This is a genomic window from Aquimarina amphilecti (assembly GCF_900109375.1).
In the GTDB taxonomy this organism is placed as follows: Bacteria; Bacteroidota; Bacteroidia; order Flavobacteriales; family Flavobacteriaceae; genus Aquimarina; species Aquimarina amphilecti.
The window spans coordinates 519,042-576,712 of sequence record NZ_FOAB01000004.1 but is presented as its reverse complement, the minus strand read 5'-3'; the positions used below and the strand labels follow the sequence as shown (position 1 = coordinate 576,712).

The window sequence follows — 57,671 nt, the reverse complement described above, 5'->3', positions numbered from 1 at the left end:
CTGTCTCATGATTTATTTAGTTTTTGGTTGATGAAAGTTTAGGTTTTGCTAATAAAATTAGCATCCTATATCTATATGACGAAAACAATAGCAAAACGTTACAATATTCCTTACATAAAAGAAAAGATTCGGATTGATCACAACCCGAATCTCAAAATAAATACAATAACTACAATTAAATACCTAATTCAGTTTCTATCATTTTTATAAGTGTTTCTTTTTCTAATCCCATACGTATGTATAAAATCTCCTTTTGTTCATTTAGCAAAACAAAAGTTGGAGCTGCAGAAGTCCCATAAGACGAAGCGGTACCTTTTCCAAGGTATAAAGTAGGTATCTCTATATGTTGTTTTTCTACATAATCCCTTAACCCTTTATCATTAGATCTAGTAAATTCTATTCCATAAATACTTAACCCGTTTTTCTTATATCTTTTTTGTATTTCATTTATATGAGGTACCGCTTCTACACATCCGCCACAATTGGGAAACCAAAATTCTAATAAAGTAAGCTTATTCTCCAGTTTTGATAATGATATTGTATCTCCTGCAAGGCTTGGTAATGTAAAATCAGGTGCTTTCTTTCCGATATTACTTTCCATATTGATTCTTTCTCTCTTATAGTATTCTCTCTCAGTCATCGTTAAATACCCTTCCGGAAATCTTTCATAACTCCATACGGATGAATCTCTTTTAGCATCCATATCAAAATCACTCAACTCTGCTGTGATCACTTGATCAGCAAAAGAATTACTAGTCCTAATGTACACAGGTAACTTATTATTTTTAGAAATTGAAATTTCATAATTATATATATAATCCTTCATCTCCTTTCCTACTCTAACCAATTTACCATCTGAAATATATCTGTCTGGGATTGAAAAATTAAATTGACGACACTCTACATTATTAATGATTGTATCTACTCTCTTTTCAAGAATAACTGTAGAGTCACTTGCCAATGTTGGTAACACCTTTTTTAATTCTAATAAAGAACGTAATCCAAGAATTGAACTATTCACTTGATAATCCTTGGGATCATTTTCATATAAAACTCTTTCTTCTTTAACAGAAGTATAAAACATTTTTTCTCCATCAAAAACTTGTTCATCACCATCCTCCATAACGAAATGATATTTTGCACCCAACAAGGAATCTTTACTAGTAAAATCGTAAAAACAATTTCCTTCGAAAATATTATTTCTATCGTCCTTTTTAGGAAGAAATGTTACTTGCGCTCTATACTCTATAGTCTCTAATGTATTTAATTTTGCTATAGTTTCGTCCAGAATAGTTTTATCCGATTTACTACAACTTAATAATAGTGTGACTAATGTAAATAAAAGAAGTTTTTTCATAATTTGATTGAATTAAATTGTGTGAATTGTTTTGTTCGAATCTGTTTTATTTTATTCGATATTTAACGAGTTCATAAAAATTCTCGCCTGAAAGTTTTCTTAAATAAATAAAATACTTGTCTGCATATTTTTTATTAAGAACGGAATCGTTTAAATATAATAAGTCTCCATTTTTAACTTGAAAAACAACTTGTGATTTATCATAATTCGTTTCTAATAAATTATCCTTCTGAAGTTCTGAAATCATTTCTTTTACAAATGCTATATCACTTGGTTTCAATAAAGGTTTTCCAAAAGCTCCTGGAAACTTAGATCGTAATTCTATTTGCTTTTCATTTGATAAACGTTCATCACCTATGTAAATATCTCCTAACATGGCAAAATTAATATACCTTACGACCTCATCTGGGGTGAACATACAATAATTGCTTACTTCATTAAGAAAATGCAACCAATCTGAATTGTCCTTTTTTTGCCGCATCTTACCAATTACCTGCTTTTTTTTCTTATCAAAATGTATCACCTCTATGTACGAACCTTTATCAATTCTTTCTATACTAAAGTTATTCTCTAACTCATTATTTTTAAGAATACCATCTTCATAATACGCATACTCTTTTTCGCAATATAAATGCAAGTGACGAGATGGATCGGACTGAAGAATAATCGTATCTATATTGACATATACCCTAGGATAAACTTCAGTATCATACCCTAGAATTTTTTTAGATAAATTATTTTTAGTAGAAATACTAAATCCAAATCCTATAAAAAGAAAACCAATAAAGAGAAGTCCTAGAATACCATTTTTATAAGAATTATTCTTTTTATTATCAGTCTTGAACCAAGTAAGGTTTTTAACTCTATTATATACATTTTGATTACCAAAACTTAGAGACAAATCGTAATGTAATTTATAAGAACGTTGTAATGCTTTAGCATAAGACAATGTGGAATACCCTTCTTTAATCACGTTAAAATCACAAGATACCTCTCTTTCATTTTTTATTATTTTAGAAATATGAATTATGAAAGGGTTGAAAAAGAAAATAGTCTCGACACAAATTTGTACTAAGTTTATCAAAAAATCATTTCTTTTTATATGTATTAATTCGTGAAAAAGGATCAACTCTAACTCTTCTTCAGAAAAAGTAGTTACAGCTTGTATTGGAAAATAAATTATAGGACGCCAATAACCAATAGTAAAGGGATGACTACCGTTATTAATAAATTTAATAAGAACCTCTTTTTTAATTTCTAATTTTTCAATGAGGTTTTTCTTAAGCTCTAACAAGCCATAATCGACAATTCCTGATTCTTTAACACTGTATATGGCTTTAGTTTGAAAGAAAAGCTTAAGAATACTAATGCACAAGCCAAAAAACCAAAACAAACAAATTAAATACTTATTCGTAACAATAAATAATTGCAGTTTATCTACTACATTGAAACTTATTGATTTTTCTCCTATTATAGATGTAAGTTGAAGTATTTTTGGTTTCAACCATAGGTCATACATAGAATCGTAACCAAATGATATAACGACTAAAACTAAAATAAAACTAAAGAATAATAGTAAGGACACATAATATCTATAGTTCGCATATTTAGGTTGGATCAACTGTAGAGAAACTTGGAGAAGTACCCAAAACACTCCGCCAATCCAGATTGAGTCAAAGAAAAGATTTAATAAATTACTATAAAGAATCTCCAGCATCCTTTTCTATTTTTTCTATCATTTCTTTGATCGCTTCCAATTCTTCCTTAGAAGGTTTTGTGTTTCCTAGAAAACTTTGAGCAAAACTAAGTTTAGATCCTCCAAAAAGACCACTGATCATTTTCTTAATACCTGATTCTTGTGCTTTTTCTTGATCTACTAATGGAACATAAATGTGTTTTTTACCTTCTTTTCGTCTTTCTACAAAACCTTTATCAAACATGATCTGCATCAGTTTTAAAGTAGTTGTATATCCACTACTACTATTTAACTTCTCATGTACTTCTTGTACAGAAGCTTCCTTGCAATTCCATAGAATAGTAAGAATATCAAACTCTTTATCTGTATATTGTTTCATGCTACGAATTATTTCGTAACAAATCTACGAAATAATTCGTAGAAAGCAAATAAAATTTGTTTTACTGCTTTTAAGTGAAGTAAAATTATTAGAAAACATATATAAAAAAAAGCACCCTAAAAACTTAGGGTGCTTCTCTATTGTAATAACTAAATTTAATTCTATATCATTTATTAATTGATTATTAGTTTTTGTGTTATAGATTCTCCATCGCTCTCTATTCGAATTAAATAAATACCTAATCCCAATGATAAATTCTTAGCAGAAATCGTGTTCGCTCCTGGTTGAAGTTTTATCTCAGCTTGTTTTTGACCTAGAATAGAAAATACTGTCGCATTTGCTTTTTTCACAAATGGATTAAGGTGTATCGAAAAATTATTCGTCGCTGGGTTCGGTGCGATTCTTACGTCATTGAATATACCTTCTGGTTCATTTCCTAAAATTGCTTCAGTAGATTCTAAGTCAGCAATTAAGCTTTCTGCAGTTGCAGATTGCCCACAAGAACCTTCATAAATTTTAACATTAGAGAACGTAGAGTTATTACCACTACCAGCATCATTATCATTTATGAATACTAATCTATCCATATTTCCAGTATAAAAATTACCTACCGGAATAATATACGTAGTAGTTCCGCCAGCATAATTATCAAAATTAGTAACTCCGTAATTCTGAGAACCATGCACTTTAAAATATCTAGTCGAAGTCAACGAGTTATCATCTTCAAAACCAACTCCATGAATTTCTCCTTGACTACTACTACTAAATTCAAACTCGATAACTGTATTAGCAGTTACGTTATAATTTAGCGCAATATATTTCCAAGTATTATCAGTCATTGATATTGATGCTCCTCCATTACCTATAGAAAAGTTTCCTGCAGAATCTTGGTTAGAAAAACCAGTAATTGCAAAATCATTAAAATCTAATGAATCACATGCTGGAGGTGGTGGCGTTGTTCCGTTAGTTATACTTAAATCATCAATAGTAATATCTCCTTGCCAGCTAGTGCTCGTAACTACATTTAATCTTAATTGAACACTAGAATTACCCGCATATGCAGAAAGATCAACGCTTGCAGCATTCCAATCAGCACCTTGATCTCCAGATCTATTAAATATACTAACCCAGTTTCCTGTATTATTAGTTCTAGCTTCAACATTTAATGCACCTACAGCATTTCCTGTCATATGATACTGAAAACTTAATGTTGGAGATGATGCTCCACTAAAATCTAAACAAGGTGCATTTAAAATTGCTTGTTTATTTGGGTATCCAGTTCCATTTCCTGATGCTTCTACATAAATATAAGAAGTACCATCAACCGCTCCACTAGGTCCAGTTCCATTAGAAGGAGTACCTCCAGAATTTACAGTCCAATTAATATCATCACTTGAAGATTGTGACCAAGCCCCTATAGATCCTTCAAAACTTTCGTTGTAAGGAAAAGACGAAACATCTCCTGAACACTCATCGGTTGGCGGCGGTGGTGGCGTTCCTAACCCCATTGCATCCCAGAAAGCAGGTATAGTAGCTCTTTCTCCCGAATTAGATCCACCAGATCCAGAACATCCACCATATGCATGAACTCCAACAGCATTTCCTGTCGCAGTATCGATTATAGGGCTTCCAGAATTTCCTCCTGTAGTATCAGTTCTATATCTAACAAAAGTATTTGTTGTAGAACTTAATGGCCCTGTATGAATTTGTTGTGTTTGATTATCAATTCCAGTATCTGTTCCGAAACCAGTTATTGTGATATTAGCTCCAGGTGCATCTTGCACTACATTGTATGATGCTCCTTGTCCTTGAATTGGTGTTTGACCTGTTTGAGAATTAGCAAAACCATCAAAAACTGCCCAGTCATTTGCTTGACTAGGACTATTTGGATATGGTGATACAAAATTTCCTATTGGATATTGATCCTCTGGTCCAGGATGAACTATAGTTCTATCAGGATTTGATTTTGGTACATTAAATTCGATTATCTCAGCTCTACTACCTACACAGTGACCTGCAGTAACCAATTTACCATTCGTGATAATCCAACCTGTACAACCTATAGGAACTATTCTACCAATAGCATCATCAGCAGAATCTACCCTATCATCATTAGAACCACATTGTGATTTTATAGTAGGATCAAGTTCCCCAACACTTAATTCTGAAATATTAATTTTAGCCGAAGGGTCATTTGCAGCAACTGATAAGGTTACTGTAACCGCATCTCCATTAAAATATGCACTAGAGTTATTCCAATCTTTTAGAGTCTTAGAAGTTAAAACCTGAGTAGCTCCATCTAGTTTTGAAGTAATAGTAATCGTACTCTGATCACCTAGGTTTACATCCTTAAAAAACAGACGCAACCAAGTAGCTCCTGTTTCGGAAATTTCTTCTGTAATAACATTCGAGCCGTTTTTACCAACAACTCCATCCGATTTTAATGTTAAATTATAAGGAGTTTCGTGTCTTGCTAAACTTTGTGTCTGAGCATAATTGACAAAAGGAATTAGCATGAAAACTGCACAGACGGCAGCAATAATTTCGTGTTTTAATAGTAGTTTCCTATTATTAAATGAGTTTGTGCTGTGAAAATTCATAAAAATAAAAGTTTTAGTATATAGAAATTAAATTTAGTTACTAAATCAATTTTGCTTAAGATTAGTTACTCCTTAAACATATACTCCATATAAATGCATTTAAAAACTATTAAATTACATCTACTTTATTTCCCTTTATTTTTTGTCTTAGAAATCTATTAAAATTTCAACCCCAGCAATAAAAGTAAGGAAGAAAATTTTGTCTACAAAAAAGTTTGAAGTCTAAAATGAAATGTAAGATTATATTATGTCTATTTTTGTACTTTCTATTAGTAAAATATGATTTCACAAGATACCATAGTTGCTTTAGCTACTCCAGCAGGAGCTGGCGCTATAGCAGTGATTAGAGTTTCGGGAAAAGATGCAATTAGTATTTGCGCTCCCCTATTTCGTTCTATTAAAGGAAAAGATCTTAATAAACAAAAAAGTCATACTATACACTTAGGGCATATTATCGATGATGAACGTGTCTTAGATGAAGTACTGATATCTTTATTTAAGGGAACTACTTCTTATACAGGAGAACCTACCGTAGAAATATCCTGTCATGGGTCAAGTTATATTCAACAAGAAATCATTCAATTATTGCTTCGTCGGGGCTGTAGAACGGCAAATGCTGGTGAATTTACCCTACGCGCTTTTATAAATGGGAAATTAGACTTATCACAAGCTGAAGCGGTTGCCGATCTGATTGCTTCTGATTCAGAAGCTTCTCATCAAATTGCTATGCAACAAATGCGAGGTGGGTTTAGTAATGAAATTAAAAAATTACGAGATGAACTTCTTAATTTTGCATCTTTAATAGAGCTCGAACTTGATTTTGCCGAGGAAGATGTAGAATTTGCTAATAGAACCCAGTTCCAAGATTTAATATCTAGAATCACTAAAGTCTTAAAACGGTTAATAGATTCTTTTGCTGTTGGAAATGTAATTAAAAACGGGATTCCTGTGGCTATTGTAGGAGAACCAAATGTAGGTAAATCTACTTTACTTAATGCTTTATTAAATGAAGAACGGGCTATTGTTTCGGACATTGCCGGAACTACTCGTGATACCATTGAAGATGAAATTACTATAGGTGGTATTGGGTTTAGGTTTATTGATACTGCTGGTATCAGAGAGACCAAAGATGTAGTTGAAAGTATAGGTATCCAAAAAACCTTTGAGAAAATTGAGCAAGCACAGGTAGTTATATATTTAATTGATAGTTCTGAATTAACTGTTGACAGTTTACAACAATTAAAAACTGAAATAGGTAAAATTAAAAATAAATATCCTCAAAAACCTTTAATTGTTGTGGCTAATAAAGTAGATAAACTTGATGAACCTCAGGTTTCCTCTTTAACTTCAGAAGTTGACAATATTCATTTATTATCTGCTAAACAAAATAAAGGTGTAGAAGAATTACAAAATAAGCTATTAGATTTTGTTAATACCGGAGCACTTAGAAATGACGAAACTATTGTGACCAACTCTAGACATTATGATGCCTTATTAAAAGCTTTAGAAGAAATTCAAAAAGTACAATATGGAATAGACAATGGGCTTTCTGGAGACCTAATGGCAATAGATATTCGCCAGGCTTTATATCACTTTGGTGAAATCACGGGTGAGATAACTTCTGATGATTTACTAGGTAATATTTTTGCCAATTTCTGTATCGGCAAATAGATTCAAAACTTTAAATATCAGGAAATTATAATTGTTTTAATATTGTCATTATGCAGAGAATGATACAAAAAACTAATAAAAATTTATATAATTATCTATATTTATAGATTATTTCAATTATAATTGAATCTTCACATTTATTCTACCACTTACCTAAACTTTAGATAGAAATTAAAAAGAAAATTTCATTGTCCCATAAAACGTTCGTTTTACGGGACTAGTTAACACCGTTAATACCTAGATAATATTAATTATTCTAAGAATAAATAGCTTTTTGTTAACAAGATAACGGAATAATATTAAATATGGGAAGAGATAAAAGAGGGTTGAAAAACGATTTCAGCAAAGACCCAATTGATTATAGAAAAATTAGAAAAGAAGATGTGCATTATCCAAAAGTTGATTTTTTAAAAACTAACATACTTCGAAAATTTAAAGTTTCAGCTACCTTAATTTTGTTTGCTTTATTTTTCGTTTTTTGAATTTATCAAAACTCAGCAATCGCCTTGGAAATTTGATCTGGAATACTGACTTTGATGTTTTTCGAAACATTTGTCGAAAAAGTCACTTCATTAGTTGTCAAAAACGTGTCCTGAAAATGGGAATAATTCATGATAGGCATAAATGGATGACCCAATAAAAGAGCCTTACTTTGTGGCAAACCATACGTGATATTTTCCGTATCGAAGCCGAACCAGGTGTTGATTGTTAAGAAATTATCATTGCATTTACCCAACAACATAGCTAACATCGGACTTACAATTTCCTTTTTAAATTGTCTGACACCTTCAAACACATAAAAGTTGTCGTAGACTTTTTGATCTTTCAATGTTGCACGGATAGCGGAATGAATTGATTCAATTGTTTTGAATAGATCATGAGGATAGATTTGAACCTCATGAATTTCAACGCCAGAAGCTCCATTTCCAATATAGTAATCTTCTAATACTACATTCCCTTCATCTGATTTCATTCTTGAACGTATATCAACAATCAAATTAAACCCAATCACTTTATCTTCTTGATACATTGACATATAAACCATAGCCAACATCACTTCAAAACTAGAACACCATCTAAAATCGTTGTTATAGGACTTTTTGATTTTATCGATTTCTCGCCGATTTAATCGAAACTTAACTTCCCTAAACCAAATTCCAGCACCCCAGAGTAGACCGTTAACAACCATTTTTGCCAAATAAAATCCAAGGTTCGGATTGTAGACGTTCACCTTTTCAGACAATTCCTTGTCTGAGTTAATTTTATCAAATATTTGCTTATTATTTAGAGTGTGTGAAAAGGAAAGTCTATTATTAACGTCAGCATACTTTTTTTTCAATTTTTCTGTGTTTTGTATACATTCACACGTTTCTGACAATAATTTAAAAAAAATATTAGCTGAGTATGTATCAAAAACAGTGTGATCCATGTAGAAAACGATAGAGAATTCTCCATACTTGACATAGTGATGAATAGTTACCAAAACAATTGGGATATTCAACTTTTTTATTTTAGAAAAAGGATTATGCGCAATAAAACCAGGAAATTGCTTCCGGAGAATTTTTGAAAATCTTCTCTTGTCATTAAATAACTCACTTGGCGGCTTTTCGTATGTTTTTTTATCTTCAAAAAACTGATACATAATGCCATCGTTATTGGTTTGGGAAATTGAGTATCCAGGAATTGATGTGGATTCAGTATCGTCCTCCCACCTTGATGAAACGAACTGGAATTTAGAGTTATCCACTAAAAACTGTAGAGAATCCTTAAGAGAGCTCAGGAAGTCTCTCATTTCTTTACTATTTTCAATCTTGAATACCCATTGAAAAGGAGAATGAGCCCTGGAATTGTTAGTATCTAAAGCACACGTCTTTTTCTCAACCATAAACACATTATTTTGTCTACTGATATAAGCCTCTTCCACTTTCTTCATCATTTTTATAACTTTTTATTTAATTGCAAAGGAAAGCGATTGGATAAATAAAATTGTTCACTTAAGTTAATAAGCATATTTGTTTTATTCATTAATCATTCGCGGATTCGACTTAATAACCGTGGACTAAATTCTAATACATTTAGTCGCTAATTTTTTTTAGAATAATCAATATGGAAATTATCACTGGAAAGAAACTGAGTTTGTCTAAGATTTTGAGTAATTATCAAAAATTCTTTTACGAATTCTGCTTAGTGATTGTGGTTCCATACCAAGATAACTTGCAATTTGATAATGTGGTACTCGATTAAATAGAGTGGATCTAGTTTCTAATAAATTTAGGTATCAATCTTCAGGTGAAAAAGATATGAAAAAACTCCATTCTGCTTTTGCTTTATTCAATTTTTCTACTGCAATTTTCTGAAGAACAGCATCTAACCCAGGAAGTACTGTTCTTAATTCTTTTTCAAAAGCTTGATTACTAATTGTGAGTACACAATCTTCTCCACATCCCCTGTAATGCTTAGATGGCGAACCTTTTCCGTCATGAGTAAAATGAGTAAATGTATCTCCCTCGGTAAAGAAAGCTGTTGATTTTTCTACTCCGTCTTTAATCAAATACTCTCTTACACAACCTTCTATGACCATAAAACACTTGGTCTTAATTTGACTTTCTCTCAATAAAATCTCACCTTTTTTAAATTGTTTGATAATCATTTTCTCAACGATAAGTTCAATCTCCTTTTCGTTTAACATATTAGCACAGCTTACTATTGCTCTAATTTTTTCCTTTAACTCTATATTGCACATTTTTTTGGCTATTGACAAAAGTATATTTTACGATATATTCTGACTTAGTTAAATATATCATTATCGCTTTATAATTCACGAGATAGCTTTCTTCTATGTAAATAGATTTCATTTTTATTTATAATCAAACGAATAGATATATCAATTGATGCAGTAGCTCAATTATCTTTGCGGAATTCTATTCAGTGGATGTGATGCTTTCGTGGAAGTCGTTTTTATTGTTTCATTTGCTCATAAAACTTTCTCCATTCAGCAGTGTCATATATCAAATTTGATTCCTTTATAAGTCCATCTTCAATTCTAAACCACTCAGTTCCTGTGTTTGACTCCAAACCTTTTACGGATGATTTAAAATTATAGGAAACGGCTATCCAATTCCCATTTTTTGCAATATTAATGATCTCTATTCCTGTAATTACAGCACCAATTTGTTTGGCTAATGCGATAAATTCTACTTTAGAATTGAGTTCTATCATTGGGTTTTTAAACCTATAGTCATCTGCTAATAAAGCCAAAGATTCTTGAATCTCTTCAGAGTTATTAAACCCATTTAAAAACTTGGTTACAATTTCTTGATTTGTCATAGTGGTACTTTTAATTTGTTGCGCATTGCTATGGATTGAGAATAGAGTCAATCCAATAATAAATGCTTTTTTAAATAATTTCATCATTTTGTTTTTTATTATGATGAGACAAAGTTGCAACAGATTAAAGGTTCTATTCTTGGTAAAAACCAAGATTTTCTAAATTTTAACCGTATTGATTAATTTACTGAAGTTTGTGGGGTCGATTCGTAAATAGGAAGCAATATCTTTTTGAGAAACCATATTTAGCATGTGTGGGCTTCTTTTTGCGAATTTTTTAAAACGAGTTTCTGCGTTGAAAGCCATTAATTGGTGATGTCTTTCTATAATACCAATTAAAAACTGTTCTGCGATTATTCTAAATAGGGTTTCAAGTTCCCTATTTTCTTTTATTAACTGAGCATGTTTAGTATAAGGTATTCGTAAAAATGTACTGTCCGTAATCGCTTCAAGACAATATTTGGAAGGCGTTTGCGTAAGAAAAGATTCTACTATTCCGCTAAATGAAGGTGCATATGCAAAAAACATAACATGTTGCTTCCCTTCATTTAAGTAGTATGACTTTTGAATTCCATCTTTCACAAAATAGAGGAAGTGTTCGGTTCTATAACATTCGGTAATTATTGATTTTTTTGGAATTGAATATTCTGACCAATAAGAAATGTATTCTTCTAGAATTTCTTCACGGATATTATAAAATGATGATAAGTAATTTTTCAAGTTTATATCTAATTATTGCTAATGGCTAGGCTATGAAAAGTAGGCGATTTAGAAGCACCAAACTTTCTGTTAAGTACCAAAGTTTGATGCGTGCCAAAAACTTTGAATTTACTACTGTATCTCCTATTCTTTTATATATGTATTGCGCGCGCGCGCCAGTATAGACATCTTTTATTTGCTGAAAGGTAAACAATTCATATAGAGGATGCAAGTCCCTTATGTACAAGGGTAACGCTTTGAACCATTAGTAAGCTGCAAGGTTGTTAGTTGTTGCCCTAGCTGTAAAAAAGGGGCATTAATTACACTTTTAAGCTTTGACGGCCGCGGTTACCAACAGACCATAAAACATAAACTATTGAAATTGAAACGATAAGAACACACAAGCAAAATCTTTGAAATTTACTGATTATTTTTAAAAATTTGGCAACTTTTCAAAAATGCACAAGCCTTCTGGCAGCAATGACTGGTGTTATTATTAATTTAAACCTTTGATAGCATGAGATTTTATTTGTAAATACTTTCAGTATTTAACTCCTTAGTTACCATTTGTTGCAGCGTTTTCAATTCCTTATTGTAATTTATATTATCTACTTCTTTCTTTTTTAGTTCTGATAAAACTTCAAACACAAAATTTTCCTCTCCATACTCATTCCAATCTTTTTGGAAACTACCATTCCAGTGGTTACCGAATTTCAGTTCCATTTTATGTCTATTCCATTTTGACTCCATATCAATGCTATTGTCAATTAGAACTTTATTGTTAACTATGTTTTTTATTTGAAAAACTCCCATTGGAATTTTCATTTGTTTATATTCTTCTTTAAGTTCTTTTTTTGTTTTCATATTACATAAATCCTAATTGTTTCATTACCGTTATTCTATCAAAAATTTGAGTATGTCCATTAATCAAATTGTCTTTGAAATGATAAATAGTCATTCCTTTAGTTTTAATAGCTTTTTTAGTTGGAGGGTAGTCTCCAATCATTCCAAGATTTGTTCCTGTTAGAATCCAAGTTATTGCAACATGGTTTTCTTCAGGGATTGCTGACGTTATTTCAAAATTCATATCAGGAAATGAATTGAATGAAAACTTCAATCGCTCTTTAAATTCGGAATGAGATAAGGTTTTTCCTTCCCAAGGGTCAGTAGTGTCAAGATGAATTGTATATTCTTTATGAACATATTGTTCAACTTTTTCAAAACCCTGTTTATTCCAAATTTTGTCCATAAATTCTCGTAGGAATGATTCTTTGTTCATTGTGTATCGTGTTTTTTTTAAGTTTGTGCTAACGGTTTGTGTATGAAACGTAGCGAATTTATGAGTACTTATTTTTCGGTTTTAGACATATCTATATACGAAAAAAAGCGATTTCAATGAAGCACCAAAACCGCTATTATTTTTATACTTTGTTGTGCATAGTGTTTTCTATTCAACCAATTTCATAATCATTTTTCTACCACCAAAATCAATTTCTTGTTTTAGTATTTCTCTTGTTGACATATCAATGTAATAAGTGCTTGTAGCGGAATTGTCTGAAATCTCATCTGTAGTTTCAACTTTCCATACCTTTTTTAACTCTCCATTGTATTCCGTGGTTGACTTTTCGGTATTCTTTATCGTTGCTGTGATGACTCCAATTTTTGATTTTGGACTATAGTCAAAAATAGAAATAGTGTTTGAATAACCATCTTTTAGGGGAAGTAACCTTATAAGTTGAGGGTAAAAATTACTGTCAAAAAAGGGCTTGTCGGCTTCTTCAGATATCTGTGTTTTAGTGCTAGTTTGTTTATCTAAATAATAACCTGTTATTTTTTTGTCAAATTTTAAAACCATATCTCTTTGCTGATTGAATGAAGAATGGTAAATAGGCTCAAAGTTGTGCGTTCTAATTACAGTACTGTCAACCCATTTACTAGGTGATTGTTTCATAACTATAGTAGTTATAATAGATATGCTGTCTTTTTCTTTCCTAATTTCGGTATGGACATCTCCTATTTTAATTTCGATAGAATCCTTAACCATAAACCAGGACATTTTCGAAGTGCCGGACTCGAGCAAATTCATATCTGCAGGGTTGTTTTGTGGATTTAATGGTATTTCTTGGCTAGTTACTTGAGTAGAAGCTCCAAGAATAAACAGTAAAAGGCAAATTATTTTTTTCATTTTTAAAAGTTTTGTATAAGTCGTCGAAATATAGTTTTTGTTACAAGTTTCGAGTCTACATTATGTACAACGTTTCTTGTATGGTGCGTTTGCATCCCGTAGGGTGCATATGCAATACACAAACTGTTAGCAAATGTTTTATTCTTTTTTTGCATTGAAGAGTACATCAGCGTTTACCCAATAAACTTCTCCTTTTTCAACACCTGCCCATCCTTTTTTTTCAGGATTATTATATTTTCTTGAATAAATAAAATATTTTCCATCAGAAGACATATACGGACAATAATAGCGCCAGTTGCTTTCATATTTTAATGGTGTTTCTTTGGGTTTTGTCCATTCACCATTATCATTAAACGTTATTTGAAATTTACCTTGTCCATTAGTTATTGCATACCGTTCATCAGGTGAAACATAAGTTATTAGTTCCTTTTTCTCTGTCTTAGTGTTTATGATAACAGGCGGTTTAAATTTTTCGTTTCCTAAATATTGTGCACGATATGTATTCATTCCTCCTTTATCACTTGGTCTATTTGAACGAAAATATAAACTTCCATCTGCTGTAACAACAGGATAGGTTTCTAAGTATTCTGTCGAAACTAAAAAATCCACTTTAGAGGCTAATTCCCATTTGCCATTCACTTTTTTACTCTTATAAATGTCTGGAGGTATAGTATAAAGTTCTTCCCGAGTAACATCATTTTTGTAAAGCTTAGGGTCTACACCAAGAAAATACATTGTTTTTCCATCTTTGGTAATTGTGGGGTCACAAGCAACTGAAACTAGCACATTATCGTCATACATTTTAATGGGCTTAATGTCAGACCATTTGCCATTAGTCAATTCGGAATGATGAATAACAAAACTATTGTCCACAATTCTTGAAAAGAACATTTCTGTATTGTTAGTATTGAAAACTATATTAAGTTCGATATTATCAGTATTAACAATTGATGGTGCAAATAATTTAGGAATTGTAGAAGGTGGTTCCTGGTCAAAATATAAAATGGTATTGTTTTTACAACTAATAAAAGTTATCAGTAAAAATAATATATAAATATATCTCATAGTTAATTTTTAATATTTGCTAACGGTTTGTATATGATACGTAGCGTGAAAAGACGCTAGCTTTTCGGATTAGTACAGAGCCGAATTTTTATATTTTGTTTTACTTTTTCTATTTTAAAGCCAAATTTTTAAATTTGGCGGACTTAGTAAATATGCTTACGCTTTTCGATTAATCATTTACTAGCTAAGTTTTATAAACTTGTTGCAGCCAGTTTTTATTTTGAGTCTCATGAGATATTTAATTCTAATTCAACTGCAAAGCAACATTCCATAAATCAAAATCACCACTATAATACTGCAGTGAATTACCACAGTGAACAATCACAGTTTCTTTATGAGGGATAATATAAATATTCTGACCAAGATTTCCATTTGCATAAAAATGGAAAGTACCATCTTTATTTGCATGACCCCACCACTGGTAATTATAGTAAATTCTTTTTTCGCTTCTTCCAAACCATTTTGGGTAAATATCACGGGAAATGGATTTGTTTTCTTGGGTAGATTCCTGAATCCAATCTTTTGATATAATCTGATTGCCATACCAATTTCCTTCATTAAGCATAAGCTGACCAAAACGTGCATAATCAATCGCTCGGCCAATCAAACGACTTGGCATATATTCAAAATTTGATTCTTTGCTATCTATGGAAAAAAGCGCATCATATTCCATTATTCTTGACCACAGTTTCTGCTCCAAATAATTGGATACAGTTACGTTAGTAGCTCTTTCAAGAATCAAACCCAAATAGCTTGTATTGTAATTAGAATATTGAAAATCTTTTCCTGGTTCAGATGAAATTTCTACATTTTCAAGTAGCAACTTTCGAACATTAGGGTGATAATAGCCAACTGCTTCATCATGCCAAGGAGAATGAATATTAGTGAAGGGTATATGACTGGTATTGTATTTGAGCCCAGAACGCATTTCAAGTAAATGTTTGATGGTTATTTTTTTGAAACTTGAATCTCGCTCTATTAACTCAGGGATATAATTTGTTATTGGGTCATCTACACTTTTGATTATGCCATCATCAATGGCAGCTCCAATTAAAAATGATATAAACGACTTTGCCATAGATTGAGAATGAAAATAGGAATCTCTACTAAAACCATTAAAATATTTCTCATAAATGATTGTATCTTTTTTTATAACAATAAGGGCCGTAGTTTGAGACTCAATAGCCCATTCTTCAAAACTATTAAATCCAGTTTTAGTTACTAGTTCTTCAAATAGTGACTCAACATATTTCTCTTTAGGCTGAGAAATGAATGTATTGGTGCTTTTTGCTCCCTGAATCTCGTGATTTTCAAAGTTCTTATAATCATAAACATCGGCTACATTCATTGTTATAAGTCGATAAACATAGGTAGGTGAATATTGAATAGAAAGAAGCACCAAGAGGAATAGAACAAATGAAATTATTGTAACAATTGTAATTTTTAGTTTTTTTCTCATTTTTTAATGTTTTTGACTATTTGTAAAGTGTTTCGGATTACTAATTGGCCATTATCAAATTTCTCTATTTCTGCACTCAGTTGTTTTTTATACTTGGAGACGGCAATGATAAGAGTGTCTTTCGTTTGATCAATATCTGATCCTGAAAATTTGTACCGACCGCGTATATTTTTAGTTGTACTGGACAGCTCACTCATATCAAGTAAAATATATCCATTGTTTAAACTTCCTTTATAAGTTCTATATAATGCATAACAAATTCCCCATGCATCAGGTAGATTATATTCATATGAAAACCCTGTCCCTTCATTTTTTGTATTTAGAGTTTTTAGATGAATTATTCCATACTGGTATGATCTGAGTCTCGAAAATTGAATTATCAATCGTGATTTTAATTGAGCTCGCGTCAATTTTAGACATATTACCCTGTGCTAAGACCATATTAACACAGAGTAAAATGTCATTGGGGAAATTAACCAACTTATATTATTTTGTTTCATTTTAATTACATTTAATTTTATCTGTTTGACTAATCATCGTTCAAATAGAATTCATTTTAGGTAAACATATTTTTTGTAACTTCAACTTGAAATATTCTATTTTCAATGAAATCATCAAAAAATTGTAGACTGCATGAAACGATATATCCGTTATTAAGCGTATCATAAATTGTTTTATTAACTTCCTTTCTTTGCTACAAACGAATTAAGAAACATCTTCATTTACTGTGATTACAACATTTCCTTTTTTATGTCCTTTATCAACATATTTATGGGCTTCGACAATATTATTAATTGATAACTTTCTATCAATTACAATTTGAAGTTGACCTCCTTCAACAAGTCTTTTCAAGATTATTAATGCTTCAGCTGTTTCTGGTGAATTTTTTCCTACAACCACTTTTCTACTACTATTTATTGAAGTCCATATCATTGACAAACTTTTCATAGGCCTACCAATGTTTAAGTAGTATCCATTTTTATTAAGTGCCTCTATACAAACTTTAAAGGGGCATTTATCTACAGTTATAAATATAATATCATAACTTTCGAAACTTTTCGTGAAATCAGTTTTTTCGTAATCAATTACTTTATCAGCTCCCAAAGATTTCACCAAATCTAAATTAGCCTGGCTACATACTCCTGTTACCTCTGCTCCAAAATATTTGGCAATTTGTACAGCATAGGTTCCTACACTTCCAGAAGCTCCATATATCAACACTTTTTGCTCGGATTTTATATTTCCTATTGTTTTGAGATAATGAAATGCCGTTCGCGCACCTATAGGTATGGCCGCAGCTTCTTCATAAGTAGCATTCGTTGGTTTCAAGGCAATTGGACCATCTTCACGCAAACAAATGAATTCTGCGTAACCTCCAAATGTTTGCAGGCTAGCGGCGAATACTTGATCTCCTTCTTTAAACAACTTAACATCTTTACCGATAGATTCAATTTTACCAGAAAGCTCCATCCCTAAAATAGACTTTCTAGGCTTTCTAAGCCCCACCATTAATCGAGCAGGAAGCCAGAAAGAGATTGGAATATCAAAACTCCGTACTCTATAATCAGCAGCACTTACCGAAGTTGCATGAACTTTCACAAGTACTTCATTATTCTTTGGAACAGGTTTTTCTACGTCTTGAATTTGTAGAACTTCTGGTGGCCCGTATTTAGTGCATACTACTGCTTTCATCTTTATTAAATTAGGCATGAGATTCAATATTATTAACATTATCATAAGTTGGCAATTTCCATGCAATTCGGAATATCCATAAAATAGCAGTAGTCTCAATAGCCATATGAAACGCATCATCGATATCTAACGAAGGTATACCTGTCGCAAATACTACTAATGTGATTATACCAGCGATTATGTTAGCCCATTTATTTACATTTTCACTTAATATTCTAGAAAGAAGCACCATCAAGATGGGTATTTCTGCTAAAAACCCACCCAATAACATTAATTCGTCTGTTATTTCGATACCGTTGACAGTTCCAGTCATTATCTCTTCGATAAACTCTGATTTGACAAATTGATGTAGGTCTCTAAAAATTATATTGAGCAATACAAAAATCCATAAAGTTGACAGTAGCGTTTGAGGTTTAATTTTATTATTTATCATCTAATTTATATTTCTTTTGAAGTTGTTCTAATATCTTCCAATCCATCTTTTAAAAACTTATACACCATAGGGTTAATTAACCAAAGTGGCATTCCTTTTGGGTCAAATTGTACACTATTGATTGCTTTACTTGAGTTATTCGTAATTTGTGAGAAACTCCAAGAACCCCTAAAAGTATCAACACGTTTTAGTTTTTTCGAAGGCTGTATCTGAGATTCTTCCCATGCTTCATTCCATCTTGCCCCAAAACCGCCATCTTCATCGCTGAAAAACAGATACCTGACACTCATTTCTGTGTTTTTAAAAAAGAACGGTTCATTGTGAATTACATAAGTTAGAATACTATTTTCAGACTCCTCTGAAATCTCATAGATTGGGTATTTTTTATTTTCTGTGCCATTAGCTAGTTTATGAATATCTTTTCTAAAGGCTTTAAGACAAGCTTCTGAAGATGATTTTACATCTCCTTCAATTTTATACTCTAAGAAATTTGTTCCTTTTAGTTTTCGTTTATAGATTTTCCAAGTAGGGTTTTGAGATTTATCTACTTTTACTATCTGCCATTCATACTTTTCCCATTCTTTAAAACTTCTATCCCTTACTGATACACAGCTTTGTAGAACAAGAATCACAAATCCAAATAAGAAAATTTGTCTAGTAAGAATTGTAGCTTGTTTATTCATTGTAAATGATGCTTTAATTGGGGCAAAATTAAACTACAACAAGAGCTTTATCATTAACTTAAGTTACAATCGTCTTGGAGGATGGAAAGTTTCTCTTTGTGTTGATTCTAATATCATTTTAGAGCATGGAAAATAAATTGCTGGTAGTAACATTTGTCTTATAGAATCGTTTAGTTAATAAATAATACATCAATTTGAAAAATCTATATTTGCAACTATAGAATCTTATTTGTAAATTAAGCTAAATCAGAATCATTCTTAAAACATACTTCTGTGTGGATAGTTGAAAAAGTACACTATGGAATTAAAGGAAAAAGTTAGAGCGATAGTAAGCTGTGCAAACATACTGAACGAAAAGGAAATTGATCTTATCGTCGAAAAAACGATTGTTAAACAATTCAAAAAAGATGAAGTTTTATTAAGAGAGGGTCAAATTCCAAGCAAGTGTTATATGGTCGTGGAAGGATGTGTAAGAGAGTATTTGATTAAGGAAGGAGTAGAAAAATCAACAGCTTTCTTTACGGAAGGAGATACTTTTGCACCATTTGCTCATGACGGAAAGGGCTCACCATCTAAACATTTCTGGACCTGTAGTGAAGATTGTGTTTTAACTGTAAGTAATCAAGCTTTTGAAAAAGAATTAAGAGCAGCACTTCCCAGACTGGATGCTGTTTTTCAACAAATAGCAGTAGAAAAATTGAATAAAGCGAAAGAAGAATGGAGTATTTTCATATCATCCTCACCAGAAGAAAGATACCTGAATTTACTAGAAACCAGACCAACTCTTTTTAATAGAGTTCCACATCACCAAGTTGCAAGCTACCTTGGTATGGAGCCACAATCACTAAGCAGAATCCGTAAAAGAATTTTTGATAATTACTCAAATTCACATAACTAAACTATTTTCATTTCATTAATGTTCTGATTAAAGTATTTACGAACGAACTAGCAATATTGATGAATTGAACATTCTTAAATCAATCCTTGAAAATGAATAATTTATAGGTGTTAGTAAAAAAGGTCTGCTAGACCTTTTCTATAAGTTGCGCTCTATTTTGGTCTTAGTGTTTCAATAAATCCTGCATCTACCCACATTATATTTTTCTTGCCATTGCTAAGAGTCCGTGTGAAGAAAAAGTATTTCCCATCTGATGTAACGCTGCCATAAACATCTGAGAGTTCTGTATTTATCCTGTTACCTAACTTAATTGCAGCGCCCCATGAACCATCTTTCTGACGAAAACTAATATATATATCAGCATTGCCCTTTTCTAGTTTACTATCAAATATGAGGTAGGACTCATCCGGAGCGATGAATGGGTGGAATTTCAAATTTGTTCCCGCATGAATGCCCAATGTTCTCGGTTTTTCACGTATGCCGTCTATTAATCGTGAATAACGAATATATACTATAGGCGGCTTATCACCAATGGATGACACATCATCAAAATAGTAAGTCCCTTTAGATGAAGCCGTAAGACGCATAATGGGAATAGAATCAAACGGTGCACTAAGACTTTTTACCTCTGACCAACCAGAAGGGGTTTGCTCCCTATATTCGTTTCCTATGTACAGAATCTGACCGTCAGGAGAAATCTCTCCTCTGGGTACCACAAAAGTCTCGGTCCACAGATTATCTTTATATTGAAGGGCAACCAAGGCATCGTTTTCTAATCCCTCATCGTATTTGCGAAAATAGACCTCATTTAAATCGGGTGAAAAAATAGCTGCTTGCTCGCTGTTTTCTGCAGAAATAATGCGGGGAGCAAAAATTTCAGGAATCAAGCCTGGTGGTTTTTGTCCAAAAAAGGGATCCTCTAGGCGTGGAAAATCTGGATCGTTTACTTTTTGTTTTTTAGTATTGCAGGCATTTAAAAATAGTGCAAATACAAGTGTCAAAATAAAATATGTATTTTTCATTCTTTAGATTTTTATTCTGTTTGCTATTTCTTAATAAAAGCTGATAAAATCCTCTCTACGATTACAATGATATACTGACAAAATTTGGTTTTTTTATCGCCAAACCAAGAGATTCAACGCTTACTGCACTATTTAATATAAATTTTATCTGTGACTTAATGTTCACCATTAATAAATTATTGATTAATTTTTTTTTTGAATACATTTTGTGCAACATCAAAAGACCTATATTCTTTGTAAGTGCCATCAGGGTTAACAATAAAATACATTGGGATACCTTCAAAATTCAATGCTCTACTGGTTTTTTTTTGGCTTTTTGAGATTAACTGTAGCCCAAATGGTTTTTTAATTTCTAAATATCTAGACCATTTATTTTTTTCGATGTCATCAAATGAAATGTCAATAAATTTTATGTCAAGGTTGTTTTGGTAGGCTACTTTCAGTTTTTCCAGATCTGGTTTTTTTTCAATACACCCAGAACACCAGGTAGCCCAGAAAGTTACAAAATGTGTTTTCCCTTTCATATCTATCATATCAAAACTCGAATTGTCTTGATCCAAGAGCACATGACTTGGGAGCACTAAAACTTCCTCTTCAGAAAAATCCCATAAAATATTGGCATTTATTAATTCACCGGTATCGTCATAACCAAAACCTTCTTCTTCTATAATTAAAGGTTGAGTAAATAAGTGAAATAACATAATACATATAATTCCAGCCCAACTAGATAATTTATATATACTAGTTTGATTCTTTCTCGTAACTACTAAGGTTAATATTCCTGTAACAACTAAAATTAAAATAAATGGAAAATATGTAAAATTGAATAATTGAAAAATAAAATATGGCAAGAACAAAAACACTAGAAATTTTGATGGTGTCTCTTTGTTTATATATCCGCTAACATATAAACTAATGACACAAATTAGTATAGGAATCCATTTTAGGGAATTAGATTCATATATGTTTAATGGATTTGGGAATAGGAAAAAATAAAATAATAATGCCATTATAAATACCGTGGTAATTATACCTAATATTAATCTTAAAATTGTTTTCTTTTTCATAATGTAATTGATTGTAAATTATATGATGTTGGGTGCTTGTTTTAAAAACCGAATATAAAATCTGCGGAAATTTTCACACCTAGGCTAGAATCATTTAATTAATTATACACGTCTTCGTTGTACGCTTTTTTATTCACTTTTCTTTATTCGAAATTTTTTAATGGTATTATCCGAACCATCTGCGACGTAAATATTTCCTTCATCATCAGTTATAATATCGTGATACATAGAAGTTGAATTATCGTAGAATCCTGTCCTACCGAATTGCATTTGCAGATTAGTGTTTAAATCAAAACGAAAAATATCTGAACCTTTGGGAATTGTGTCATTTTGAATCATTAAATCTATTGCAAACAAATAATCGTTCTTATTGTCTATCACTACAGATAATAACATTCCTGTGTCATTATTATTCCAATCCGTAATAAAATTTCCCTCGGCATCAAATTTTTGAATTCTATTATTCTCACGGTCAGCTACATATACGTTACCCAAATTATCTAAATCAATTCCATGTGGGACAATAAACTCTCCTCTTTTATTTCCATGTTTGCCCCATTCAAATAAATATGTTCCGTCTTTAGAGAATTTAACTATTCTTCTGTTATAGTATCCATCACTCACATAAAATGAACCATCGTCTGATACAGCTATATCTGTAGGAAGATTAAAATGTGAAGAGTCATCACCATGAACTCTAGCCTCTCCTAATGTTAAAAGTAGCTCTCCTTCTGAATTAAATTTAAAAACTTGGTGTAAGCCAACATCTGTAACCCAGATATTGTTTTCTTTATCAATTTCTAAACCATGTGGCATAATAAATAAATTCGCTCCCCAACTTTTTAATACTTCACCAGTTTGTTTATCTAGAGTTAAAATAGTGTTTTCTTGAATTTTATCTTCTGGGAACGTCTCTTCCCATACCCTATTTGCTCTATGAAAAACTAGAATATTATTATTTGAATCAATTCCTAGTCCAGATGGAAGACCTAAAACATGATTTTTGGATAACTTGGGCCATTCTTCAACTAAAAAGTAAGAACCTGTATTTTCAGATTCTTTATCGACTACTTTTTTTACAGATTTTCGACATCCTAATAATAAAAATATTACAAGAAAGTAAAAAACAGTTATTTGTATATACTTCATTTTTTTTATGGTTTTATTCAAATGTCTCGCCCTGAAATATGATAAAGATTCATTCCTGTCACCTAGTCTTGCTTGAGTCCTTCTTTTAATTCTTTCTAACTTCTTGTCCGCTTACTGGCTCTCCTCGTTCTACAATTATATCATCTTCATAATAATTCAAAAATTGAGCAGGAAGTCCTAATCCTCTTAATTGACCTGATGTTCCTTCTAATTGATAATGTAAGTGCGGCCTATCTGAAGAACCGCTATTCCCAGCCTGCCCCAATTCTTGACCTTTAACTACAGTTTCACCTTGGGTAACTATAATGGATCCTTTTTTTAAGTGTGCCAATATTGATGTTTCGCCGTTTAAATGGTCTATAATAATATAATTACCACCAGGTTGATTATTATTAGTAGTACCAACTTGATTATCATCAATCGTATTTACAACTTCTATTATTTTTCCATCAGCTGGCGCATTTAAACGTTTGCCAAAACAAAAATGGTTTTCATTTTGCCTCCAATCTCCTGAATAATTCTTCTTTCTTACGGTCCCATCAGGTAATATTGTATCCTGTACGATTAGAAAATCAATTGCATATCGTTCACCTCCACCGCGACTAGTAAAATGATGAGCACCTTCAAAATGCGTTTTTCCACCATTAACCACAAACCATTCGTCTTCAAAAGGCAATTCTAAGTCTGTTACAGTTTGGTAATTTAGATAAATGTCTTCGTCTAGTTTTCCTTCATCACCCATTAAAGTATCTGTACAAGATGTTATCACTAAAGTGAATAAAATATAGGCTACTATTTTTAGATGTTTCATTATTAAAATTTATAGTTAATTCCTAAGTTAATTTGATGTTGTAATTCTCTGAAAGCATTAGATATTTGAAGCCTATCGTAATTAAAATTATAGCTTGCTTTTACATCAAAATGATTAGAAAGTTTATATGAATAGTCAGTACTCCATAAAATACTTTGATATTTTCCTAACGAATAAAATTTCTCTTCAAATGTGGAGGTTCTCCACATAACCGATGGAATTGTTAATTTAGATGATAATGATTGTTTGTCATCTATCTGAAAAGTAAACCGACCAACTATTCCCAGTTTTTGTTGAAAATCATATTGTTCCCAATCGTAAAAAGAAGATACGTTTGATTGGGTCTGCAAGCCTAAGTGTATTTTAAGCCTTTCCTTGTTATAAACCTGTTTCAATGAAGAAACATTCAGTACAATTTTTGAATATTGAGGATTAGGCTCTGGGATTATATTGGTTTCTAATTCAGAATTTAAATAATCTAATTGTACTTCAAATAGCTTATCTCTTTTAGTAATACGTGTATATTTCAATTGATAGTTTAGTGCATTGTAATCATAGCGTGCAACAGGAGCAAATGATAAATTTTTTAAATAGCCGTTAATGTAACCAGTTGAAAATTCTAAACTGTTTTTTTTAGGTATTGAATCTGCTTGTGCAAAGACATTTGAAATTGATAATAGAAAAATTAAAGAAAGAATTATTTTAGTCATGAGCTTTTATGGTAATAAATTTTAGAAATAGATTATTTTTTTCAAGTTGTTTTGTTTTTTAAGATGAATTAGAATTTTATCGTTCGTTGGAACATAGTTAAATGCAAAATTATAATACAACAAGAACTTTGTTATTAACTTAAGTTACAATCGTAAATGAAGTTAGGAGAATTCACTTTTACTACTAGGAGGTTACAAAACGGAAAAGGTTATATGTAATGCTAAGTAAAGTTCGTTTAGGGTCAGATAAATAGCTTTTCACCACGGTCAGTGCCCCTTCTTGTTTGATAACAATTGAGTTTAAATGAAACTAAATAAAATGAAAAACGCTGTAAACATTTTGTTTACAAAATTTTAGTAAGTTTTGACACTCACTCGGCGGAGAAAGAGGTATTTGAACTCTAGGAGATTATAGAATAACAATCTTTTCAATGTTTAAAATAACTTATCTACTACTAGTTAAACAAAACGGTCGTTTTATGCAACAACATATATGAAAGTAGATGATTTAACTATAGAAGTCTCATTTTCCGTCTTTTTTAATAGTTTCGTTAATTAACGTTTTATGGAACTAAAATCGAAGTGAAAATTTTATACATTTAATAGAAAATTAGTTTTTAACAATTAATATTCAACTTAAAACCACCAAAAATGTACTACATAACGCCCACTACCATAGTGTTTATAATATTTGTTAGATATTGTATCGGGAAGTAAGAAGACTTCCATTCTTTTCGTCCTCCTCTATACTTTCCAAAGTTTATTATTAAGACCCATCTTTTTAATTTAGTAATATTTCCTTTAGTTTTCAACAGACTTGAAGGATGTAAACTATCTTAAATTTTAGTTGAATCAGAATTTTATTTTTTTTAATTAGGAATCCTTACTATATTTGTATCGCAATATTGCATTAATAAATAAATTTAAAAAATGAATAAGTCAATTTTTTATCACGCAGGATGTACTGTTTGTGTAAGTGCCGAACACGATATCGTAAAACTAGTAGGTTCAGAAAATGTAACTATTATTAATATTGGAGAACAAAAATCAAAAATATCCGAAGCAGAAAACTCTGGAGTAGTTTCAGTACCTGCATTGGTTAGGCCTAATGGTAATGTTTTACATATAAATTTTGGCGCAGCTATATCAGATTTAAAATAAAAAGTTCATTTTAAATAGTTAGGATTCCTATTTACCTAATGATAAGAATCCTCTAATTATTTTTTAACTAAAAAACAAATAACAATGACAAATAAAATAATTTACCTATTTGCGCTTATTATACTAACTACTATTACTATAGCTTGCGGACAAGATAGTACTTACTACAATGATGATTTCAAAATATTAAATGTCGAAGTTATACATGATCAAGCTTTACATGTAAACATTTGGAATATAGAAGTTAAGGGGTCTGCGGGAAAAACCGTCCCTACTCCTATTGGAGAGCTTGATGGAGCACCTGTTCTTGGTTATGTATTTCCAACAAATCTAAAATCAACTGACGTTGGTTTTAATATGACAGAAGGAATAGTTGCATTGGCCTTAACTTCTCACCCTGATTTTGATGATACACCTCTTTGGGATGAAAACATGGATTTAATATATAATAATGATGGAGTTATATGGCATCCACACTGGGTTATATTAGTACAAGACAAAAGAGTCTCTGGTGGTTTAGCAGTAAAGCAATTTAAAAAAGATGACAAAACTGTAATTTTACCTCCAACAAACCCAGGAATGCCAATGTATATGGATTCTCCTGGTTTTCAGGTTATCAATTCTAATAATACCATAAAAGTAATCGTGCCAGCAAGCAGAATGAATGGTATTACATCTTTCAACTATGACGGAGTTACTGCATACATGCAAGTAAATACTAGTTTAGAAAACAAACCTATGCTAGGCCTCTATAATGTCTTTAGCATAGCTAGTGAAGATTTATCTCTTCCATATAAAGTGACATCTAAATAATTTTTTAAAACCGTAAATATGAAAGTATCAGTTTGGGACACTTATGTAAACAGATCAGATGGAAAAATAATGCACTTTGATATCTTAGTACCAAGTAATTTTAATAATGAAGATAAAATATTTGATTTCGGTAAAAACTACCTAAAGACAAAAGAATTTATAACAAAAGAGCTTACTGCTAAAGAATGTAACTTTTGTCATATTGATGTTGCACCGGATATCGTAGTACAAGAAATTACAGAAAAAGGATATTCAATAATAGAAATAGAAAATTGTAACTAGATGCCAAAATTAGCATTACACTATGAAAAAGAATTAAAAGGTAAGTTCAATATCAATACATTGAACTTCCTTTTTATTTTTCAAGTTAACTGCCCTGGATGTTTCCTACACGGAATCCCTCTAGTAAACAAGTTATACTCTAAATATAACCAAGATGTATCATTTTTGGGTATCTCTACTGCATTTGAAGATTATGAATTTAATAATTTAGAGAATACTAAAAAATTAATTTTTAATGAACAGTTAGTTGGTGAAACAAAAACAGTATTCGAAAAGCAAGGTTTATCTGAATATACCGAATCAATTGACTTTCCGATTGCTATGGATACTATAGCAGACAAATCATTTGATCTAGAAAAAGCGGCTATTCATATTTGTTCTATCCATCCTGATTATAATATATGGTCAACTTTCGAAAAAAACACTCTAAAAAATAAGGTCATTAACTATTTAAAAAATCTGAATAGGATTTCCGTAACATTTACACTAAATCAATTGCGAGGAACACCTTCAATACTTATTTTTAATGATCAACATGAGGTTTTATATAATAGATTTGGTCACATACCATATGATAATATATCTTCTAATTTAAATGATCTCATCAAAAAATTCGGTAAGGATACCTAACTTAGCAAACAAATAGTACATAGGGAATGGATTTAAATTCTAAAATAATTGGAGGACTTAGCAGGATATCAGAAGTTTTTAAAGTACTGTTATGGGAGCACGCTAAAATATTAAAACTAAGTCCTATTCAAATACAGATCCTTATTTTTATCACATACCATAGAGATGAATTTTGTAAAGTAAGTTATCTAGCTAAAGAATTTAATGTTACTAAACCTACAATTAGTGACGCTGTACGAGTCTTAGTCAATAAAGAACTCTTAATAAAAGATTTCTCGTCTGCAGATAGCAGAAGTTATTCCTTATTGGTATCTGCCAAAGGAAAAGAAATTGTAAAGGAGACTGAAGATTTCACAAACCCAATTCGACAGCAACTAAATAAAATTGACCCTAATGATAAAGACTCTTTTTATATAACGCTAAGTAAACTGATATATCAACTTAACAGATCTGGTATTTTAACTGTACAAAGAAGTTGTTTTAATTGTAAGTTTTATAATAACGAAAATAATCGCCATTATTGCAATCTACTAGAAACCAAACTATTAAACACAGAAATACGATTAGATTGTCCAGAATATCAAGATGCTAGCTAGGTATACTCATAACTATAAAATTTGATGTAAAGATTTCTTACTAGTATCTAGAACACTAAGGTAAACACAGTTCCTTCCTCTTCTCTACTATTAACCAAAATTTTACCTTTATGAAGTAACATTATTTGTTTACATAAACTAAGTCCTATACCACTACCCGTGGATTTACTGGTAAAAAAAGGAATAAAAATACTATCCATAATATCTTGAGGAATTCCAGAACCATTATCATATACTTTAATAACTATGTTTCTATTCGGTTTTTGCTCTGCGATTACTCTTATTTGTGGATCTGATCTATGTTTACATGCATCTACTGCATTAAGAATAAGGTTGATCAATACCTGTTCTATAAGGTAGCTATCAATATCTAATTCTATTTTTGGAGGAGTTACTTTAAAATCAATATTAATATTTTTGACATCCAAAGATGGCTGCATCAACAATTGTATTGTTTCAAAAAGCTCAGTTATTTTCTTCCTATCAAGATTTAAATGTGTTACTTTACTAAGACTTCTATATGTTTTGGCAAATTTCAAAAGACCTTCACTCCTATTTTTAATAGTTTTTATACCAGAGTTTAAATCCTCTATTTCTAATGGATAATCTTTTGGGTTATCAAGTGTAAGCTGCAAATGAGACTGTAACGTATCAGCTAAAGACGAAATTGGCGCTATAGAATTCATGATTTCATGAGTCATAACACTCAATAATTTTTTCCAAGCTTCAGATTCATTTCTATTTAACGTATCATCAATGTTCTGTAAAACAATAAGTTTAAATGGATCTTCTTTTACCTGAAATACAGTATCAGAGATCAATACCTTAATTTTTTCGTTTTGAACCGCAATAGAAATCGAATTAGGTTCCTTATGATATGTTTCGAAAATAGCATCATATAAATCTGGTTTTCTTCCTTCTACAAAACGAATATTCTTAAAAGAAGGAACATCTAATGTTTCTCTAAAAGAGTCATTGGACCACAATACATCCCCCGTTTCGAGATTATACGCAATAATCCCTATATCTACCATTTCTAAAATCTTCTGTAGATATACATATTGTGCTTCATTCTTAGAATTAATTTCTTTAATGGTTCGATTAACTTCATTAAAACCCTTGTACAGAAACCTAATATCTTTTGGTCCTCTATCTTCTGGAAACCATCTAGAGAAATCTCGATATTTCACAGCTTCAAAAAAATCATCCATAACAACAAAACGTCGTTTGACAAAACTGTATGTAGAATATAAAAAATATAAAATACCGAAGCTAATTATAGTAATACTACTCGTATATTCATTATCTATTGAATATACCAAACCTAATATTAGAGCAACCAATATTAGAATTCTAAAAAATAATCTTATAATGTACCCGTTATAGTTCATATTTATCTAGCCTTCTGTATAATGCTGCCCTAGTAATTCCTAACTCTTTTGCAGATTTTGAAACATTTCCTTTATTTTTTTCTAAAACAGTAAGAATTGCATTTTTTTCCAAACTATCTAAATTCATAGTTGTTGTAGAAGCTTTACTAGTTTGTCTTTCTATAGAAGAGAATACTAAATCTTCTGGCTTTAATGAAGTACTATCAGCCATAATTACAGCTCGCTCCAAAACATATTGTAGTTCTCTAACATTACCTGGAAAATCGTGTTTTTTTAGTTTAGAAATAAATCCAGAATCCAATAAAAATTGACTTTTATTATATTTATCGGCATACACAGATATAAAATGTTTGGCCAATAAAGTAATATCAGTTCCTCTATCTCGTAATGGTGGCATTACAATATCTACTGTATTGATTCTGTAAATTAAATCCTTTCTAAATTTTTGTTCATCTGCTAAAACTTTGGGTTCAATATTGGTTGCACAAATTAGTCTAATATCTATTGATATCGCTTCATTAGATCCTAAAGGAGTAACTAATCTATTTTGCAGTACAGTTAACAAACGTACTTGTTGCCCTAAAGTAATATTACCAATCTCATCTAAAAAAAGTGTTCCTCCATTAGCAGCCTCAAATCGACCTACTCTATCTTCTTTAGCATCTGTAAACGCTCCTTTTTTATACCCAAAAAGTTCACTTTCAAATAATGAAGAGGTTAATGCACCTACATCTACCTTAACAAATGGTTTGTCCTTTCTATTAGAATTGTCGTGTAAAGCTTTTGCAATTAAATCTTTTCCAGTTCCATTTTCTCCTAAAATTAAGACATTCGCATCAGTTGGTGCTACTTTTTTCAGTTTTAAGAAAACATCTTTAATTGCTTCACTTTCTCCTATAATAGCACTGGTACCTAACTGTGATGATTTTTTGTCTGAGGCATTAGACTTTCTAGCTTTTAATAAGGAGCTAATGGTATTTGTTATCTTTTCATTTTTCCAGGGTTTTACCAAAAAGTCAGAAGCCCCTTCCTTTAATGCTCTAATCGCTAAATCGATATCTGCATACGCAGTAATTAAAACTACATCTGTTTTTGGTTTTATTTTTTTGATTTCATTCAACCAAAAAATACCCTCATTTCCTGTATTGACCAAACCATTAAAGTTCATGTCAAGTATAATAATATCGAAATTCTTTTTATCTATTTGTGCTCCAATATTACTTGGATTCTTTTCTATAATAACCTCTTTTACCAAAGGCTTAAATAAAAGACGTAATGCAGTCAGTACATCTACATCGTCATCAATAACTAAAATTGTAGCTTCTTTTAATACCATTGATACAATATTACAATATTATCTGCAGCATAGAAAAAATAGAAAAATAAAATATTAAAGATTCTTAAATGTACTATTTCCGAACAGAAAGTGTATCGAAACCGTACACTTTTATTTTTACAAAAAATCATTAAACACTGATAATCAGTATTTTATTTTTTTGGCACTGTCTTGACTATGTAAGAGATGAACACAAATAAGATTATAACCCATAACTAGATAAAATGAGTAAATCAATTCCAATATCAATAATAAGCTTACTAACTATAAAAGATGTTTGGAAATCCATCTTCCAATTCGAAAACAAAATCAACTAATTAGCATCAATAACCAAAAGACCAGACATGGACGTTCCAATTCAAAAAAAGAAATTTTCAAAATCACGTATAGCAATGGTGATAGGTGGTTTACTAATAATAGCACTTCTAATCTTTGTATTCTCACAATCAATGGGAGGCTCTAAATTAAATGTAGAAAAAGAACGTATTGCTATCAGTACTATTAAAAAAGATGTGTTTCAAGAAAACATACCTGTAAATGGAATCGTCTTACCAATTACTACCATTTATTTAGATGCCCTAGAAGGTGGAAGAGTAGAAGAAAAATATGTAGAAGATGGTGCAATTATGAAAAAAGGTGAGCCTATTCTAAGGTTATCTAATACTGATTTAGAGTTAAGTCTTATCAATCAAGAAACATCAGTATATAACTTATTGACTCAAATGCAAATTTCGCAAAATGCTGCTAGACAAAACACTATTAATCGCCGCAACCAATTTACAGATGTCGAAAATAATTTGATAGAATCTAAACGAGTATATGAATTAAACAAAAAACTATACGATAAAGGTGCCGTAGGTCGTCAAGAATATGAGTCTTCAGCAAATGACTTTAAGTACCAAAAACAACGTATGCAATTAGCGAAACAAGTTTTAACTCAGGATTCTTCAGCTACTAAACAAGAGCTTAGCCAAGCGAGAAGTTCATACGCCAGAACCCAAAGTGCCTTAGAGCTAATGCGAAAAAAAGTTGGAGACCTTGTAGTTCGTGCTCCTGTAGATGGCCAATTAACATCATTAGATGCAGAAATTGGACAATCAAAAAATAAAGGAGAACGATTAGGGCAAATCGATGTATTGAGCGGATTTAAAGTTAGAGTGGATATTGATGAACATTATATTTCAAGAATTTATAATGGTCAAAAAGGGACCTTTACTTTTAATAATGAAACATATACGTTAATCATTAAGAAAGTATTTACTCAGGTTAATAATGGACGTTTTCAAGTAGATATGCAATTTGAAAACAATATTCCTGAAGGAATTAGAAGAGGTCAAAACCTACAAATCCGAGTAGCACTTAGTGCAGAAAAACAAGCGCTTTTGATTCCTAAAGGTGGTTTTTTTCAAAAAACAGGTGGTAACTGGGTATATAAAATAAGTGAAAATGGAAACTCTGCATATAAAGTAGCTGTACGCCTAGGTAGTCAAAACACAGAATATTATGAGATTATTGAAGGGTTACTACCTGGAGATAAAGTGGTAACGTCAAGCTATGATAGCTTTGGAGATACAGAAGAATTAATTTTAAAGTAAAAAAAGTCAATTAAAAAAAAGAATAAAATGATACAAATTACGGACTTAGAAAAGTTTTACAGAACTGAAGAAGTACAGACCATAGCTTTAAACAAATTATCGTTTAATGTAAAAGAAGGCGAATTTGTTGCCATTATGGGACCATCAGGATGTGGTAAATCTACCCTGCTTAATATTTTAGGATTATTGGATGATCCAGATGCAGGTAGTTTCAAATTTAATGGAGAAGAAGTAGCGGGATATAATGAACGTAAACGTTCAGATCTACGTAAACATAATGTAGGTTTTGTTTTTCAAAGCTTTAATCTAATTGATGAACTTACAGTTTTTGAAAATGTAGAACTTCCACTAATCTATACTGGTGTTAAACCTGCAGAACGTAAAAAACGTGTGGAAGAAGTTTTAGAAAAAATGCAAATCATGCATCGACGTAATCATTTTCCACAGCAGTTATCTGGTGGACAACAACAACGTGTAGCTGTAGCCAGAGCTGTTGTAAACAATCCAAAACTTATTCTAGCAGATGAACCTACAGGAAATTTAGATAGTACTAACGGTAATGAAGTAATGGACTTATTAATCGAATTAAACGAAGCTGGGACTACGATTATTATGGTTACGCACAGTGAACATGATGCTAAATATAGTCATCGAATCATCAGAATGCTAGACGGACAAAAGGTTACAGAAAACGTATTAGTATAGAGGTCATCATCATCAAATCATCAAAAAAACGAACAGTAAATCGGTAATTATGTTTAAGAATTATATCAAAATAGCATTTAGAAATCTCCTTAAAAACAGAATATATTCCTTGATCAATATTTCTGGATTAGCCATTGGTATGGCAGTAACTATTATGATTGGTCTTTGGGTTACAGATGAACTGAACTATAATAATTACTTTAATAACAAATCCACTATTGCTCAGATATTTCAAAGTCAAACATTTAATGGAAAAACTGGAACAGGACCAGCAATTCCAAGGCCTTTGGAATTTGAATTACGTGAAAATTACAATGATCATTTTGAACATTTGGTAATGTCTTCATGGACAAACACTTCTTATTTACGTTATGGAGAAACCAGTATATCTCGATCAGGTAATTTCATGCAAGAAGGAGGTCCTGAAATCTTAGATCTAAACATTTTACAAGGTGTAAGACAAGGATTAAAGGACAATAATTCGATAATGCTATCACAATCTACTGCTAAAGCATTATTTAATGAAGAAAATCCTATTGGTAAAATAATCAAGCTACAGAACGAAACGGATATGGTCGTTACTGCTGTATATGAAGATGTCCCTATCAATAATTCTTTTGAAGATATGCATTATATAAGTCCTTGGAAATTCTACACTAAAATGCAGCCTTGGATAGATAATGCTAAGGATTCTTGGGGTAATAATTCTTTTCAACTATTTGTTCAGATTAACAAAAACACAACAATGGAAGCTGTAACTTCTGTTATAAAAGATGCAAAGAAAAAAGTAGCAGAAGATGAATCCAGATTCAATCCACAGTTAATGTTATTACCAATGGATGATTGGCACCTACGCTCTAATTTTGTAGATGGTGTGCGTAAAAATGGACGTATAGAAAATGTTTGGCTTTTTGGAATCATAGGACTATTTGTTTTATTACTTGCCTGTATAAATTTTGTCAATCTAAGTACAGCACGTTCCGAGAAACGAGCTACCGAAGTTGGTATTAGAAAATCTATTGGTTCTAAAAGAGGGCAGCTTATTTTTCAATTTTTAAGTGAATCATTTTTAGTTGTTGTCTTTTCTTATGTATTAGCCATTATTATGGTATTAATCTTCTTAAGCAGTTTTAACAACCTAGCCAGTAAAGAAATTGTCTTTCCTTGGAGTAGTATCCAATTTTGGAGTATTTCTTTAATCTTTATCCTTATTACTTCCTTCTTATCAGGTAGCTACCCAGCTTTGTACTTATCATCTTTCAATCCAGTTTCAGTATTAAAAGGTACATTTAAAGCAGGACGTTTCGCAGCATTACCAAGAAAAATATTAGTGGTTACGCAGTTTACAGTTTCTATTGCTCTTATCATAGGGACACTCATAGTGATGAATCAAATAGAATTCAGTAAGAACAGACCTGCGGGTTATAGCAAACAAGGATTGGTACAAATTCCAACATTCAGTCCAGAGTTTATAGGTAAAGCAGATATTATACGTAATCAATTTATAGCATCTGGAGCTGTTAAAGAAATGGCGACCACCAGCAGTCCTACTACTGCAGTTTGGTCAAATCGTGGAGGATATACCTGGGAAGGAAAACCTGAAGGGTTTCAGGAAGATCTTGCGTACACTTCAGTATCATATGAATTTACTAAAACACTCAATATAGAATTAATAGCCGGTAGAGGTTTTTCTAGAGAATTTGCAACAGATTCTAATGCCGTAATTCTTAATGAAACTGCCGTTAAATATATGGGATTAAAGGACCCTATTGGAAAATATATTAGAGATTCTGACACAGAAGATCCAGAGCCTCCATTGCAAATTATTGGAGTTATAAAAGATATGATTGTACAATCACCTTATAGTTCTGTAAAACAAGCTATGTACGTATTTGACAACGATAATAACGTTAGTTATTACAATGTGCGCCTAAATCCTTCAATGAGTATTAGTAGCAGCTTGGGATTAATTGAAGAAATCTTTAAAAAGAATTTCCCAAACCTCCCTTTTGATTATCAATTTGTAGATCAGGAATATGCTAAAAAATTTAGAGCTGAAGAGCGAATTGCCGGTTTGGCTAAAGTATTTACAATCTTAGCTATCTTTATAAGTCTTCTAGGTTTATTTGGTTTGGCTTCTTTTGTAGCCGAACAGCGCACTAAAGAAATTGGAGTAAGAAAAATCCTTGGCGCTTCTCTAGGTAACCTATGGATGTTACTTTCTAAAGATTTTGTAACGTTGGTAGTTATTGCGCTCTTTATTGCTGCTCCAATTGCATATTACTTTATGAGTCAATGGTTACAAAAATTCTCTTATCGTACAGAAATTTCTTGGAATACATTTGTTATAGCTGGTTTTGGAGCACTTATTATAACAATCATAACTATCAGCATTCAAGCAATAAAATCAGTGACTGCCAATCCGGTCGATTCATTGCGAACAGAATAAATAAAATCAATCAATCTGTACACTTTAGACAAATCAAAAAACGAACAGTAAACTAACAATCATGATCAGGAATTATTTTAAAATAGCTTGGAGAAACCTTTGGAGAAGAAGAGGTTTTACATTTATCAATATTACAGGATTATCCATAGGAATGACTGCTAGTTTTCTTATGTTATTATATGTTAGTTTCGAATTAAGTTATGATAATTTCCATAATAAAATGGATAATATCTATCGCGTCGTTGCAGATATCAAAACACCTTCTGATAATATAGAAGCTAATATAACAGCTTGGGCAGTTCCACCAAATTTAGAAAAGGATTTTCCTGAAATAACTTCTGCAGTACGGATCAATGATTTAAATATGATTGTTCGCAAAGGTGATCTAAAATTTAAGGAAACAAATGCCATTGCTGTAGACTCCAGCTTTTTCTCTGTTTTTGATTTCGAATTATTACAAGGGAATCCAAAGGAAGTATTGAAAAAACAATTTAGTATTGTATTATCAGAAACTACCGCAAAAAAATACTTTGGGGATCAAAACCCTATTGGTAAATCCTTGAAAATAACCGAAGAAGGGTTCAATTCCACTGTAACTGGAGTTATGAAAGATTTTCCAGAAAATTCTCATATTCAAGCAGATATAATATTATCATTAACAACATTTACGCAACATTTAGACAAGGAACTAGATACTAGATGGGGTAGCTATGATGCGGCAGCTTACATTTTAGTCAATCCAAATACAAATACGGATCAACTTACTGCCAAATTTCCTGCATTCTTAGAGAAACATAGTGGAGAGTTTATGAAACAAAGTAAAATGTTTGTTACATTAAACCTAGAACCTCTAAAAAGTTTATATCTGGAATCTACTCGAGGTGGAACTGGAGGTGGTAGTATGACGAATGTTTATATATTCTCTATTATAGCAATTTTTATTCTTCTTATTGCATCCATCAATTTCATTAACCTTACAACAGCTCGTTCTGTAGAAAGAGCAAAAGAAGTAGGTATTAGAAAAGTAATGGGCGCAGAAAAGCAACAATTATCATTACAATTTATTGGAGAATCCATAATAACCTGTTTAATAGCATTTTTTATAACAACGTTACTAATCATTATTATCCTACCATTTTTTAATGAAATTGCAGGAAAAGTAATCAGTGATGGTCTATTTTCTAATTATTCCAATATTTTTAAACTATTTGGTATTTCTCTAGCCATAGGAATTTTTGCAGGAATCTATCCTTCTATAGTATTGTCGTCTTTTAAACCTATACAGGTTTTAAAAGGTAATTTCTCTACTGGTGGTAAAGGTGTTCTTCTTAGAAAAAGTTTAGTAATTGTACAATTTACAATTTCAATCATACTAATAACTGGTACCATTATTATCTATAACCAAATGGAATATATGCGCAATCAGGAATTAGGATTCAATAAAGATCGCTTACTAATTCTTGAAGCAGAATCTTCTACATCGCAATTATCATTAAAAAACGCAATCGATAATATTCCTGGAGTAAAATTTACAAGTCTAGGATCTAGTGTTCCCGGAGGAGGAAATTCCTCTGCATATTCTGAAATAGAAAATAAAGCAGGTGACTTACAAATAGCAAATTTAGACCTCTATTTTGTTGATCACGATTATATACCACAATTTGATCTTGAAATACTGGCCGGACGAGCGTTTTCTAAAGATTTTGCTTCTGATTCTACAAAAGCAATGATTATTAATGAAGAAGCTGTCAAACTATTAGGGTATAGTAATCCAAAAAATGCCATTGGTGCCAAATTTAAACAATGGGGTCGTGAAGGTCAAGTAATCGGTGTTGTTAAAAATTTTCATTTTAATTCTCTTCATGATAATATTGGTCCTCTTACCATGAGAATGGAGACAAATAGAAATGATTTGATCTCGGTGAAACTAGCATCGAATAATATGAAACAAACTATTGCAGAAATTGAGAAGCTATGGGAATCTTTTTTACCTGAACAACCATTCGATTATTTCTTTTTAGATGATTCATTCAATGAACAATATGAAAATGAAGAGCGATTTGGTAATCTATTTCTATACTTCGCTAGTTTAGCAATATTAATTTCCTGTTTAGGACTACTTGGACTTGCCGCGTATAGTACATTACAAAGAAGACGAGAAATTGGTATTAGAAAAGTAATCGGAGCTTCGGTATCAGAAATTGTAAACCTTTTGTCTAAAGATTTCTTAAAACTTGTGATGATCGCTTTTGCAATTGCTTCTCCTATTGCTTGGTATGTAATGTATAATTGGTTACAAGACTTCGCATTTAGGATTGACATACAATGGTGGATGTTCCTTTTATCAGGAGGTTCTGCTATCCTAATAGCTATATTAACTGTTAGCTTTCATGCGGTAAAAGCTTCCCTATCAAACCCAGTAAAATCATTAAGAACAGAATAAATCATCAATCAAAAAATGAACTGTTATGATCAGGAATTATTTTAAAATAGCTTGGAGGAATATAAGAAAGCAAAAAGTCTTTTCTTTAATTAATATAATTGGTCTTACTATAGGTTTAAGTGTTTCTTTCATTATTGGTCTTATGGTCTATTATGATTATAATTTTGACAAATTTCATAAAGACGGCGACCAAATCTATAGAGTAGTTTCTGACTTTCACAGTCCAGAAGGAACATTTTACAACTCAGGTGTCACGGTAGCATTAGAGGATGCTATAAAAGATAATTCAAATTTTGAAATAGTAAGTGGTTTCTATATTGAAAGACCAGCTAGTGTTCAAAATAAAGAAAAAAACATAAAATTAAAATGGCCCAAACATGTGATTTTTACTGATCCGGATTATTTTGATCTTTTTCAATACAATTTTCTTGCAGGAAATCGAGCGACTGCATTATCAAACCCTAATAATGTTATTCTAACAACCAAAAGAGCTACTGATTATTTTCCTGACTTATTACCCAATGAAATTATTGGAAAAACATTGGTTTACAACGATTCTTTAAATATTACAGTTACAGCAATCGTAGAACCTTTTAAGGAACAAACAGATTTTGTTTTTGAAGAATTCATCTCTGGCCCAACCCTACTAAAAACAAGATTAAGAGGAAACTTCCTAGACAAAAACTGGAATTCTACTGATTCTAATTCTCAATTATTTGTCAAAGTAAATAAACAAGTTAACTTCCAAAAAATACAAGAAAAATTTAATGCTTTAGCTAACGAGCATTTAGATGAATACTCTCGCAATCACGGGCAATCTAAAGAGTTTAAATTACAACCTCTTAACGATATTCATTTTAATAAAAACTATGGCATTTATGATTGGGAACAAGGGCAGGCAAGTAAACCTTTATTAAGAAACCTAGCACTCGTAGCATTGTTTCTATTATTACTTGGATGTATTAATTTTATAAACCTCAATACTGCTCAGGCAACAAGACGCGCAAAAGAAATTGGAATTAGAAAAACATTAGGAAGCTCCAGAAAACAACTAATTGGCCAATTCTTAGGAGAAACTTTTTTATTAGTCTTATTTTCTGCTATACTATCATTAATACTATCAAAATGGTTACTTACTCTTTTTTCTGATTTTATATCTGAAGATATTGATTTCCAATTATTCAGCAATCCAATAATTATTATAAGTATACTAGTACTAATTATAACAATTACGATATTATCAGGGTTTTATCCTGCACTAGTATTATCAAAATTCAATACTATCACCGTACTAAAAAGTAACATAGCTGTAGGGGAAAGAAAAAATAGTCTTCGAAAATTTCTTACTGTTTTTCAATTTACAATTGCTCAAGTTTTTATCATAGGAACTTTATTGGTTGGTAAACAAATTAACTTTTTATTAAATAAAGATATGGGGTTTAAAACAGATGCTGTCGTATCTGTATATAGTCCTAGAGGAGAAAGACAATTAGATAAAAAGAAACAATACTTACAAAAGCTACAAAGTATCCCACAAATCAAGCAATTAAGCTTAGGAGGTGCTCCACCAGCTTCTTTATCTTCCAATACAACGACTACTACCTATAAAACTAAAGAAAGAGAAATTCAATCCGATTTACAATTCATTTTTGGGGACATCGATTATCCAGAACTTTTTGAATTAGAATTATTGGCTGGTAGAGCTCATAGAAATGATACTATCAAAGAAATAGTTATTAATGAGGCAGCAAGAAAAGTTTATGGTTTCAAAACACCGGAAGAAGCCATCGGTAAAAGTATTGACTTCGGAGATTATACAGTTCCTATTGTAGGCGTTATGACCGATTTCCATCAACGTTCATTAAAATCAGAAATTCGTCCTATGGCATTACGAGGTGATTGGGACAGAGATGTTTTTAGTAGATTTCAAGCCATACATATTGCTTTCCAAAACGCTAATCCCGACGATTTACAATCTACCTTATCCAAAATAGAATCTGCTTATGGAGAAGTGTATACAGATATAGAAGACTATCGTGTCAATTTTATGGATGAAACTGTAGAAAAATTTTATAAAAGAGAACAAAAAGTTTCAAAATTATTGAATTGGGCAACAGGCTTATCAATTCTTATCAGTTGTTTAGGTCTTCTCGGGTTAGTTATCTACACTACTAATAGACGTGTTAAAGAAATAGGTGTACGTAAAGTTTTAGGTGCATCATTATTACAAATAAATACATTGTTATGTAAAGAATTTTTAATTCTAGTAGGTATTGCTTTTATGGTTGCAGTACCAATTGCTTGGTATGGAATTCATAATTGGTTACAAGATTTTGCATACAGAACCAATATCAGTTTTTGGATTTTTTTAATAAGTGGATGTTTAATGATGCTGTTTGCATTGTTAGTTATAGGTATTAAAACCTTTCAGGCTGCAAACGCTAATCCAGTAAACTCATTAAGAACTGAATAGATCATCAATCAAAAAACGAACAATCATGATTAGGAATTATTTTAAAATAGCTTTTCGTAACCTCTGGAAAGATCGCATCTTTACATCTCTAAATATTATTGGACTTACTGCTGCTTTTAGTGTTGCTATATTACTTACAATGTATGCGGTATTCCAACTCTCTTTTGATCGTTTTCATGAACAAGCACAATACCTCTATCAAATCTATTCGGAAGATAGCACTCCAAATGGGTTTAAAGCGAATCTTTCTAATCCAGAACCTTTTGCTGCAGCATTTAAAAATGAAATAGCGGGAGTCGAAAAAATAACACGTCATCGAGGTTCTGGCATTTTAGTAAGTTACCGTGATAAACAACTAAACATGCACGCATCTTATGTAGATCCTGATTTTTTCACCATGTTCAGTTTTCCAATTATAAAGGGAAATACCCAAAATCCTATAACTTCGGGGTCCTCAATCGTCATTACTGAAAAAGCTGCAAAACGAATTTTCGGAAGCCAAAATCCTATTGGTGAGACTGTTTCCATATTAAGAGATGAAAAGGAAGTTCCGTTTACGATTACTGCTATTGCTAAAGATTTCCCTAATACAAGCTCAATGGGTTTTGATATAGCACTTAATTTTAAAAGTCAACCAAAACATGCTTATGCCAGAAACATAGGACGATGGGATATGAAGAATCATGAAGTTTATATGCAGCTTTCTAAAGAAATGACACCTGACCAACTGGAAAAAAGCACCACAGATTTCACCCAACTACACTATAGAGATGAAATTGACAATGCTAAGCGAGATGGTGCACAACCTAATATTGGCGGAGTCTATAAACAAATCAGACTATTACCTGTATCAGACATCCCGTTTGCTAATTTTAGTCAAGGTAAGGCTATCATAAATCGTACTATGCCCTATTTAGTATTCGGTATAGCCATTCTTATTGTATGTATTGCGTGCTTTAATTTTATAAATATGAGCATTGCAAAAAGTGCTCAAAGATTAAAGGAAATTGGGATGCGCAAAACTCTAGGAGCAAATAAACTTCAATTATTTTTTCAATTTTGGGGTGAAAGTATTTTAATATTTTTAACTGCTACCGGTTTGGGCATTTTAACTGCTTCTTTGTTACTACAACCTTTTCAGACATTGTTTAAAACTAAAGCTTCTTTCGAAACCATATTTAGTCCTTCTGCTTTACTAGGACTGATTCTTAGTTTGACGATTATAACTATCATTTCAGGAGGCTATCCCTCTTTATTAATGAGTCGTCTAGGTACTTTACAAAGTCTAAAAGGAAAAATAGAAAAAAACGGAAAAAATTTCCTTCGCAATGGTTTGATAATATTTCAGTTTGGAATTACGATTCTACTTATCAGTGGAACACTTGTACTCTGGAATCAGGTAGAATTTATGCGAACCAAAGACTTAGGTTTTAATAAAGATCAGGTTATCGCTTTTCCTCTTAATGGGAAACGTAATGATCAACAAGCAATCCAATTACTTAGAGACGCCCTCGAAGATAAAACTACTATTATGAGTATTACCGCCTCCAATAATATTTTGGGCTTTGGTAAAGATGGGAATCGTTCTACCAGTTTTATGGGTTTTGAATACAAAGGTCGTGGTGTGAACACCCATATGTTAGTGGTAGACAAAGATTATGTTGAGACTTTAGATCTCAATCTTATCGAAGGGCGTTCTTTTAGAAAAAACTTAGCCAGTGACAGCCTTTCGGTTATTATTAATGAATCAATGGCAAAGCAATTAAATGAAAAAGAAATTTTAAATACCAAAATTATCTTGGAAGATTCTGTGGCCTTTTCTGTAGTAGGAGTTATAAAAGATTTTAATTTTCAGGAACTAGATAGAACTATTGCACCAATGACGCTTTTTGCCTTACCAAATTGGAATTTAAGAAACGTTTATGTAAAAGTAGCACCAGATAATCTAGAACAATCTTTTATCAATGTAAAAACTGCATGGGAATCCGTAGAACCTAATGCAGAATTTCTAGGGTCTTTTCTAGATGAAAATATAGAACGTACGCTACACAAAGAACGCACCATGATCGCCATGATTGGAAGCGGTTCTTTACTTGCGATAATTCTGAGTTGCATTGGTTTATTTTCTATTTCTCTTCAAGTTGTTGCGCAACGTAGAAAGGAAATTGGAATTCGAAAAGTAGTAGGTGCAAGTGTTTCAAAGATCACAATGATGTTATCCGCTGACTTTTTAAAACTTGTGTTCATTGCTTTTATTATAGCAACTCCTATTGCCTGGTATTTCTCTTCTCAATGGCTTCAGAATTATACGTACCATATAAATCTTACATTTTGGATTTTTCTAACTGGGGGAAGCATTACCGTGTTTATTGCCTTAGCCACTATAAGTATCAAGACAGTTAAAGCTGCTATACAAAACCCTGTAAAAAGTCTCAAAACAGAATAAAAATCAATCATCAAAAAAACGAACTATTATGATTTTTAATTATATAAAAATAGCTTTCCGTAGTCTACTAAAGAACAAAGGATACAGTTTTCTAAATATTTTTGGTTTAGCCATAGGAATCACCTGTGCTAGTCTTATTTTTCTATGGATAGAAGATGAAATAAGTTTCAATGACTCCTTTGCCAATCAGGATCAGATCTACTATTTACCAACAAATCAAAGTTATGAAGGAGGTTGGCGTACATTTTATTCTACACCAGGACCTTTAGCACAAGTAATGAAAGACGAAATTCCGGGTATAATAAAAGCTACAAGATCTAGTAGTGAAGAACGAACTTTTAGTTTTGGAGATAACTCTATAAACAGAACTGGACGCTATGCTGATGCAGATTTTTTAGAAATTTTTAGCCTGAAGTTTATTGAAGGTACTAGAAAAGATGCTTTCAATAATCCTGAAGCTATTGTACTCACGCAAGAAACGGCAGAACAACTTTTTGGTGAAAGTAAAAAGGTATTAGGAAAAACAATCAAAGTAAATAATAAAGATAACTATCTAATCACCGGTGTTATCGAGAACTTACCGAAAAATGTTACATTTCCTTTTGACTGGGTTGCTCCTTTTGAAAGATATAGGGATGGCGCAACTTGGATGACTGAGTATGGAAGTAATTTTTCCGATACTTTTGTTGAGTTATCACCGGAAGCTGATTTTAGTGAAGTAGACAAGAAAGTTCGAGAAATATTACCTCTAAAAAACCCGAATAGTAACACATATGCTTTTTTACATACCATAAAAGATTGGCATTTGAAGTCTAAATTTGAAGAAGGAGTAAAAGTTGGAGGCAAAATTACATATGTTCGTCTTTTCTCTCTAATTGCGTTAATTATATTACTGATAGCTTGTATTAATTTTATGAATTTATCAACAGCTAGGAGTGAAAAAAGAGCCAATGAAGTTGGAGTAAGGAAAGCAATAGGATCAAGTCGCTATCGATTAATAGTTCAGTTTATTACCGAAGCACTTATGATGGCAACTTTTGCTTCTGTCCTAAGTATTCTTTTAATATTTTTAATATTACCGCAATTTAATCTTTTAATAGAAAAAGACTTAACACTTAACTTATTAAATCCAGCACATATTGGAATATTGTTTATAATAACTCTTATTTGTGGTTTATTGGCCGGAATATACCCTGCATTCTATTTATCTTCTTTTAAACCTGTAGAAGTTTTAAAAGGAATCAAATCCACTAGCGGTTCTGCCTCTTTTATAAGAAAAGGATTGGTGGTAGGACAATTTACAATTTCTATCGTATTTATTATTTGTACTATTCTAGTATATCAACAAATTCAATTCGCTAAAAACAGAGAACTTGGTTATGATAAAGATCAATTGATTTCTATGAGAATTAATGATGAAATCATTGACAAATTTTCTGTAATTCAACAAGATTTAATTCAATCAGGTTTTGTAAAAAACATAGCACTATGTAATTCACAAATCTTATCCGGAGGTAATAATGGTTCTGGTTTTACCTGGAAAGGAAGCAGCACAGATACTCAACAAGTGTTACTATCATTTAGAAATATTACTCAAAGTTTTTTTGACACCATGGGTATGGAAATCCTAGCAGGAAGAGGTTTTAGTAAAAATGTGGATGCAGATAGTACAAATGTTATGATTTCTCAATCATTAGCAAAGCTAATGGGTTCTGAAAACGTTATTGGTAGTAGGATCAGTCGTGGTGAAGATTCTTATGAAATTATAGGAGTTGTGAAGGATTATCTTTACGGAGATATGTATGACACTAGTGATCCTGTATTATTCATGAACAATCCAAACTATGCGCGTTACCTGTATATTAAAACAAAAGCAAGAGTTCCCATTAACCAAGCTTTATCTGGTATCGAAACTGTTATGAAAAAACATAATCCCGCATTTCCATTCGCATATACATTTGTTGATAAAGAATTCGATGCTAAATTCAAAAATGAACAATTGATAGGTGAATTATCACAACTCTTTGCTTTACTAGCCATATTAATCTCTTGCCTTGGTCTTTTTGGTCTGGCCGCTTATACTGCAGAACAACGAAGCAAAGAAATCGGAGTAAGAAAAGTCTTAGGTGCTAGTGTAACAGGTATTGTAAAACTACTCTCCAAAGATTTCTTAAAACTAGTGTGTATCTCTATTTTACTAGCGGCACCATTAGCATGGTTAGTAATGAGCAATTGGTTACAAGAATATGCTTATCGAATAGAAATAAACTGGTTAGTTTTTGTGGTTGCTGGATTTGTTGCTATCATAATCGCCCTTGCTACTGTAAGCTTCCAGGCCTTTAAAGCTGCAATTGCAAATCCTGTAAACAGTTTAAAAACTGAATAAAGGAGTCTATTCTATTATATCAATAGCTTTTTTAATTTTAAAAAATTAGCTTAAGAATTTTGCATATAAACTAGTAACTATTTTTTATCGCTAGTTTATATGCAATTTTTATATTAGTTAGCACGGATAATATTCAATCTTTTAAAAATGAATCAGTTACCTCTACTGCTTCCTTACCACCTGAATAGATAAGTTTTAAGGTGTTCGATTTTGAACAAAAAGTGTATCAAAATCGAACACTTATTTTTTTTAATTCACACACAAGTAGCTGAAAATCAATTATTTAATTTTTTGGCACTATCTTCACTATATAAATATCAAATTCAGCAATCAATACAAAAACTAAAATCGTGATCAGAAATTATCTTAAAATAGCTTGGAGAAACCTTATTAAAAATAAAGGGATAACTACTATTAATACAATTGGACTTTCTTTAGGAATTGGTTGTTTCATCCTTATAGCTTTATTCGTAACGGACGAATTAAGCTTTGATCAATTTCATAAAAAGGCAGATCACATTTATAGGATCAACTCTGACATACTCTTTGGCGGTACTGAAATTCATATGGCAGTAAGTTCGGACCCAATGGGAGCGACATTAAAAAAAGATTATCCAGAAGTAGAAGAATATACTAGAATATATGCTTCTGAAGGATCAAGATTAATCCGAAAAGGAACAGAACTTATAGAAGAATTTTCAGTTGCTTATGTAGACTCTACTTTTTTTAATGTTTTTACATTTCCTGCTTTAAAAGGAAATCCAAAAACAGCATTACAAGACCCTAATACTATTGTCATTTCAGAAAAAGCTGCTATCAAATATTTTGGTAGTGTGGATCAAGCAATGGGAGAAATTTTAGAGGTCAATAGTAATGGTAAAACTTTATTTAAAGTTACGGCTGTTATAAAAGACATGCCTAAGAATTCTCATTTCCATCTTGATTTTTTAATTTCAATGGCTAATGTAAATTATGATTTTGGAAATTATTTAAGTCATAATTTTCATACCTATATAGTCCTTAAAGAAGGTACAGATTATAAAGAGTTTACTACCAATTTTAAAGAAGTTGTAGCAAAATATTTATTACCTCAGATGTCTCAATACATGGAAGTTAAAAGTATGGAGGACATTGAAGCTTCTGGTAACAAAATTGAATACTCCTTAGTTCCGCTTAAAGACATTCATTTACATTCATCACAAAGTATAGAACTCAGTGCTAATGGTTCTATTAAATATGTATACATTTTTTCTGCTGTTGCCCTATTTATATTACTTATTGCTTGTACAAATTTTATGAATCTTACTACAGCAAGATCATCTGGTAGAGCCAAAGAAGTAGGTATTCGTAAAGTATTAGGAACAGAGAAAAAATCATTAATTTTTCAGTTCTTAAGTGAGTCCACTTTGGTTGTGGTAATAGCACATAGTATTGCTATTTTATTTGTATTCATTTCTTTAGACTGGTTTAATAATATAGCAGGAAAAGAAATTTCGATAAAAGCTTTATTACAGCCTCAATTTTTAATTTTTCTAATATTACTACCTTTTGTTGTAGGGCCCTTAGCAGGTATATACCCAGCTTTTTTCCTTTCTAAATTCCAACCGATAACTGTATTAAAAGGAAATTTAGCAAAAGGAATGAATAAAAATACCTTAAGAAATTTCTTAGTTATTTTTCAATTTACTACATCTATTGTTCTCATCATTGGGACTATTGTAGTTTATCAACAACTCAAACATATTCAAACTACTGATGTTGGATTTAATAAAGATCAAGTATTGATTGTAGAAAATTCTAATTTACCTGATGAAACTAGAAAATCATTAAAATCAGAGATTACACAACTTACAGAAATAAAATCCGCGTCCTTCGCAGGGTACATTCCTGTATCTAAATCCGCCAGATCCGATACAACTTTTAGTACAGAAATTGTGGCCACTGCAGAAAACGGTTTTAATATGCAATATTGGAGAGCTGATTATGAATATATAGAAACCATGGGAATGGAAATTATGGCAGGAAGAAATTTTTCTCGCTCTTTTGGAACAGACTCTACCGCTATTATACTAAATGAAAAAGCAGTTGCATTAACAGGGTTTAAAAACCCAATCGGTAAGAAACTGTACAAGTCAATGGAGAATAACGAAAAAACAATCTACACCATCATCGGAGTAGTAAAAAATTTCAATTTTGAATCCTTACGACAAGATGTCGGTCCTTTAAGCCTAAGATTAGGTGATAACAGTTGGAGAACCGCATATCGATTTAACACAACGGATGTAGAAGGTTTCATTAGTAAAATTCAAAAAAAATATGAAGCAGCTTCTCCAGAAATATCATTTACATATAGTTTTTTAGATGATTCCTTTCTAAATATGTATAGACAAGAAAAAAGAATAGGAACCATTGCTTTAATTTTTACAGTTCTAGCTGTTATTATTGCCGCACTGGGGCTATTTGGATTAGCTACCTATATAGCGGAACAACGTACTAAAGAAATTGGAATACGTAAAGTTTTAGGAGCTTCTACAACGATTATAGTGAAAATATTATCTAAAGATTTTATAAAATTAATCGTATTTGCCTTTTTAATCGCAACACCAATTGCTTGGTGGTTTATGAGTAGTTGGTTACGAGATTTTGCTTTCAGAATTCAGCTAAATTGGTGGGTTTTTGCTCTGACGGGAATAATTACCTTATTGATTGCTGTTCTCACTTTAAGTTTTCAAACAATTAAAGCCGCTATTACAAACCCAATCAACAGTCTTAAAACCGAATAAAAAATAATATCATCAATTCAATCATATAAAACGAACATAAAAACTCATTCATCATGAAACATTTAAAATATTTTTTGGCCTTAGTTGCATTATCTATTGCGCATTTATTAGCTGGGCAAACAAAGAAAAACGTTAGTACTTTCGATAAAGTAATTATCAGTCCACATATAGAAACAACATTTGTAGCAAGCAATGAAGAATCTGTAATCATTGAAAACAGTACCGAACCAGAAGACAAAATAAATATTGAAGTAAAAGGAAATGTACTTCGTGTCTATCTAGATGATGCTAAAGAAACTACAAAAACTAAAACAGTAATCATTAATGGTACTAAAAGAAAAGTACCTATCTATAAAGGGAAAGTACTTACCTTAACTATAAATTACAAACAAATTACTGATCTTTCTATTAGAGGAGAACAAGCTACAGTTTGCAAAAGTAAGATCACGGCAGAAGCATTTCGATTAAAAATTTATGGAGAGTCGCAAATGGTTTTAAACGATGTGAATTTCGAATACTTTGATGTCGATATGTATGGTGCCAGTACACTAGAAATTAAAAACGGAACCATCGAAAATCAGAAAATAACCGCCTTTGGAGAAAGTACTTCGGATCTACTCGGTGTAGATAATAAAAACACCAAATTAAAAGCTTTTGGAGAGGCCGAGTTTAAAATTCAAGCTTCAGATCGCATCAAACTTACAGCTTTTGGAGAAGCAAAATTATACTACAAAGGTGATGCAAGCATTCAAAAAGGTATAAATATTGGAGACGTAGAAATATCAGAAATTCAATAATAAATTAAAAAAGATGAATTCGATCAATAAAAATTGCGGTTACATAAGGAGAGAGAATTTACTTGCCTGTCGGCCAGAAAGACAAATTCATGATACCATTCGCCCAAGACGAATAACTAAGATGAATACAAATTTTTCAACATAAAAAATACTTGTTTTTGATGCCTCCTTCTGAGATGGAAACTCAAACTGACGTAATTTTTACAAGATCCAATTAAACAACATAAATAATCATCAGTAAAAAACAAATATGATCTTACAACTTAACAATACATCAAGAGTAATTAATTCAGGTGGAAAGAAAATAGCGCTACTTGACAATATAAACTTACAAATTGAAGAGGGTGAATTTATTTCTTTAATGGGCCCATCAGGATCTGGCAAATCTACATTGCTAAATTGTATCGGTATGCTTGACAATTTTACGGAAGGTAGTTATACTTTTTTAGATGAAGCGGTACATACTATGAAAGAAAAACAACGATCTAAACTATACAAAGAATACATCGGTTTTGTTTTTCAGGCCTATCATCTTATTGACGAATTAAATGTTTATGAAAACATTGAAACTCCCCTACTCTATAAAAATGTAAAATCTTCTGAAAGAAAAGCGCTAGTAGCTGACATGTTGGATCGTTTTAATATTGTAGGTAAAAAAGATCTATTCCCATCTCAATTAAGTGGTGGGCAACAACAATTAGTAGGAATAGCAAGAGCATTAATCACCAAACCAAAACTAATTCTAGCAGATGAACCAACCGGAAATCTAAATTCTAAACAAAGTACGGAAATCATGGAATTATTTTCAGAATTAAATAATGAAGGTGTTACAATAATACAAGCCACTCATTCTGAAAACAATGCTTCTTATGGATCAAGAATTATTAATCTTTTAGACGGACGTATCGTCTCTGAATAATCTAACAAACCATGTCACTGAAATCAATTATATGTATCAGTGTCTTTCTTTTACAATTCATTGGATTTACACAAAAGAAAGACACAGAAAGATACTCTCTTGCCCAATGTATAGCGGTTGCACTAGAAAACAACTTAGATCTAAAATCTACAACGTTAAATGCTAACACTGCTAAGATTAATCATAAACAGGCAAAAGCAAACATATTACCATCATTAAATGGAAACTATAATATTGGTGTAAACAACGGAAGAAGTATTGATCCTTTTACAAATGATTTTATAAATCAAGAACTTACGTTTTCTAACGCACGATTAAATCTAGATGCTACTATATTCAATGGTTTTAGATTACTCAATACTGTTAGACAACAAAGACTGAATAGACAAGCTTCTGATATGGAAATAGAAGAGGCTAAACAAACATTAATTCTCAACGTTACTTTGGCCTATCTCCAAGTGCTTAATAGAAAAGATGTATTAGCTTTAGCAAAAGCTAGATTAATAGCTACTGATAAACAATTAAAACAACAAGAAGATCTATATAGTGAAGAGTTTGGTAATCCCGCTGATTATGCAGATATAAAAGGACAAAAAACTATTGATGAAACTAATATTCTAGCCGCTGAAAGTGATCTAAACAATGCTAAACTAAGTCTTACAAGATTAATGAATATTCGTAAAAATATAGAAACAGATAAGACATCAATCTTGCTCGATTTTGAAAAATACGAACTTTCATCAGAAGACGTATTTAATGACGCTATGAAAAACCTAGCCACCTTTAAAGCTAAAGAATTAAGAGCTAAAGCTGCTGAAAAAGGAATAAAAGTCGCTAGAGCTCAATACATACCTGAAATTTCGTTTTTCGGACAATTAAACACCAACTACTCCAGTGTTGCGGAGACTTTTACTGAAATAGGGTCAGATATTGTAGAAACTGGAGATTTTGTAACAGTTAATAATGAAGAGATCTCCATCTTCACAGAACAAACACAATTTAGAGGAGAAAAGATTGAATACTTAGACCAATTCGATAATAATCTAAATACAGTTGTTGGTATAGCAGTAGACATTCCTCTTTTTAATGGTTTTAGAGCAAAAAACAATGTAGCTTTAGAAAAAATTAAAGCTGAGGAATCTCTTATCGAATTAGAACGAACTTCACTAGAAGTAAAAAATGCTATTTCACAAGTTCATTTTGATATGCAAGCAGCGTTTAATCGTTATGAAAGCTTACAAAATCAAGTAAGTGCGTTCGAAGAATCTTATCGGGTAAATGAGATTAGATTTAATAATGGAGTATCTAATTTCATAGCCTATATAACTAGTAAAAATAATCTAGATAATGCAAGAACTAATCTTACAAATGCTAAATACGAATACCTACTTCGTGTAAAAATCTTAGAGTTTTATAGAGGTAATACTCTGTAAGTATTAAATCTTACTATAAAACTAAATAAAAAACCGAGACAAATGTCTCGGTTTTTTATTTATCACACATATTGAAAATTTAACAACTTGTAGAATCTAATTTCTAATAATATTTAAAATATTTCCTATAACTTCTCTTAGAAACACAAAAAAGAGGCTGGAATTACCAGCCTCTAGCAAATTCAAAATTATTTATTTCTAATTTAAGGTAGCTATAGGAGCTGTATATCCTCCTTTGCTTACAGATCCATCTATTGCTGTACTGTTACCTCGTAATAATAATATCCCTGCTACATGTGGTGATGCCATAGAAGTACCTGAGATATTGTTAAACTGACCATTCAACCAAGTAGACCATACTGCTGTACCTGGAGCCCAACGATCTACACTTTGTCCGAAATTAGACCCAGATGCAGGAGCATCTACATTAGTCATATTACCAACACACCAAGAACGGCTAGTTTGTAACCTTTGCGGCGAATAAAATTGAGTATCATCGTTACTATTACCGGCTGCCATAGCACCATAAGTTGTATTTTCTAAATTTCTAAACGTATCATCAATTGCTTGCGATGTAAATCGATTACGGAACCCAACACTATAGTTCCAAGTATCTCCACTACTAGCATTATTAGCAACATAGTCTATACCTGCAAGAATTCCATCAGTAGCACCACTCCCAGCAGCGTTTAAAACTCTAACAGAAACTACAGTTGCTCCATATGCCACACCTATAACTCCAGAACCATTATTTCTAGCAGCTACCGTTCCTGCTACATGAGTTCCGTGTCCATTTTGATCTTGCCAAGATCCACCAACGAAACTTCTACTTCGACCACTGTCAATATTTAAATCACTATGCGGCGCAATACCACTGTCCACTATCCAGCAAGTTCTTCCTGCACCATTTGCTCTACCTACTCGGTTTATTCCCCAAGGAAGAAATTCTCCATTAGCTAACTGCGAATCATTAGTTACCGCTTTGTTTTGTACCGTTGCTGGTAGCGTACTCACAGGCTCTCCCATTTTAATATCCAACTTTTGAATATAATTTGGCTCTATATAAGCTACTTCAGGGTCATTTCTAAGCAGGTCTGCTTGCTTTTCAGACAAGTTTTTAACTGCAAATCCCTGAATAGCATTACTATAAGTTTGTTTTATATTATCATCCGCTATTGCATATTTGGATAATGTTTGTATCGATTTACTTTTTATTTCGATACTTTTACCCGAAATAGATTCATCTTCTGTATAAATTACTATATACTCTCCAGGTACAGCCTGATCAGCTCCTACAGCATCTATAGCTTCAATTTCTGAATCTAAATTTGTAATTGCTTCTCCATCTTTTTCACAACTGTAAAAGAGAAAAGAAAAGACTGTTACTGTACTTAAAATTCTTAGTCTAGTTTTCATGATTTTTAATTTTGCGTTAAGTTTTAATTTTAGTTTTAAATTAAATGTTGAGTTCTAATAAAATTAGAACACCAAAATTAGAGATTAATCACAACAAAAAAATACGGAAAACACATAACAACCAAAAGGCTACACTCCACTCACCCCTTACTAACACTACAAAACACATCCTTGTTTTTAATAATGCAACTGTATTGCATTACTGAAAATCAATAGGTTAAACAAAAAATAAAGATTTAAAAAAAAGAAAAAAAATACAGGGGAATTTACCGCAAGATTAAGATCAAATACACCTGTATTTAACATTTAATTAACCATGATTTAGTAAAAAATAAAATTTATTAAGACTAATTCTAAAGAATTTAAGCGCAAAAAAAATCAAATAAATCATTCAATTGTCATAATTCGTCCAAAAAAACTTAGAATTATGACTTAAGATTATACTATTTATTTTTATATAACTCTAAAACTTTTTTGAAATCGGTTTCATCATTAATTTCATAGAAATAATTCAGTTGCCATTTTTGAGATCGTTCGGCTTGCTTGCTTGATGTAATATCCCATTTAGGATATACTCTGAATGCTCTTTTCCCTTCTTTCATATCTGTTGATATAATTCCCTTTTTAATCAACACAGATTTTGGAAATACAAACTGCCCAAACTCATTCCGGGCTCGTACATTAACAATATAGAAATCTATTTGATCAGATTCATGATATGGCTCAATAGGTCCATTATCTTTTCGTTTCCAAAAAGTAACGAATTGCCCTACCTTTTTTGGTGTAATTTTAGCAGTTCTACTTAAAACATTTCGTCCTTCAAGCTTAAATCTGCTAGCATCATATTCTTCACTTTCCAATTCCGTTTCGTACTCTAAAAATTCTAGAGAGCATCTATCATAAACTTTGATTTTGATTTCACTCAGATTATCGTTCATTGATTCAATTTTGTTGAATTTCAATTTCTATGCCAATTTTTCATATTATGTAACACTTTACAACATATAAATTTCTTTACTTTAACCGGCAATTTAGTATTTAAAAACACCTTGATCATCCTTAAAAGTTTTAAACTCTATAGGATTCTTACTATGATCCAAAACAAACATTGTCTGTTGTTCTCCTTCTTCATTTTGATATCTTTTTTGAGGTTTAAAAATAAAATCTATTCTATGTTCCTCTAATCTATTTCTAATATCCCGAAATACATAATCATCTAAAATACAACCAAAATGAGGAATCGGAACTTTAAGGTTTTCTACTTTTCCACAATAATCTAACTCTGGCATATTATCCGACATATGAGCAGAAAGCTGATGTCCAAAAAAATCAAAATCTACCCAATGTTCTGTTTGTCTTCCTAACTCACATCCAAGTATGGTGTGATAAAACGCAATAGTACTTTCTATATCTTTTACCTTAAATGCTAAATGAAATTTTGTATCCATATCATTAATAACCTTTATTTAACGAAACTAAATTTAATAGCTCCTGATGATTCAAAAATCGTTTATAATTTTCTGCTATTTGATTTGCTGCGCTTTCTACATTAGTTAAACTTGCCACATGTGGGGTTATCTGAATTTTGGAATGTTGCCAAAAAGGATGCTCTTTTGGTAATGGTTCTTTTCTAAAAACATCTAGAAAAGCACCTGCTAACTTATCCGTATCCAATAACTCTATTAAATCAGTTTCTATCAAATGTTCGCCTCTTCCTACATTAATAAAAAATGCATCGTTAGCTAGTTTATTTAGCGCATTTCGATCTATTATATCTCTAGTTTCATCAGTCAAAGGCAATAGGTTAATTAAAAAATCTGATTGACTTAAACAAGAATCAAACGATTCTCTTCTATTAAAACTTTCTACGCCAGAAATTTCTTTTCTCGAATTACTCCATCCTTTTACGATAAATCCTAATGCTGCAAATTTCTCTGCAACATATCCTCCAATAGTTCCTAAACCTAAAATAGTAATGGTCGTATTATCTATTGATTTATATTCTTTCTGATTCCAAATTCTTTGTTCTTGTTGTTGCAAATACGTTTTGGTATTCTTCAATTGTGTAAGCACGATGGTTAACAAAAATTCCCACATATCCCTAGATAATTTCGTATCTACAATTCTTGTGATCTTACTATTTTTTGGAATTACTTGTGAATTCGTAACATGATCTATCGAAGCACCAACGGATTGAATAACTTTTATATTTGGAAACTGCATTAATATATTTTTTTCTGGTTTCCAACAAACAACAAAGTCCACGGCAGCAATATCCTCTACTGTTGGATATAGTTCAATGATAGCATTTGGTAATTTACTGGTTAATACTTTCTTCCACGGTTCGGGATCTTTATTATTAAAGATTATAAGAATACTCATTGATAAGAATTTTATACAAAGGTATATCAAAGACCATATACTAAAAAGTTGAATTATCTAAATATGATTACTTTTGCCATCGAAAAATTAAATTTTACAACTAAAAACCATCGATTTTATGATAGATGCTATAGATAATCAATTATTAGACATTTTAAAAAACAATTCTCGATTGTCGTTTGCTGATTTAGGAAGAACTATAAATTTATCACCTTCATCTGTTAGAGAAAGAGTTCAAAAGATGGAAGATTTAGGTGTGATTCAGAAATATGGTATTCAGATCGACAATAGAAAATTGGGTTATGATTTGGAAGCTTTTATACTACTTAAAGTTTTTCCTGGGCAATTAGCCAATATTCTCAAAATAATTAAAGACTTTCCTGAAATTAAAGAAGCTCATCGAATTACCGGAAATCAAAATATACATCTAAAAGTTGTCGTAAAAAACCAAACAGCTTTACAAGAATTATTAGATAGGTTAATGATTCACGGAGACACAAATACGTTTCTTATTTTATCCGAAATTTAGTATCTTATATGCTCTGATTCCAAGTATAATATTACTACAACCTCTTATTCTATAGAATCTTTAATTACATTTGTTTTTGATTAAAAATCATCCTTTAACTATATTAAAGCAACTAAAAATACTTTTAATGTCTTACACCCAAAACCTTTTAAACTTTATAGATTCTAGTTCTACTTCTTTTCATGTAGTATCTATCTTAAAAAAAGAACTAATTTCTCAGAACTATCAAGAATTGTTTGAAAAGGATAATTGGGACTTAAAGAAAGAAAAAAAGTATTTTGTAACTAGAGCTGATGGTTCAATCATTGTATTTAGAACACCAAAAAAATGGTCCAACGATTATTCCTTTAAAATTATTGGTGCGCATACAGACTCCCCTTGTCTAAAAATCAAGAACAACCCCATTTCTACAAAAGAAGGATATCAATTACTAAATATTGAAATATATGGTGGTGTTTTATTGAGTAGTTGGTTTGATAGAGATCTTCATTTTGGGGGTAGATTGATTATAGAAAATGAAGCGGGAGTATTAGAGCAAAAACTTATTACAGTAGAAAAAAAATTACGAATCCCTCGTTTGGCTATTCATTTAGATCGAGAAGTTAATAAAACGGGATTTACTCCTAATCCACAGGAACATATGTTTCCTATTATTGGGCTTTCAAATGAGATTAGTTTTGAAAATTGGTTAAAAGAAGAAACTGGAATTTCTGGAACTATATTGAGTTGGGATTTGTTTTTATTTGATGCAGAAAAATCTAGTTTTGGAGGCATCAGTAATGAATTTATATATGCCCCTAGATTAGATAATCTAGCAAGTGTCCACGCTTCTTTTGAGGCTCTAAAACAATCGGTCATTACTGATAATGAAGTACAAATGGCTGTTTATTTTCAGCATGAAGAAATTGGTTCTGAATCACAAAATGGAGCGAATTCCAATTTTTTGGAAACCACTTTAAAACGTATTCACTCTTTTGTTTCTTCTAAAGAAGAAACTTATTTTCAATCTATCGCACGTTCATTTTTTATTTCGGCAGATATGGCTCACGCTGTACATCCTAATTACACCTCTAAACACGACGCAAATCATAAACCAATCATTGGTGCAGGCCCAGTGATTAAAAGTAATGCTAATATGCGTTACGCTACAGATGCATTTTCTATAGCTAAATTTAAACAATGGTGTAAAAAATCAAATGTTCCTTTTCAGGATTTTTGTAGTAGAAATGATATTGGTTGTGGTTCTACTATAGGTCCTATGGTTGCCTCCAATATTGGAATCCCAACAATCGATGTTGGAAATCCGATGTTATCAATGCATAGTATTAGAGAAATGTGTGGTACGCAAGATCACGAATATATTATTGAGGTTTTTACAGAGTTTTACAACACCTCATCATAGATACACTAATTGCGAGTTCTTACTCCCATTAATGCCTCATACATTACATCTAGAAAGTCCTGTTGCTTTTCATCATATTTGTTATAACGTTGATATATAACGCTACAGCTTTCTATATCTAAAATATTCGATTTATTAAAAGACCAGTCATCTCTATTTTTCACAGTGATACCTAAATCACATCCTTCTTCTTTCCATTTTGTATAAAACGTAGTTTTACTGCTAGGCACTTTTTCAAAATTTGCATACACGGTATAGCCACTCATATCTTCATTAAAAAACTTATGAATAGCATTTATAGGCACATCCCCCCAATCTATAGTTTTATCCTTAGGTAAATTAAAACCAGTAAGGTATTTTTCATTCATTATAGAACCTTGTTCTCCTTTTTTAAAGAAGTG

At 31.4% G+C, this 57,671-nt stretch carries 50 protein-coding genes (2 of these 50 cut by a window edge); 20 read left to right on the top strand and 30 right to left on the bottom strand.

The features are described 5' to 3' along the window. The 5 genes from BMY33_RS13190 to BMY33_RS13170 all read right to left on the bottom strand — a co-directional run. Nucleotides 1-9 carry the beginning of a DUF4870 domain-containing protein gene (locus BMY33_RS13190; protein ID WP_091409266.1) on the bottom strand. The gene continues 330 nt to the left of window position 1, outside the view, so 9 of the gene's 339 nt are visible here — the first part of the coding sequence; it begins with the start codon at nt 7-9; the stop codon falls past the left edge of the window. Between the two features lie 166 nt (nt 10-175). Beyond that, nucleotides 176-1,357, bottom strand: coding sequence for a TlpA family protein disulfide reductase (locus tag BMY33_RS13185; protein ID WP_091409263.1), 1,182 nt, complete (start codon nt 1,355-1,357; stop codon nt 176-178). 46 nt (nt 1,358-1,403) lie between these two features. Beyond that, nucleotides 1,404-3,074 carry a M56 family metallopeptidase gene (locus tag BMY33_RS13180; protein WP_091409260.1) on the bottom strand — a complete coding sequence of 557 codons (1,671 nt, stop codon included), beginning with the start codon at nt 3,072-3,074 and terminating at the stop codon, nt 1,404-1,406. Beyond that, nucleotides 3,055-3,432 carry a BlaI/MecI/CopY family transcriptional regulator gene (locus BMY33_RS13175; protein ID WP_091409258.1) on the bottom strand — a complete coding sequence of 126 codons (378 nt, stop codon included), beginning with the start codon at nt 3,430-3,432 and terminating at the stop codon, nt 3,055-3,057. The genes BMY33_RS13180 and BMY33_RS13175 overlap by 20 nt, the downstream gene beginning before the upstream one ends. 173 nt (nt 3,433-3,605) lie before the next feature. Continuing rightward, nucleotides 3,606-6,032: a T9SS type A sorting domain-containing protein gene (locus tag BMY33_RS13170; RefSeq protein WP_091409256.1), complete on the bottom strand. Its 2,427-nt coding sequence runs from the start codon at nt 6,030-6,032 to the stop codon at nt 3,606-3,608. A gap of 279 nt (nt 6,033-6,311) precedes the next feature. On the opposite strand from BMY33_RS13170, the gene mnmE reads away from it, so the two are divergent. Further along, nucleotides 6,312-7,703, top strand: a complete 1,392-nt coding sequence (gene mnmE / locus BMY33_RS13165) for a tRNA uridine-5-carboxymethylaminomethyl(34) synthesis GTPase MnmE (protein ID WP_091409253.1) — start codon at nt 6,312-6,314, stop codon at nt 7,701-7,703. 487 nt (nt 7,704-8,190) lie between these two features. On the opposite strand, the gene BMY33_RS13160 is transcribed toward mnmE, so the two are convergent. The 13 genes from BMY33_RS13160 to BMY33_RS13100 all read right to left on the bottom strand — a co-directional run bounded on the left by BMY33_RS13160 (nt 8,191) and on the right by BMY33_RS13100 (nt 19,246). After that, the gene (locus tag BMY33_RS13160) at nt 8,191-9,495 is read right to left on the bottom strand and encodes a hypothetical protein (RefSeq protein ID WP_139195652.1); all 1,305 of its coding nucleotides are present in this window, start codon (nt 9,493-9,495) and stop codon (nt 8,191-8,193) included. Between the two features lie 486 nt (nt 9,496-9,981). Continuing rightward, nucleotides 9,982-10,446, bottom strand: a complete 465-nt coding sequence (locus tag BMY33_RS13155) for a Crp/Fnr family transcriptional regulator (RefSeq protein WP_091409248.1) — start codon at nt 10,444-10,446, stop codon at nt 9,982-9,984. A gap of 215 nt (nt 10,447-10,661) precedes the next feature. Further along, entirely contained in the window at nt 10,662-11,114 is a 453-nt protein-coding gene (locus tag BMY33_RS13150; RefSeq protein WP_170837074.1) for a nuclear transport factor 2 family protein, read from the bottom strand. A gap of 75 nt (nt 11,115-11,189) precedes the next feature. Beyond that, entirely contained in the window at nt 11,190-11,750 is a 561-nt protein-coding gene (locus BMY33_RS13145; RefSeq protein WP_091409244.1) for a Crp/Fnr family transcriptional regulator, read from the bottom strand. A gap of 504 nt (nt 11,751-12,254) precedes the next feature. Further along, a complete protein-coding gene (locus BMY33_RS13140; RefSeq protein WP_091409242.1) occupies nt 12,255-12,593 on the bottom strand; it encodes a GIY-YIG nuclease family protein in 339 nt (112 codons plus the stop codon). A gap of 1 nt (nt 12,594) precedes the next feature. Beyond that, a complete protein-coding gene (locus BMY33_RS13135) occupies nt 12,595-13,008 on the bottom strand; it encodes an ester cyclase (protein ID WP_091409240.1) in 414 nt (137 codons plus the stop codon). A 168-nt stretch (nt 13,009-13,176) separates the two neighbouring features. After that, nucleotides 13,177-13,914 carry a DUF3108 domain-containing protein gene (locus BMY33_RS13130; RefSeq protein ID WP_244543015.1) on the bottom strand — a complete coding sequence of 246 codons (738 nt, stop codon included), beginning with the start codon at nt 13,912-13,914 and terminating at the stop codon, nt 13,177-13,179. A gap of 138 nt (nt 13,915-14,052) precedes the next feature. Then, nucleotides 14,053-14,979 (bottom strand): TolB-like translocation protein, encoded by a 927-nt coding sequence (locus BMY33_RS13125; RefSeq protein WP_091409238.1) that lies wholly within the window; start codon nt 14,977-14,979, stop codon nt 14,053-14,055. A gap of 244 nt (nt 14,980-15,223) precedes the next feature. Next, a complete protein-coding gene (locus tag BMY33_RS13120; RefSeq protein WP_091409236.1) occupies nt 15,224-16,438 on the bottom strand; it encodes a serine hydrolase domain-containing protein in 1,215 nt (404 codons plus the stop codon). Then, nucleotides 16,435-16,821 carry a hypothetical protein gene (locus BMY33_RS13115; protein WP_139195651.1) on the bottom strand — a complete coding sequence of 129 codons (387 nt, stop codon included), beginning with the start codon at nt 16,819-16,821 and terminating at the stop codon, nt 16,435-16,437. Before BMY33_RS13115 ends, BMY33_RS13120 begins: the two co-directional genes overlap by 4 nt. 322 nt (nt 16,822-17,143) lie before the next feature. Then, nucleotides 17,144-18,130 carry an NAD(P)-dependent alcohol dehydrogenase gene (locus tag BMY33_RS13110; RefSeq protein WP_091409472.1) on the bottom strand — a complete coding sequence of 329 codons (987 nt, stop codon included), beginning with the start codon at nt 18,128-18,130 and terminating at the stop codon, nt 17,144-17,146. A 10-nt stretch (nt 18,131-18,140) separates the two neighbouring features. Beyond that, complete coding sequence (locus BMY33_RS13105) at nt 18,141-18,563, bottom strand: DUF6326 family protein (protein WP_091409231.1); 423 nt, start codon at nt 18,561-18,563, stop codon at nt 18,141-18,143. 5 nt (nt 18,564-18,568) lie between these two features. Then, a complete protein-coding gene (locus BMY33_RS13100) occupies nt 18,569-19,246 on the bottom strand; it encodes an SRPBCC family protein (RefSeq protein WP_091409228.1) in 678 nt (225 codons plus the stop codon). Nucleotides 19,247-19,544: 298 nt separating this feature from the next. On the opposite strand from BMY33_RS13100, the gene BMY33_RS13095 reads away from it, so the two are divergent. Then, a complete protein-coding gene (locus BMY33_RS13095) occupies nt 19,545-20,144 on the top strand; it encodes a Crp/Fnr family transcriptional regulator (protein WP_091409226.1) in 600 nt (199 codons plus the stop codon). Nucleotides 20,145-20,296: 152 nt separating this feature from the next. Here the strand turns inward: BMY33_RS13095 and BMY33_RS13090 are convergent, their stop codons facing one another. From BMY33_RS13090 to BMY33_RS13070, 5 genes are all read right to left on the bottom strand, one after another. Further along, nucleotides 20,297-21,166 (bottom strand): TolB-like translocation protein, encoded by an 870-nt coding sequence (locus tag BMY33_RS13090; protein ID WP_091409223.1) that lies wholly within the window; start codon nt 21,164-21,166, stop codon nt 20,297-20,299. 176 nt (nt 21,167-21,342) lie between these two features. Continuing rightward, a complete protein-coding gene (locus BMY33_RS13085; RefSeq protein WP_091409220.1) occupies nt 21,343-22,233 on the bottom strand; it encodes a TlpA family protein disulfide reductase in 891 nt (296 codons plus the stop codon). Nucleotides 22,234-22,362: 129 nt separating this feature from the next. Beyond that, on the bottom strand, nt 22,363-23,382 hold the full coding sequence (locus tag BMY33_RS13080) for a peptidyl-alpha-hydroxyglycine alpha-amidating lyase family protein (protein ID WP_091409218.1): 1,020 nt from the start codon (nt 23,380-23,382) through the stop codon (nt 22,363-22,365). Nucleotides 23,383-23,467: 85 nt separating this feature from the next. Then, on the bottom strand, nt 23,468-24,193 hold the full coding sequence (locus BMY33_RS13075) for a M23 family metallopeptidase (protein WP_091409215.1): 726 nt from the start codon (nt 24,191-24,193) through the stop codon (nt 23,468-23,470). Nucleotides 24,194-24,195: 2 nt separating this feature from the next. After that, nucleotides 24,196-24,903 carry a hypothetical protein gene (locus BMY33_RS13070; RefSeq protein WP_091409212.1) on the bottom strand — a complete coding sequence of 236 codons (708 nt, stop codon included), beginning with the start codon at nt 24,901-24,903 and terminating at the stop codon, nt 24,196-24,198. Nucleotides 24,904-25,833: 930 nt separating this feature from the next. On the opposite strand from BMY33_RS13070, the gene BMY33_RS13065 reads away from it, so the two are divergent. The 5 genes from BMY33_RS13065 (at nt 25,834) to BMY33_RS13045 (ending at nt 28,385) form a co-directional block, all read left to right on the top strand. Continuing rightward, entirely contained in the window at nt 25,834-26,064 is a 231-nt protein-coding gene (locus BMY33_RS13065; protein WP_091409211.1) for a thioredoxin family protein, read from the top strand. Nucleotides 26,065-26,148: 84 nt separating this feature from the next. Next, nucleotides 26,149-26,877 carry a hypothetical protein gene (locus BMY33_RS13060; RefSeq protein ID WP_091409208.1) on the top strand — a complete coding sequence of 243 codons (729 nt, stop codon included), beginning with the start codon at nt 26,149-26,151 and terminating at the stop codon, nt 26,875-26,877. A gap of 18 nt (nt 26,878-26,895) precedes the next feature. Beyond that, nucleotides 26,896-27,159, top strand: coding sequence for a DUF2024 family protein (locus BMY33_RS13055; RefSeq protein ID WP_091409207.1), 264 nt, complete (start codon nt 26,896-26,898; stop codon nt 27,157-27,159). Then, the gene (locus BMY33_RS13050) at nt 27,160-27,789 is read left to right on the top strand and encodes a hypothetical protein (protein WP_091409204.1); all 630 of its coding nucleotides are present in this window, start codon (nt 27,160-27,162) and stop codon (nt 27,787-27,789) included. It begins immediately after the preceding gene. 26 nt (nt 27,790-27,815) lie between these two features. After that, a complete protein-coding gene (locus BMY33_RS13045) occupies nt 27,816-28,385 on the top strand; it encodes a MarR family winged helix-turn-helix transcriptional regulator (protein ID WP_091409201.1) in 570 nt (189 codons plus the stop codon). A gap of 47 nt (nt 28,386-28,432) precedes the next feature. On the opposite strand, the gene BMY33_RS13040 is transcribed toward BMY33_RS13045, so the two are convergent. After that, the gene (locus BMY33_RS13040; protein ID WP_091409198.1) at nt 28,433-29,776 is read right to left on the bottom strand and encodes a sensor histidine kinase; all 1,344 of its coding nucleotides are present in this window, start codon (nt 29,774-29,776) and stop codon (nt 28,433-28,435) included. Continuing rightward, on the bottom strand, nt 29,766-31,112 hold the full coding sequence (locus BMY33_RS13035) for a sigma-54-dependent transcriptional regulator (protein ID WP_091409196.1): 1,347 nt from the start codon (nt 31,110-31,112) through the stop codon (nt 29,766-29,768). The genes BMY33_RS13040 and BMY33_RS13035 overlap by 11 nt, the downstream gene beginning before the upstream one ends. A 344-nt stretch (nt 31,113-31,456) precedes the next feature. Between BMY33_RS13035 and BMY33_RS13030 the strand changes: the two genes are divergently transcribed. From BMY33_RS13030 to BMY33_RS12980, 11 genes are all read left to right on the top strand, one after another. Further along, complete coding sequence (locus BMY33_RS13030) at nt 31,457-32,707, top strand: efflux RND transporter periplasmic adaptor subunit (RefSeq protein WP_091409193.1); 1,251 nt, start codon at nt 31,457-31,459, stop codon at nt 32,705-32,707. Nucleotides 32,708-32,734: 27 nt separating this feature from the next. Next, nucleotides 32,735-33,412 carry an ABC transporter ATP-binding protein gene (locus BMY33_RS13025; RefSeq protein WP_091409190.1) on the top strand — a complete coding sequence of 226 codons (678 nt, stop codon included), beginning with the start codon at nt 32,735-32,737 and terminating at the stop codon, nt 33,410-33,412. Nucleotides 33,413-33,461: 49 nt separating this feature from the next. Beyond that, on the top strand, nt 33,462-35,861 hold the full coding sequence (locus BMY33_RS13020) for an ABC transporter permease (protein ID WP_091409188.1): 2,400 nt from the start codon (nt 33,462-33,464) through the stop codon (nt 35,859-35,861). 61 nt (nt 35,862-35,922) lie between these two features. Then, nucleotides 35,923-38,304, top strand: a complete 2,382-nt coding sequence (locus BMY33_RS13015) for an ABC transporter permease (protein ID WP_091409185.1) — start codon at nt 35,923-35,925, stop codon at nt 38,302-38,304. A gap of 25 nt (nt 38,305-38,329) precedes the next feature. After that, the gene (locus BMY33_RS13010; protein ID WP_091409183.1) at nt 38,330-40,777 is read left to right on the top strand and encodes an ABC transporter permease; all 2,448 of its coding nucleotides are present in this window, start codon (nt 38,330-38,332) and stop codon (nt 40,775-40,777) included. 25 nt (nt 40,778-40,802) lie between these two features. Next, a complete protein-coding gene (locus tag BMY33_RS13005) occupies nt 40,803-43,223 on the top strand; it encodes an ABC transporter permease (protein ID WP_091409180.1) in 2,421 nt (806 codons plus the stop codon). Nucleotides 43,224-43,251: 28 nt separating this feature from the next. Further along, complete coding sequence (locus BMY33_RS13000; protein WP_091409178.1) at nt 43,252-45,609, top strand: ABC transporter permease; 2,358 nt, start codon at nt 43,252-43,254, stop codon at nt 45,607-45,609. Nucleotides 45,610-45,959: 350 nt separating this feature from the next. Continuing rightward, a complete protein-coding gene (locus BMY33_RS12995; protein WP_091409176.1) occupies nt 45,960-48,392 on the top strand; it encodes an ABC transporter permease in 2,433 nt (810 codons plus the stop codon). A 53-nt stretch (nt 48,393-48,445) separates the two neighbouring features. Next, nucleotides 48,446-49,189: a GIN domain-containing protein gene (locus tag BMY33_RS12990; protein ID WP_091409173.1), complete on the top strand. Its 744-nt coding sequence runs from the start codon at nt 48,446-48,448 to the stop codon at nt 49,187-49,189. A gap of 250 nt (nt 49,190-49,439) precedes the next feature. Next, nucleotides 49,440-50,108: an ABC transporter ATP-binding protein gene (locus BMY33_RS12985; RefSeq protein ID WP_091409171.1), complete on the top strand. Its 669-nt coding sequence runs from the start codon at nt 49,440-49,442 to the stop codon at nt 50,106-50,108. Nucleotides 50,109-50,119: 11 nt separating this feature from the next. Next, entirely contained in the window at nt 50,120-51,541 is a 1,422-nt protein-coding gene (locus BMY33_RS12980; protein ID WP_091409168.1) for a TolC family protein, read from the top strand. 198 nt (nt 51,542-51,739) lie between these two features. Here the strand turns inward: BMY33_RS12980 and BMY33_RS12975 are convergent, their stop codons facing one another. From BMY33_RS12975 to BMY33_RS12960, 4 genes are all read right to left on the bottom strand, one after another. Continuing rightward, complete coding sequence (locus BMY33_RS12975; protein WP_091409165.1) at nt 51,740-52,957, bottom strand: S8 family serine peptidase; 1,218 nt, start codon at nt 52,955-52,957, stop codon at nt 51,740-51,742. A 443-nt stretch (nt 52,958-53,400) separates the two neighbouring features. Continuing rightward, entirely contained in the window at nt 53,401-53,895 is a 495-nt protein-coding gene (locus BMY33_RS12970; protein WP_091409164.1) for a MepB family protein, read from the bottom strand. A gap of 93 nt (nt 53,896-53,988) precedes the next feature. Further along, entirely contained in the window at nt 53,989-54,405 is a 417-nt protein-coding gene (locus BMY33_RS12965; protein WP_091409161.1) for a VOC family protein, read from the bottom strand. Between the two features lie 4 nt (nt 54,406-54,409). After that, the gene (locus tag BMY33_RS12960; RefSeq protein WP_091409159.1) at nt 54,410-55,339 is read right to left on the bottom strand and encodes a 2-hydroxyacid dehydrogenase; all 930 of its coding nucleotides are present in this window, start codon (nt 55,337-55,339) and stop codon (nt 54,410-54,412) included. Between the two features lie 118 nt (nt 55,340-55,457). Between BMY33_RS12960 and BMY33_RS12955 the strand changes: the two genes are divergently transcribed. Together BMY33_RS12955 and BMY33_RS12950 are read left to right on the top strand one after the other, a co-directional pair. After that, a complete protein-coding gene (locus BMY33_RS12955) occupies nt 55,458-55,868 on the top strand; it encodes an Lrp/AsnC family transcriptional regulator (protein ID WP_091409157.1) in 411 nt (136 codons plus the stop codon). A 127-nt stretch (nt 55,869-55,995) separates the two neighbouring features. Beyond that, nucleotides 55,996-57,270 (top strand): M18 family aminopeptidase, encoded by a 1,275-nt coding sequence (locus BMY33_RS12950; protein ID WP_091409155.1) that lies wholly within the window; start codon nt 55,996-55,998, stop codon nt 57,268-57,270. A gap of 5 nt (nt 57,271-57,275) precedes the next feature. Here the strand turns inward: BMY33_RS12950 and BMY33_RS12945 are convergent, their stop codons facing one another. After that, a protein-coding gene (locus tag BMY33_RS12945) for a hypothetical protein (RefSeq protein ID WP_091409153.1) crosses the window boundary here: on the bottom strand, nt 57,276-57,671 show its 3' portion. Its footprint extends 174 nt past the window's final position; only the last 396 of its 570 coding nucleotides appear in the window; its start codon lies beyond the right edge, outside the window; its stop codon occupies nt 57,276-57,278.

Coding starts and splice junctions, on each gene's coding strand:
- BMY33_RS13100 (WP_091409228.1), bottom strand. CDS start 19,246: ATGAATAAACAAGCTACAATTCTTACTAGACAAATTTTCTTATTTGGA.
- BMY33_RS13065 (WP_091409211.1), top strand. CDS start 25,834: ATGAATAAGTCAATTTTTTATCACGCAGGATGTACTGTTTGTGTAAGT.
- BMY33_RS13055 (WP_091409207.1), top strand. CDS start 26,896: ATGAAAGTATCAGTTTGGGACACTTATGTAAACAGATCAGATGGAAAA.
- BMY33_RS13035 (WP_091409196.1), bottom strand. CDS start 31,112: ATGGTATTAAAAGAAGCTACAATTTTAGTTATTGATGACGATGTAGAT.
- BMY33_RS13085 (WP_091409220.1), bottom strand. CDS start 22,233: ATGAAAAAGAAAACAATTTTAAGATTAATATTAGGTATAATTACCACG.
- BMY33_RS12970 (WP_091409164.1), bottom strand. CDS start 53,895: ATGAACGATAATCTGAGTGAAATCAAAATCAAAGTTTATGATAGATGC.
- BMY33_RS13000 (WP_091409178.1), top strand. CDS start 43,252: ATGATTTTTAATTATATAAAAATAGCTTTCCGTAGTCTACTAAAGAAC.
- BMY33_RS12960 (WP_091409159.1), bottom strand. CDS start 55,339: ATGAGTATTCTTATAATCTTTAATAATAAAGATCCCGAACCGTGGAAG.
- BMY33_RS13125 (WP_091409238.1), bottom strand. CDS start 14,979: ATGAGATATATTTATATATTATTTTTACTGATAACTTTTATTAGTTGT.
- BMY33_RS13060 (WP_091409208.1), top strand. CDS start 26,149: ATGACAAATAAAATAATTTACCTATTTGCGCTTATTATACTAACTACT.
- BMY33_RS13075 (WP_091409215.1), bottom strand. CDS start 24,193: ATGAAACATCTAAAAATAGTAGCCTATATTTTATTCACTTTAGTGATA.
- BMY33_RS13070 (WP_091409212.1), bottom strand. CDS start 24,903: ATGACTAAAATAATTCTTTCTTTAATTTTTCTATTATCAATTTCAAAT.
- BMY33_RS13090 (WP_091409223.1), bottom strand. CDS start 21,166: ATGAAAAATACATATTTTATTTTGACACTTGTATTTGCACTATTTTTA.
- BMY33_RS13180 (WP_091409260.1), bottom strand. CDS start 3,074: ATGCTGGAGATTCTTTATAGTAATTTATTAAATCTTTTCTTTGACTCA.
- BMY33_RS12990 (WP_091409173.1), top strand. CDS start 48,446: ATGAAACATTTAAAATATTTTTTGGCCTTAGTTGCATTATCTATTGCG.
- BMY33_RS13105 (WP_091409231.1), bottom strand. CDS start 18,563: ATGATAAATAATAAAATTAAACCTCAAACGCTACTGTCAACTTTATGG.
- BMY33_RS13120 (WP_091409236.1), bottom strand. CDS start 16,438: ATGAGAAAAAAACTAAAAATTACAATTGTTACAATAATTTCATTTGTT.
- BMY33_RS13030 (WP_091409193.1), top strand. CDS start 31,457: ATGGACGTTCCAATTCAAAAAAAGAAATTTTCAAAATCACGTATAGCA.
- BMY33_RS12980 (WP_091409168.1), top strand. CDS start 50,120: ATGTCACTGAAATCAATTATATGTATCAGTGTCTTTCTTTTACAATTC.
- BMY33_RS12975 (WP_091409165.1), bottom strand. CDS start 52,957: ATGAAAACTAGACTAAGAATTTTAAGTACAGTAACAGTCTTTTCTTTT.
- BMY33_RS13050 (WP_091409204.1), top strand. CDS start 27,160: ATGCCAAAATTAGCATTACACTATGAAAAAGAATTAAAAGGTAAGTTC.
- BMY33_RS13155 (WP_091409248.1), bottom strand. CDS start 10,446: ATGTGCAATATAGAGTTAAAGGAAAAAATTAGAGCAATAGTAAGCTGT.
- BMY33_RS12965 (WP_091409161.1), bottom strand. CDS start 54,405: ATGGATACAAAATTTCATTTAGCATTTAAGGTAAAAGATATAGAAAGT.
- BMY33_RS13020 (WP_091409188.1), top strand. CDS start 33,462: ATGTTTAAGAATTATATCAAAATAGCATTTAGAAATCTCCTTAAAAAC.
- BMY33_RS13150 (WP_170837074.1), bottom strand. CDS start 11,114: ATGAAATTATTTAAAAAAGCATTTATTATTGGATTGACTCTATTCTCA.
- BMY33_RS13185 (WP_091409263.1), bottom strand. CDS start 1,357: ATGAAAAAACTTCTTTTATTTACATTAGTCACACTATTATTAAGTTGT.
- BMY33_RS13110 (WP_091409472.1), bottom strand. CDS start 18,130: ATGAAAGCAGTAGTATGCACTAAATACGGGCCACCAGAAGTTCTACAA.
- BMY33_RS13045 (WP_091409201.1), top strand. CDS start 27,816: ATGGATTTAAATTCTAAAATAATTGGAGGACTTAGCAGGATATCAGAA.
- BMY33_RS12950 (WP_091409155.1), top strand. CDS start 55,996: ATGTCTTACACCCAAAACCTTTTAAACTTTATAGATTCTAGTTCTACT.
- BMY33_RS13010 (WP_091409183.1), top strand. CDS start 38,330: ATGATCAGGAATTATTTTAAAATAGCTTGGAGGAATATAAGAAAGCAA.
- BMY33_RS13080 (WP_091409218.1), bottom strand. CDS start 23,382: ATGAAGTATATACAAATAACTGTTTTTTACTTTCTTGTAATATTTTTA.
- BMY33_RS13040 (WP_091409198.1), bottom strand. CDS start 29,776: ATGAACTATAACGGGTACATTATAAGATTATTTTTTAGAATTCTAATA.
- BMY33_RS13160 (WP_139195652.1), bottom strand. CDS start 9,495: ATGAGAGACTTCCTGAGCTCTCTTAAGGATTCTCTACAGTTTTTAGTG.
- BMY33_RS13175 (WP_091409258.1), bottom strand. CDS start 3,432: ATGAAACAATATACAGATAAAGAGTTTGATATTCTTACTATTCTATGG.
- BMY33_RS13015 (WP_091409185.1), top strand. CDS start 35,923: ATGATCAGGAATTATTTTAAAATAGCTTGGAGAAACCTTTGGAGAAGA.
- BMY33_RS13170 (WP_091409256.1), bottom strand. CDS start 6,032: ATGAATTTTCACAGCACAAACTCATTTAATAATAGGAAACTACTATTA.
- BMY33_RS13130 (WP_244543015.1), bottom strand. CDS start 13,914: ATGAAAAAAATAATTTGCCTTTTACTGTTTATTCTTGGAGCTTCTACT.
- mnmE (WP_091409253.1), top strand. CDS start 6,312: ATGATTTCACAAGATACCATAGTTGCTTTAGCTACTCCAGCAGGAGCT.
- BMY33_RS13095 (WP_091409226.1), top strand. CDS start 19,545: ATGGAATTAAAGGAAAAAGTTAGAGCGATAGTAAGCTGTGCAAACATA.
- BMY33_RS13025 (WP_091409190.1), top strand. CDS start 32,735: ATGATACAAATTACGGACTTAGAAAAGTTTTACAGAACTGAAGAAGTA.
- BMY33_RS13135 (WP_091409240.1), bottom strand. CDS start 13,008: ATGAACAAAGAATCATTCCTACGAGAATTTATGGACAAAATTTGGAAT.
- BMY33_RS13140 (WP_091409242.1), bottom strand. CDS start 12,593: ATGAAAACAAAAAAAGAACTTAAAGAAGAATATAAACAAATGAAAATT.
- BMY33_RS12985 (WP_091409171.1), top strand. CDS start 49,440: ATGATCTTACAACTTAACAATACATCAAGAGTAATTAATTCAGGTGGA.
- BMY33_RS12955 (WP_091409157.1), top strand. CDS start 55,458: ATGATAGATGCTATAGATAATCAATTATTAGACATTTTAAAAAACAAT.
- BMY33_RS13005 (WP_091409180.1), top strand. CDS start 40,803: ATGATTAGGAATTATTTTAAAATAGCTTTTCGTAACCTCTGGAAAGAT.